Here is a 56,602-nt window from a genome sequence, read left to right as displayed (position 1 = left end):
CGAGCCGGACCGGGACCAGCACGTCGCGCAGCGCCCACCCGACCAGCCCGCAGCCGATCAGCGCGGCGAGCGTCCAGCGGACCGGATCCCGCCCGGCGAACGCGACGGCCAGCGCCACCACGGCGACCGCACCGACCAGTTTGAGGACCGGCAGGACCGGCCGGACGCGCCATTGCATGGGGACACTATGGCACCACGATCGCTGTAATTCCTTATTCACCAGCTCGGGCCGCTGCCTCCGGCGTTCACACAGCGTTAAACATGTCATGGACGTGATCTCGTGTACGTTCCTCCCCGCCACCGTCGAAGCCGGCGTGGCCATCCCCAGCCGGCACCTCCCGATCGTGGAGCGTTGCGTCGAGGCCGACGACAGCGCGGTCCTGGTCACCCACTGCACCCGGCCGGAGGCGCCGCTCGCCGGTGACCATCTGCTGCTGCTCACCCGGCGCCGCCTGGTGGTGATCCAGAAGACGCCGGTGCTGCACCGCCTGCGCCTGCACCTGAACGCCAACCTGCGGCACCTGAGCAACGTGACCTGGCGCCCCGACCTGACCCGGCCGGCGCTGGAGATGGCCGCCACCGCGGTGGACGGGGTACGCGAGCGGTTCCGGATCAAGTTCGCGAACACCGAGGCGGTGTGGCGCTTCGAGGGCGTCCTGCGCGACGTCTTCCTAGCCTAGGAACGCTTCCTGGCCTAGAAACGCTTCCTGGCCTAGAAACGCCGTGATCGACGTCCGCAGCCCGGCCGCGTCGAGGCCGTGCTCCCGGGCGTGGTCCTGCCACGTTCCGTAATCACGGATCTCGGCCCGCCCCGCGCCCAGGTGCAGGGCCCGGTGCGGGATCCCGCTCAGCGCCTCGCTGACCAGCCGCGCGGACGTGCCGGCCAGGTAGGGCTCGACCACCACCACCTCGCCCTCGGCCAGCGACCGCAGGCCCTCCACGTCCAGCGGGCGAGGTGTGTTGGTGTACGCCACCGTGACGTCCAGATCCCGGGTCGCCGCCAGCACCGGGTCGAGCATCGGTCCGACCGCCAGCACCAGCGGCCCGCCCCGCTTGACCACCCGCAGCCGCCCGGCGTCCGGGTGGGCGCGGGCGTTCTCCTGCAGTCCCAGCCGGATGTAGACCCGGTCGTCGTGCCGGGCCGCCGCGCGCAGCATCGCCGGCACCTCGTCGCGATGCCCCGGCACCTGCACGGTCCAGCCGTCCAGGGTGTCGAGCAGCGCCACGTCACCGGGGGACTGGTGGGTGTATCCGGCGGCCGCCGCGTCGTACGACCCGCCGATGCTGACCAGCACCGCCCCGGTGTCCTGGTGCCCGAGATCCAGCTTGATCTGCTCGTAGGCCCGGTCGATCAGGAACGGCGCGTACGAGTGCAGGTACGGCCGCATGCCGGTGAGCGCCAGCCCGCCGCCCACCCCGACCATCAGCTGTTCCCGGATACCGACGTTGAGCGCCCGGTCCGGGTGCCGGCGCAGCGCGGGCGCGAACGCGTCGGCGGAGATGTCGGCGAGCACCAGCGCGGTCCGCGGATCCTCGTCCAGCAGCGCGGTGGTGGTGGCCACGAAGGTGTCCCGCATGACGTTCAGCTCCCCTTGGCCTCGAGGCTGGCGACGACCAGGTGCGGCCGCCCGGATCGGACCCGCAGGCCCTGTTCGATCTCGTCGTGGTCGTGCCCGTCGACCAGCGAGACGCTCCAGCCCGGAAAGCGGGCCGGAATGCCACCGGGCCAGCCGTGCGTGGCGGACCGGTTGTCGATCACGATCGCGGTGAGCGGCAGGTGCACGGCCGCGGCGTACGCGATCGCCTCATGATTCGATCCCTCGTCGAGCTCGGCGTCGCCGAGCAGCACATACGTCCGGGTCTCGGAGAAGCCCTGTGCGCGCAGCCCGAGCGCGGTGCCCACGGCCAGGCCCAGCCCGTGCCCGAGGGACCCGGTGCCGATCTCGACCCCGGGGATCAGCACCCGGTCGGGGTGGGTGCCGAGCCGGCTGTGCCACTGCCCCATCCGGTCCAGCCACTCCTGCGGAATGAAGCCGCGGTCGGCCAGCACCGCGTAGTAGGCGGCCGGCCCGTGCCCCTTGGAGAGCAGGAACCGGTCACGGTCCGGCGCGTCGGCGGTCTCCGGGGTGATCCGCAGGATCCGCTCGTAGAGCACCCGGATCACATCCAGTGTGGAGTGTGCGCTGGGCGCGTGTTTCTCGTCACCGGTGAGGCGACGCAGCGTCGTGACGGTCATGTCGGATAGGCTGCAACTTGAAGTTCACTTCAACTCAAGGGGATGGTTGTGGAGACCCTCACCATCGGCGACATGGCCGCCCGAAGCGGGGTGGCCCCGTCCGCGCTGCGCTACTACGAGCGGGAGGGGCTGCTGCACGCCGCCCGCACCGGCGGCAACCAGCGGCGGTACGAACGCGCCGACCTGCGCCGGATCGCCTTCATCAAGATCGCTCAGCAGGTCGGGGTGTCGCTGGAGGAGATCCGCGAGGCGCTCGCCGAGCTGCCGGAGAACCGGACACCCACCAGGGCGGACTGGTCCCGGCTGTCCAGCCGCTGGCGGCACCGCCTCGACGAGCGGATCGCGATGATGGAACGGTTGCGCGACCAGCTCACCGGCTGCATCGGCTGCGGCTGCCTGTCCCTGCAACGCTGCAGCCTGATCAACCCGCGCGACCGGCTGGCCAGCCGCGGCACCGGCCCGCAGATGATATTGAACCCGCCGGCCGCGGAAGTGTCCGAGGATCGGTGAACCACCGGGGAGGTCAGGCACGGCAGCGCCCCGCCGCCCACCGCGGCGGGGCGGCCGGAAGCGGCCGCGCTCCCGTGTCTCAGCTTTGCGTCTTCTCCACGTAGTAGGCGTACGCGAAGCTACCGGCGAGGGATCCGGTGACCTCGGCGGAGAAGCTGACCGGGCCGTGCTTCGCCGGCGCGATACTCTGCTGAGCCACCGATCCGTCACAGGAATGCGCCTGCGCCGGTTGTTTCCGTGCGCCACCGGCGTCGACCGTGAAGCTCACTGCTCCACCCCCGGTGCAGCTGAGGGCGAAAACGACGCTCAGCATGTTCTCCGGCGTATCGGCGAGCGTATTACTGATCGGTGACCAGAGGACCCCGTATCCGCTGCCGAGCTGCTCCATGCCGACCCGCAGCCCGGCGCCCGCGGACGTGGGCGCGACGATGCTGGCGGCTGTACGCCCCGGGAGTCTTTAAAGAAACTTTAAGGAACGCTTGCTCAGCGTCATGAACTGCTGCCACAGCACTGCTCGTATATCTCGGCACAGGCAGTACCGAACCGAAGAGGAGCCGTGCATGTATCGACGCGGAGTCAGCAGTCGGACGCGCAAGCTGGTGATTGGAGCCGCCGCCACAGCGCTGCTCGGCTCGGCGCTCGCGATCGGCACGGGGATGAGCCAGGCCGCCGTCCAACCCGGAGCCGGCTCCGGTGGCATCAACGCTCTGGTGCCGGCGCTGGGTTTCGGCCCGGGCGATCCGAACGCGACGGCTGACCGCGTGGGCCCCACCGGGGTGAAGGTTCCCGGCCGTTGCCCGCCCACTCAAGCCCAGGTGAACGCCCAGGTGGCGCTCAGGAATGCGAGCTTTCCGAGTGGAACGGACCTCGAAAGCCGCATCCAACGTTTTGAGAAGACCCTGTCGGCGATTCAAGACTTGAAATGCCCGGCATCTTCCACGACTTTGCTGGGCCGCTTGAAGTCCCTGACCGCGCTGCGCGGGAACCCGGACCGCGACAACATTCTGCGTGGTCTGGGTCTGAACGAAACGCCAGCGGACAAAGCCACCGCCACGGGATCCGGTGACGCGGCCGCGAGTGGAGCGACGGGGAACGCCGGAGCCGGCTCCGGTGGCATCAACGCTCTGGTGCCGGCGCTGGGTTTCGGCCCGGGCGATCCGAACGCGACGGCTGACCGCGTGGGCCCCACCGGGGTGAACGTTCCCGGCCGTTGCCCGCCCACTCAAGCCCAGGTGAACGCCCAGGTGGCGCTCAAGAATGCGAGCTTTCCGAGTGGAACGGACCTCGAAAGCCGCATCCAACGTTTTGAGAAGACCCTGTCGGCGATTCAAGACTTGAAATGCCCGGCATCTTCCACGACTTTGCTGGGCCGCTTGAAGTCCCTGACCGCGCTGCGCGCAAACCCCGACCGCGACAACATTCTGCGTGGTCTGGGTCTGAACGAAACGCCAGCGGACAAAGCCGCGGGGAATGCGGCGCCGCAAAACGCGCCAGCGAAATAGGCGGCTCGCGGACAACGGCAGCCCGATCCTTTGCAGAGCCTGATCCACCGCACGGAACCGCCTCGCCGGAGGCCCTCGAACCAAGGGGGTCTCCGGCGCGTCCGTGTGCTGCCTGTAGCCGTTTGATCATGCGAGCTCGTCCTCCGGCTCGAAATTCCACCGAAGCACTCGGCCACTCTCGGCGTCACCCTGTCGCGCCGCGGCGCACCGTCTGAAGACATTCGTCGGGCGCTCCACTCGTACGTGTCCGGCACGACACGGCGCACCGCGGGGCAGCTGCCTGACGACCTCGCCTCGGCCGTGCCGCAGTGCGCACACCGTCGAGCTCCGCCACTTGACGGACGCTGCGGTGATCCGCGAGGCGCTCGATATGCCGGCGCCGTACACAATGGATGCTGCGCAGTGGGTGACGCCGAAGTCCGACCGTGACAAGCCCTCGCGCTGCTCTCCGCGGCGGCCGCCGCACCGCACCTCGTGGCGTTCCTCGTCTGCCTCTACTTCGCCTACTTCGCCGGCCTGCGGCCCGCCGAGGCGGTGCACCTGCGTGCCACCGACTGCGTTCGGCTGCGCACCGGTCGGCTGTCTGCTCGTCACCCCGCGCTCGTACGGACGAGGCCCGCTGTCCCGAGAGACCTGCTCCCGGACCCGGCGCGCAGCGCGCACGGCGGCCCTCTCGCCAGCGCACCGGTCGACGCTGGCCGCACGGCCATGTGACCTGCGACACGCGGGCGTGTCACTGCGGCTCAATGCGGGCGTGCCGGCAACACGGGTCGCGAGTGGGGCCGGGCACAGCGTGAACGTGCCTTTGGGGTCCACGCAACGTGCCTTTCGGGGCAGGATCGTCGAGGATGCCTCGGAACTGGACGATGACCAGGGCGAACGCTGAGGTTCCACGGCCGCGCACCTGCCGTGACGGGTGAGATGCGGCGGGGTCCGGTGAGACTGGGCGGCGATCCACGACAACCGCCGCTGACCTCAGTTTCCCCAGGTCAGCGGCGGTTTCCCTGCTCATCGAGGCGGAGGACGTGGGATTCGAACCCACGATGGGTTGCCCCATACCGGTTTTCAAGACCGGCGCCATCGGCCACTAGGCGAGTCCTCCCCGTGCTGCCGCTCCAGTCTGCCAGACGCCGCACAGCCGCCGTCGTTTGTGTCGTACCTGTGGGGCAGAGTCGGGGTATGCGAGCGATCGTCATCAAAGACAGGCAACTGCATTGGGCCGAGGTTCCGGATCCGGAGCCGGGCGACGGCGAGGTGGTCGTCGACGTCACCGCGGCCGCGGTCAACCGGGCTGACCTGCTGCAGCGTCAGGGCAACTATCCGCCGCCGCCGGGTGCGCCGGCCTATCCGGGGCTGGAGTGCTCGGGGGTGATCAGTGCGCTCGGCCCGGGTGTCGAGGGACACCATGTCGGGGAGCGGGTCTGCGCCCTGCTGGCCGGCGGGGGCTACGCCGAGCGGGTGGCCGTGCCGGCCGGTCAGCTGCTGCCGGTGCCGGCCGGGCTGTCACTCGTCGAGGCGGCGGCGCTGCCCGAGGTCGCCTGCACGGTCTGGTCCAACGTGGTGGCGCACGATCGGCTGCGCGCCGGCGAGGCCTTCCTGGTGCACGGCGGCGGCAGCGGGATCGGCACGTTCGCGGTGCAGCTCGGCAAGGCGCTCGGCGCGACCGTCCTGGTCACCGCGAGGTCCGCGAAACACGAGCGGCTGCGCGCGCTCGGCGCCGACCATCTCATCGACTACCAGGAGCACGATTTCGTACGAGAGGTGCACACCGCCACCGGGGGCCGCGGGGCGGACGTGATCCTGGACATCATCGGCGCGAAGTACCTGGCCCGCAACATCCAGGCGCTGGCCGTCAACGGGCGGATCTCGGTGATCGGCTTCCAGGGCGGCACCCGGGCCGAGCTCGACCTGGGTGCCCTGATGGCCAAGCGCGGCACCGTCTCCTCCACCTCGCTGCGGGCCCGGCCGATCGCCGACAAGGCGCGGATCGTGGCCGGCGTCCGCGACCAGGTGTGGCCGCTGGTCGCGGCCGGTCTGATCAAACCGATCATCGACACCACGGTGCCGCTCGCCGAGGCGGCCGAGGCGCAGCGGCTCATGGAGGCCAGCGACCACCTGGGCAAGATCCTCCTGGTCCGCTGACCCCGCGTCGCGTCGGCTGCCGCGGCGCCGCACCGCGGCAGCGGCCCGGCTCGCCACATCGCCTGTTCCCGCATGTGTTGTCGGGCCCGGCTCCGTCACTCGATCGGAGGAGTATCTCTGTCGTGGTCTGACCGATAAAGTTCCTTTTGCGGCGAGTCGCGGCGATCCGCGGCCGCGGCCAACCCAGCATGGACGGACAGCGCGTCCGGCCCTCGGGTGCGCCCCGGATCCGCTCGCTGGGGGACACCGTGACCTACACACCACACCGGCCGCCGACCGTCCGGGTGACCGACCCCGACGACGACGGTGTGGACGAGTGGGCGCTGCGCTGGCGCACCCGGATCTGGGTCGGCGGCGGCCTGCTCGTCACCCTGGCCCTAATCACCTTCGGCATCTGGGCGGTGGCGACCGCCGACCAACCGGCGGGCGGGCCGGCGGTGTTCCGTGGGCTGCCCCCGGCCGGCCCGGCCGACGCGTCCCGCGGCGGCTTCGGTCTGCGGGTCACCAGCGTGCGCTGCGGCGTCTCCGCGATCGGCCCGGACGGGCTGGAACAACGCGCGCACGGGCAGTTCTGTCTGCTCGACGTACGGGTCACCAACAACGGCACCGAGCCGGCGTTGTTCGACAGCTCGGCACAACGTGTCTACGACGCCGACGGTGCAGCATACGCCGTTGCCGCCGACGCCGCGGTTTTTCTCAACGATGACAGCCCGACACTGCTCGACGAGATCCCCCCGGGAACGTCGGTGGACGGCGTCCTGCCCTTCGACGTCCCGAAGAACGCCCAGCTCAGCGAGGTGTCCCTGCTCGGCTCCGGCGTCGCGCCGGGCATCCGGATGTCGCTGCCCGCTCCCGAGTGACCGTTCGCCTTTATCTTTTCGAGATCGAGGGATTAATTATCTGAATCCAGCCACGCCGTAATTCAAGGTGTGTTGGCATGGTCCACGGAATACACAAAGTTGTCCGGGTTCCCATTGCCCTCCTTCAACGGCGGCAAAAGTGCGGCGAGCAGGTTCACCCGTGCTGATGATGGGATTCGCGTGAGTGCCCCGGGCCTATTTCGGAGGCAACACTGCACGGAACGTCCGCCCGCCGTGTGCTGACCGCCGGCGCTCTCGCGCTGGCCGTCATCGCACCGGCCGTAGACCCTGCCGAGCACGCCACGGAGGCCGCACCGGCCCCCACGGCCCTGCCGGCGAACCCGGAGTCACCGGCCTTCGCGGGTGGCTTCGCCGCCCGGGACAGCCGGATCCTCTCCGACGACCTCGACGAGAGCCTGTTCATGCGGCGCCAGGCCGCCACGGCCCGGGCGACCCGGGCCATGCAGCGCCGGGCGGTCACCATCCGCCCGGCGCCACTCGCCCCGCTGCGCGCCCGACCGGGCGCCCCGTCTCCCGGCGCCGCCCCGACCGGGCGGTCCGCCGCCGGGCAGCGCCTCGCGCGATCCGCTTCCGGGCAGCGTGCCGGTCAGGGGCAGCGGTCCGCCTCCGGTCAGCGCGGCACCGTCGAGAAGCGGCCCGCGTTCGGGCGGCACTCGGCGGAGAACGCGCTGCAGCGGGCGGTCCGTGCCGCGCAGCACCGGACGGTCGCCCAGCGGCGCACCACGGTCTCGCACCGCGGCATGGTGCGCCGGACCACGCACCGGACGGTCTCCCGGACCCTGCGGGTGTCCGGCGGCACCGGGCGGATGGCCGCGGTCATCGCGTACGCCAAGGCCCAGCTGGGCAGCCGGTATGTGACCGGCGGCGAGGGCCGGGGCGGTTTCGACTGCTCGGGGCTGACCCGGCAGGCGTACGCCCGGGCCGGGATGCGGCTGCCGCACTCGTCCCGCGCCCAGGCCGCCCGGGCCCGCAGCGTCGCCCGGGGCCAGGCACGTCCCGGTGACCTGGTCGTCGGCTCCGGTCACGTCGGCATCTACATGGGCCGCGGCATGATGATCGACGCGGGCAACCACCGTACCGGCGTCGTCTACCGCAGGATGTACCGCGGCCTGCGCGTCGAACGGATCCCCGGAGCCTGAGACGGCAGCAGCCGGCACCCGCCGTGTCAGGGACGGGTGCCGGCTCGCATGGCGTGCCGCACACACCGATCGCAACCGAGCGCGGGGATCTTTGCCGCACGCACCCGGTCGGATGTCTGACAGAAGCATCGCCGACCGTCGCGGTACCGGTGCGCACCACCTGTGCGTTTACCCGGACGGGTGACCGGTGGCCGCAACAGTCCGGCAAGCCGTCTGACACTTCCGGCGGTTACTCTCGGCTCATCGTGGGAAAGCCAGATCAGTTAAGTAACCACGCCGGAGGACCCCAATGAGTCTTGACCGAGCTCTGGCCCCCGATCCGTACGATCTTCTACCGCAGGTCCCGTCGTTCACGGTGACCAGCGCGGACGTGACGGACGGGCAGCCGCTCGACGAGTTGCACGCGCACACCAGCGTCGGCGGGAAGAATCTCTCGCCCCAGCTGTCCTGGTCGGGCTTTCCCGACGAGACCCGGGGTTTCGTCGTCACCTGCTTCGACCCGGACGCACCCACCGGCAGCGGTTTCTGGCACTGGGTGCTGGTCAACCTGCCGCTCTCGGTGACCTCCCTGGACCGCGGCGCCGACCCGTTCCCGGACGGCGCCTTCTGCGTCCGCAACGACTACGGCGAGCGCAACTACGGTGGCTCGGCCCCGCCGCCCGGCGACCGCCCGCACCGTTACGTCTTCGCGGTGCACGCCATCGACGTCGACTCGCTCGACGTCACCCCGGACGCCACGCCGGCCTACGTCGGCTTCAATCTGGCCTTCCACACCCTGGCCCGGGCCACCATCCGACCGACCTTCGAGGTCCGCGGCTGACCGACCCGTCACCGGCGGCGCTGCGTCTCCCCGCGCAGCGGCCGCCCGCCCGGCGTCACTGAGTGTTCCCGGGCGGCGCCTTGTCCGGCGTCGGTGCGTCTTCGCGGGCGGTGCCCGCTTCATCCGGTGTCGGTGCGTCTTCGCATGCGGTGTTCGCTTCATCCGGCGTCGGTGCGTCCTCGCAAGCCGCGCCCGCTTCATCCGGTATCGCTGCGTCGGCTCGTGCGATGCCCACCAGCCGCTCACCCGGGCTTCGGTTGGCCGGAAAGCGAAGAGGCGCCGGCCCTCGGGCCGACGCCTCTACTGCTTGGTGCGTGTGGTCAGCGCGGGACGCGGCCGACCACTGCCTGGTGCGTGTGGTCAGCGCGGGACGCGGCCGACGCAGAAGACCGACTGGCCGAACGGCGGGCGGACGATCCGCTCGGCGGCCTTGGTGACCGGGAGTACGAGCGAGTCGTACACCTTCACCATCGGGCCCTCCTTCGGCGCCAGCTTGAAGATGCTGGTGGCGCCGTAGTAGCCGATCAGGCCCAGGGCGTTCGCGTAGTGGATCTTCTCGATCTCGAGGCCGGCCTCGGTGTAGGCGGCGCCCAGGGTCTTCTTCGTGTACCGGCGGATGTGCCCGGTGGCGATGTCGACCTGGCTCATCGCGAACATGAACGCCGGCACGATGATGATCACGTGGCCGCCGGGGCGGACGAGTTCACGCATGCTGCGCAGCGCGCCGACGTGGTCCTCGATGTGCTCGAGCACGTTGTACGAGACGGCGGCGCTGTACTCCCCGGCGGCGTCCTGCGCCGGGAGCAGCATCTGCCGCACCTCGATGTTCGCGTGCCCGGCCATCCGCTCCTTGAGCTGGACCAGCCGGTCGGGGTCGGCCTCCGTCGCGGTGAAGCGCGGAAGGTGCTCGGCCCACTCCAAGGCGTAGTCCCCGAGGCCGCTGCCGATCTCGATGGGGTTGTCCCCAAGGTATGGGAGAGCGAGCTCGACGAACCACCGACGGTGGTTCACGGCCGTTGCGAGGCCTTCGAGCACTTCGGACTGGATCCGCTGGTCTCCAGTGATGTCTGCCATAGGTGAGGTTCCCTCATCTTGCCGATCTGTGCTGACAGCAGGACCGGTGAAGTTAACCATCTGTCGCCGCTATCCGAAAGTTGACCGCCGGGGCACGGCGATTTTTTGGCCTGATTGAGACATAGGCGCCGCGGGTAGTCCGTTGGGTTCCGCGTCACACCTCGCCGCCTCTGGCGTTGATCCATGGACACGCGGAAAACACGCGTACATATCGTCTCTATCACGCTGCGGCCGCTCATCGTGGAACTCTTCCCCACCTCGGTTAGGCTCGCCGATGCTATGACGATTACGGGTTTTGACTCGACGGGCCAGACGGCCGGTGAGAACGTTCTGCCGCCCCGCCAGTTGACCGCAGCCGAGGACCTGGACGCCGAGCTGCTGGCACTGGGTGGCGGCCTCATCACCGCCGCGCCGACCTCCCCCGCGCCCGCCGGGGAAAACACCGCTGAGCAGGCTGAAGCGCCTGTTCGCCGCCGTCCTCTGTGGCGGGTGCCGACCTGGCGCGACGTGGTGGCGATAGCCAGTTTCCTGGCCGTCGCGCTCTTCGTCACCGCCCCGTTGTGGCTCAATCTTGATCATGAGTTGCGCGATGATCCGCAGGATCAGGCTTTCTTCGAGTGGATGCTGGCGCACGGTGCCCGCGTGCTCACGGATGGCGTATATCCGTTCTTCTCGGATCGCATGAATTACCCCGATGGGGTGAACATGATGGCCAACACCTCGGCGTTGGCCGTTTCGTTGCCACTGACGCCGGTCACTCTTCTGTTCGGGCCGCATGTGGCGTTCAACGTATTTCTCACCGGCGCATTGGCATTAACCGGTACCTCATGGTATTTGGTGCTCTCCCGCCGCCTGGTCGGCTCGCGGCTGGCGGCCTGGGTGGGCGCGCTGTTCGCCACGTTCGCGCCGAGCATGATCGCGCACGCCAACGGCCACCCGAACATCGTCTCGCAGTTCCTGGTCCCGGTGATCATCTGGCGGACGCTGGAGCTGCGCGTCCCGGGCCGGGCGGTCCGCAACGGCCTGCTGCTCGCCGGCATGCTGATCTGGCAGGCCTTCATCAACCTCGAGATCCTCTTCATGACCGCGGTCGGCGTCGGCGTCTTCTGTCTGGTCATGGGGCTGGTCCGGGTCCGCCGGCACCGCAGCGAGCCGTTCGCCTTCCTGCGCGGGCTGATCGTGGCCGGCTCGGTCACCCTGGCGGTGCTCGCCTACCCGTTGAGCGTGCAGTTCGCCGGCCCCCAGTCGTACAAGGGCCTGTCCGAATACGTGCGCAGTTTCGGCTCCGATCTGGCGTCCTTCACCGCCTATTCGACGCACTCGGTGGCCGGGAATCTCGAGGTTCCGCTGACCCTGGCGCAGAACCCGTCCGAGCAGAACGCGTTCTTCGGCTGGGGACTGGTCATCCTCTTCTTCGGCCTGGTGCTCTGGCTCCGGCGCAGCGCCGCCGCACTCACGCTCGGCGGCCTCGGGCTGCTCTTCGCGGCGATCTCGCTCGGACCGAACATCCGGCTCAACGGGGCGGACACCGGCGTACCGGGAATCTGGTCGTTTCTGCATCACCTTCCGGTGTTCGACTCGGCCGTCCCGACCCGCTTCGCGATGGCGATCGCGCCGATCGTCGGCATCGTCCTGGCGCTCGGCTGCCAGCGTGCCGCGGAACTGGTCCGCACCCAGCCGCAGACCCGCGGCCCGATCCGGGTCGCGATGATCACCGCGGTCGCGATGGCTCTGGTCCCGCTCATCCCGCACCAGCTCGACACGGTGAAGATGGAGACGGTTCCGTCCTTCGTGACCTCCGGCCAGTGGCGGCACTACGTCGACGACAACCACACCGTCGTCACCCTGCCGCTGCCGGACAGCTACTACCCCGACCCGCTGCGCTGGAGCGCGTACACCAAGCTCGACATGCGGATCGCCGGCGCGTACGCGCTGTTGCCGAACCAGAACCCGCAGGACCCGACCGACCACACCGCGGCGTTCGCCCCGCCGTGGCGGCCCACCAGCGGCCTGATGTCCTCGATCCGGCAGGGCAACCCGACCCCCGAGGTCTCCCCGGCCCGCCGCGAGATGACCCTGGCCGACCTCCGCTACTGGAAAGCCGGCGTCGTGGTCCTCACCCCGCAGACCCGCGACATCGAGATGCTCCGCACCATGTCCGACCTGCTGGGCTTCCGCCCGACCTGGACCGGCGGCGTCTGGCTGTGGGACGTCCGCAACCTGGTCGACAACCCCGACGCGGTCATCACCGCGGACGCCACCAGCTGACCGACCCCTCCGCCCCCGGCCCTCAAATCCGTGGTCGGGGGGCGAGACCTGCCGACCGGTCCGCCGACGACATCAGTTCCCGGGGCCGGTTGCGTCGTGCGGTGAATAGCCAACCCGGCAATCCCGCCGGCTCTGCCGTCTCCTCCGGCCGGCCACCGTCCTGCCCTGCCGACGATCGCGGCGCCGGCTTGCCGCGGCTTCCAGGCTGAGCGCGGCGGGAGCTTCACGACGTACCGCCGAGCCGTCGATCGCGACGCGCAGCGGTCGCAAGTCAACCGCGAGCCTTGCGGAGGCCACTTCCGTTGGCCGGATGAACCCGGCATCCATCGGCCGGTAAGTCGACCGCGGACCTTGCAGAGGCTGATTCTCTGGCCGGCTGCACCCGGCATCGGACGGTCCGCAAGTCGATGACGACCCTTGCGGAAGCCGCTTCCTCTGGTTGACCCCACCCGTCATCCCGTGGCTCGCAAGTCGACGGCGGATCCGGAAAGCCCCGCGTCGGGAGTCGGCCGCGGATCCTGGAGCGACGCGGCCGCGAATCGCTCGCCGATCTTGCTCGCCCGGCTCCCGGCGGATCCGGAATCAGGCGGATCGAGGGAATGCCGGATTACAGATGCACGCGGCCGTAATCCGATAAACCGCAAACAGCCGCCGTCACGGCTTGATGCAGCACCCCGGGCACAGCTTCGGCTTCGGCAGTGTGAAAGCCAGGCAGCAAGTCTTGCGCTGCACCTCAAGCCGCCCGTTCGCCCCGGGCGCGAGGTCGATCAGGTCCCGGATCCCGAGCACCCCGAGGAGTTTCTCGATCGACTCCGCCGAGGAGCCCGGCACCGTGTCGGCCGATCGCAGGACCCCGTAGGCGATGCCGGAGGCGAGCGACCCGAGCAGCGGCCGTTTCCCCAGACGGACCCGCTGGTGGATGGCGTCGAGCAGCGGCGTCAGGTGCTCGTCGAGCACCGCCCGGCGGAACTCGGCGAGCAGGGCGGTCTCGTCGGGCACGACCACCGCGTCGGGGTGTCCGCTGAGAGCCAGCGGGTCGGTGGGCAGCACGGCGACCGGGATGCCGGCCCGTAGACCCAGCGTGATCATCACGGTCGGGTTGTCGTGATTCGTCAGGACGTTACCGGCGGTGATCAGCGGGACGCGACGGGCCGAGGCCCATCCGAGGACGGCGGGCAGCACCGCCCAGTAGGTGTACGCCTTCCAGGCGAGGGCCGCGGCGGCGTGTGGCTGCGCGTTCCACCGGCGGCCGGCGGAGGCGAGCAGCGGGCTGAGACCGGGGCCGGCGAGGTGGGTGGCGGGCGTCCATCCGGCCTGCTCGGAGACGATCAGGCCGGGAGCGAGCGAGGGCACCTGCACCCCGCCGAACATGCCGGCGAGGGTGGCGCTGACGGGCGCGAGCGGGCGGGAGCCGACACGTTCCAGGGTGACGGTCACGCGCTCACCAACTTCTCCCACTTCACCGGACCGAGAGTACTCGGCTAAGGGTAGCCTCACCAACCCCTAGCAGGGACCATTCGGTCGAATACCCAGCGCAATGGTTACCTAACGTAGCGTGTTGGACCTGCCGGTTTTGTCAAGATACCTGTCGGCAACGTGCCTCTAGCCCCGTTCGGACGCCCGATGCCGGTGACACTGAGGGTGCCGTCGCGAAGGGGACATCCGTGATGACCACCTCGCCCGTCGAGCGGGCCGCAGACCAATTCGTCTCGGCGCTTGCGCAATGGCGGGTGGAGCGCGGGATGACCAAGAAGCAGCTCGCCGCGCGCATGGGCTTCGATCCCTCCTACGTCAGCCACGTCGAGGGCCGCCGGCACAAACCGACCGAGGACTTCGCCCGCCGGGCCGAGGCGGTGCTCGGCGCGGGCGGCGCGATCTGGCAGCGCTTCCAGGAGTACGACGAGCTTCGCCACGCCCGCACCCCGGGCCCGCACCGCGACTCGCCGGTGCGGTCCCAGTGGCTGCCGCCCGGCGCCGGCCTGGTGGTCGAGCGGGAGATCGCCGAGCTGGCCTACACCGACGGCGCGTACCGGTGCCGGGTGCTCCGCTCGCTCTACAACGCCGGCGTCGAACCGGTCACCCGGTACCTGGTCAAGATGGCCGTCGACCGGTATCCGAACGATCCGACCGGCTCCAACCGCCACCACCGGGAGAACCCGCTCACCTTCGAGGAACTGGACGTCCACGCGGTCGCCGGCGAGGGTGACGCCGCCGAGCCGATGCGGTGGCGGGTCAAGCTCGACCGGGACGCCGCCAAGGAGATCTGGCTGCTGTTCGCCAACGAGCGCGGCCAGTTCCCGCTCTACCCGGGCGAGCGCACCACGATCCAGTACGCGTACACGGTCGGCGAGGAGAAGTGGGGCCAGTGGTTCCAGCGGGCGGTCCGCCTGCCGACCCGCTCGCTCACCGTCCGCCTGAATCTTCCGGAACGCTTCGAACCCCAGGTCTGGGGCGTCGAGGTGTCCCTGAACGCGGAGGTCCCGGTCCGGACCCCGCTGGAACGCCGCAACGAGGGAGGTCGCGCCATTTTCGAGTGGTCCACTGACCAGCCTTTGTTGAACGCCCGGTACCGCCTCGAGTGGCGGTTCCGTGGCGCCGACGCCCCCGTCCACGACGATCTGGCCCCGGCCGAGCCGGTGCTGCCCCGCGCCTCACACCGGATGCGCGGGATCGGGATCATCCAGCGCGGCTCCGACCTGCTCCGGCAGCGGGCCCGTCACTTCCAGCTCCCGCGCGAGGCGCCGGCCGCCCGGGAGACGGTCACCCGGCTGCTCACCTCGCTGGCGCAGCTGGAGGATCTGCACGAGTTCAGCAAGGGGGTGGGTCTGGCCGCCCCGCAGATCGGCCTGCCGGTGGCGGCCGCCGTGGTCCGCGCGCCGGACCGGGAGATCGAGCCGGTGGTGCTGCTCAACCCGCGGGTGGTCGGCGAGTCGGCGGCCCGCGACGAGCAGTACGAGGGGTGCCTGTCCTTCTTCGACTACCGCGGCCTGGTCGTCCGGCCGCTGCGGATCGAGGTGGAACACGCCCGCTTCGACGGCGCCCGGGTGGTGACCGTCTTCGAGCGGGCGCTGGCCCGGCTGGTCGGCCACGAGATCGACCACCTGGAGGGCCGGCTCTACGTCGACCGGATGAAGAGCGACGCGAAACTCGTCCCGGTCGCGCAGTACCAGCAGACCGGCCGCCCCTGGGACTACTGATCAGTCGCTGAACGCGTCGTACTTGATCCGGATCGACGGGACCTGCAGCTCGGCCAGCGTCCGCAGGGTCGCCTTGACCATCGGGCCGGAGCCGGAGACGAAGAAGTCGTGCTCGTTCCACGGGCCGTACCGGGCGACCACATCCGAGATGTTGCCGTTCTCGCCGGGGAAGGTCGGGTCGTCGCTGCACGCGGTCACCACCGACAGCCAGGGGTAACGGGCGGCGAGCCGATTCAGGTCGGCCAGGTCGTACAGGTCCTCGCGGGTCCGCGCGCCGAAGAAGACGTGCACCCAGCGGGTCCGGTTGTACCGGGTCAGCTCCTCCAGCAGCGACTTGATCGGGGCCAGCCCGGTGCCCCCGGCCACGAACACGGCGTCCCGGGTCGATCTTCGATCCAGGGTCATCGAGCCCATCGGCGCGGCCAGTTTGATCATGTCGCCCACCTTCAGCTTGCGGACCAGAGCGCTGGACACCCAGCCGGCGCCGAGCGCCCGCACATGGAACTCCAGCGTGTTGTCCCGGCGCGGCGCGTTCGCCGGCGAGTACGTACGCCACAGCCGCGGCTGGTACGGGCTCGCCTCCACGCTCAGGTACTGCCCGGCGCGATACTCCAGCGGCTGCATCGGCAGCACCGTGAAGACCGCGATGTCGTGCGACCGGCGCTCGTGCTGCACCACCTCGCCGTACCAGTACGGCGGATTCTGATCAGACTCCGCGCCGGCCAGCATCTTGGCGGCGATCACCGCGTACGCGTCGGCCCACGCCTGGTCGTACTCGACCCCCCACTGCTCGCCGGCGAACGCCCGCATCGACTCGATCAACGCGCCACCCACCACCTCGTAGTGCTCGGGCAGCACGTGGAACTTCCGGTGGTCGCGCCCCAGCGACCGCAGGTAGTCCTCGAACCGCTCGGGGTCCTCCAGGGTCTGCACCGCGGTCACGATCGCGTGCAGCAGCCGGGTGCGCTGCACGTCCATCTGCACCGGGAAGAGGTCCCGCAGATCCGGGTAGGACAGGAACATCCGGGCGTAGAAATAGCCGGCCACCTTGTCCTGATGCTCCTCGACGAGGCTCCAGCTCTCCTTGAGCAAGCGTGCGAGGTCTCCCATGCATTCAGGGTGGTCAGCACAGTCGGGAACACGACGTACGCAGAGTGCGACTCGTCACGTGCCGCTTGTCTATATGACCGATTTTGTGCCCTCGTAGAGTGGGCGCGTGACTCTAGAAGGCCAGCGGTCCACCCGATCGGCGTACCCCGCCGAGATCGCCATCGTCCTGCTGCTGTCGCTCGGGCAGTCGGCGATCTGGTCGATCGTGTCGCTGACCGCCAAGCTCACCGACGGCAAACCGCTGGCCAGCCACACCGCGACACTCAACGCGCCGATGTCGCCCCGTCCCTACCTGGACCTCACGTACCAGGTGCTGAACATCTTCTTCGACCTGGTACCGGTGGCTTTGGCGTGGTATCTCCTGCGCCGCGACGGCATCCGGCCCGGCCGAGACCTCGGCATCGACTTCCGGCGCCCGGGATTCGATGCGGGCTGGGGCGCCGGCCTGGCCGCCGGCATCGGCCTCCCCGGGTTGTTGCTGGTGTACGCGGCGATCAAGCTCGGGGTGTCGGCGCAGATCGTGCCGTCGGCGTTGCAGCCCTACTGGTGGGCGGTGCCGGTGCTCGTGCTGTCGGCGGTGCAGAACGCGGTGCTCGAAGAGGTGCTGGTGGTGGGGTATCTGACGACCCGGCTGCGGCAGCTGGAGGTGTCGACCGGGTGGATCGTCGCGGGGTCGGCGGTGCTGCGGGGGTCGTACCACCTGTACCAAGGCTTTGGCGGATTCGTCGGAAATATCGTGATGGGGGTGATTTTCGCGTTCTTTTATCTGCGTACCAAGCGGGTGATGCCGTTGATCGTGGCCCACAGCATCCTCGACATCACCGCCTTCGTCGGCTATGACCTGCTTCCGGACTCCTGGCTCACCTGGCTCCACCCGTAGCCGTTCGTTCCGGGCGCCGCGATTTCCGGGCCGGCCCGGGCTCGTCGTTTCCCGGTGCTGCCACTTCGGGCCCGCCCGGGGTGGTCTCCGGCTCCGCCACTTCCGGCTCCGCCCGGGGTTCGCCATCTCCGGCTCCGCCCGGGGTTCGCCATCTCCGGCCCCGTCCGGGTCGTCGTTTCCGGGGCTTCGCCGCGAGGCTGCTACTCCTGCGACCTGCGGCTCGCGTACCACCCGTACCGCCGCTCCGCGCGGACCGCCACCGCCTCGGCCGTGTTCCGCCCGCCGAGCACCGCGCCGAGCATGCTCGCCCCCGGGAAGGCCCGATCGGCCAGCCGCAGCGCCGCCCACGCCGCACCGCCCCGATAGCTGGGCAGCAGCACCACCAGCTCCGCCGCACGCTCCGGATCCGTCGGATCGACCCCATACGCCGCGGCGACATGCAACACCAGGTCCGCGTGCGTCAACGCGGCCGAGGCGACAAGAGCGATCGGCGCGTACGTCCCGGACAGCGCGCTGAGGATCCCCCGCCGCTCCGCCGCGCGGACAGACTGCGCCGTCGCCAGTCGTGCCAGCCCCTGCGGTGTAGCCGCCGGATAAGCGGCCCGGGTCCGAGCCGCCCACGCCGCCGCGCGCGGCCCCAGGGTCTGCACCGCCGCCTCAGCCAGAATCCGCGCTGCGTCCCGCGGCTCCGCTACCAGCCGAGGCCACAGATCCACCACGATCTGATCCGCCACCGCCCAGTGCAACCGCTCCGCGGCGTTGCCCACCACCGGCGTCCTGCTCGCACCGACCGCGTACACCTTTGCCGTGCCCGGTGTCGCGGCGTCTGTGACCCGATCCGCCTCTGCCGTGCCCGGTGTCGCGGCGTCTGTGACCTGGTCCGCCTCTGCCGTGCCCGGTGTCGCGGCGTCTGTGACCTGGTCCGCCTCTGCCGTGCCCGGTGTCGCGGCGTCTGTGACCCGATCCGCCTCTGCCGTGCCCGGCGTCGTGGTGGCCGCGGCCTGGTCGGTCTCCGTTGTGGCCGGTGCCGGTGCGGTCATGGCCGGTGCCGTGGCGGTCGCCGGCTGGTCCGCTTCCGCCGTGGTCGGGGTCCGGTCCGCTTTCACCGCTTCCGGTGCTCCACTCGCTGGCATCTTGCTCGCCGGCGGCTTGCCCGCGGCTGCTTTCCGGGGCCGCGCCACCCGCTTGACCGTCTCGGCAGCCGCCGGGTCACCGGTCGCCGCCTGATCATTCGCAGCGGGCACCGCCTTCGCCGCCGCCCGGGACCGCGGCGCCACCTTCTTGACCGGCGCCTTCCGCGCAGCGCCCGTCCCGTCCGCAGCCCGCTCCGGCTGCCCGTCGGCCGCTCCGGCCGCCCCGTTGTCCACCGGCGCCACGGTGCGCGCGGCCCTGGAAGTCCTGGCGGCCCGCCCCGCGGCTTTGGCTGCCGGCCGCGGCGGTTCGCTGTCCTCCGGCGTACCGGAAGAAGCCCCGGAAGGGTGACCTTCAGCACTGACCCCAGGCCGAGGCGGCTGGAAAGTAACGGCCGGCGGCGCCCCGCGCCGCCCCCGCCCCCCACCGGCCTGCTCCGCCTCCGGCGCACTGAAGGGCGCCCGCGGATCCCTGGCACGCGGCGTCTGCTTCTCCTCCATCCTGCGCAGCGTAGTCGCAACCGCAACGTTTCGCCTGTTCGCAGCCTTCGTGGCAGATCTTCGGGAGGTTTCGGGCCGACCTCTTTGTGCGACGCTCAACGGGTCCGGTATTCTCAGTCCTCGGTGACTCTCGCAGGTCACCGAGGAGACTTCGCCTAGTCTGGTCTATGGCGCCGCACTGCTAATGCGGTTGGGGTTTTAAAGCCCCTCCCGGGTTCGAATCCCGGAGTCTCCGCGCAAAAGTCGGTGTGTATGCTGACTGAGCACCAAGAGAAGCGCCCGTAGCTCAATGGATAGAGCATCTGACTACGGATCAGAAGGTTAGGGGTTCGAGTCCCTTCGGGCGCACAAAAGATCAAGGCCGTGACCTGCGGAAACAAGGGTCACGGCCTTTTTTCTTCCCATTTTCAGCCCCGAAAGTCCCGCATGGTGGGACCGTGGTGATCCGGTGGTGATCGCGTGTCAAAGACTGTTGATCCGCGGTGGGTCAGTGCCTTGTGCTGGCCTTTAGCGGTGCGCAACGCGCCGCGTGCAAGCACGAAAGACTACAGAGAGTACATCGATGACTTCGAGGTCCCGCTGTTCGCTGGGGCTGTTTGTCACTCGGTAAGGCGATAGTGTGCCCCGGGCGCCTGGTGATGCGCCGGGCTTGCGCGTCGTGCTCATCGACTAGTTGGAATCACTGGTGTGGAGGCTAGCTGCGGAAATCTGTGCCGCATCTGGCTGTTGCTCGGGCCTGGATTCGGAGAAACCGGTTGCTGCGGGCCGGCGCGACGGTGGCTTTTCGGATGCTCGTTGCGGATCCGGCGGAGTACCGTGACCAAGACCTTGGCCGAGCAAGATCAGTGTTGATGCAGCGGGGACCGTCTTTCATGTTCTCTGATCATCGTTCGTCGACGGATGCCGTGTCGATGACGGGTATGCATCCACCGGCACGGTTCTGGGCCGTCGACCTTCATGTGCACACGCCGGGGTCGGCAGATGTTGATCCGCTGACGTATGGGGCTTCCGCGGCTGAAGAGGTCGTGGCGGCGGCACTCTCCGCCGGGCTGGACGCCATCGCTGTCACCGATCACAACACAGTGCGGTGGTGCGATCTGGTGGCTGCGGCCGCTACCGCGACGTCTTTGATCGTGCTACCTGGCATCGAGATCAGTACGACCGAAGGCCATCTGCTGGCGGTGTGGGATGAAGGGACACCGCTGCATCTCATGGAGGACGTTCTGGTCGAGCTGGGGATACCTCGTGTAGACCAGGGAAGGCTGGACGTTGCAACCCGCGGCGGCTTCGCTGAGGCTGCCGAAGCGGTCCATCGCAGTGGTGGGATCGCCATCGCCGCGCACGCCGACCGTCCTAAAGGTCTCCTTCAGTTGACGGTCGCCGCGAACGTCAGCAAGATCATCCTCAACCCGGCCCTGGCGGGGGTGGAGATCGTTGATCCAGAGGCGGCCGAGCGGGTTTCGTCGAAGACTGCCGGCCGACGGGAGATGGCCTGTGTTCGGGGCTCGGACGTGACCATTCCCGGTGGGAATGTGCACGTGTTGGAGGGCATCGGTCGGCGGCGGACGTGGGTGAAGGCTTCCCGGCCGGATCTTTGTGGTCTCAAGCATGCCCTCGCTGACCCGGAGCTGAGGGTCCGACTGGAGGAGCCGGCAGAGCCGGAGCACATGATCATCGAGTCTGTCCGGGTCTCGGGCGGTTTTCTCGATGGGCAGACGTTCGAGCTGTCTGCAGACCTCAACTGCCTACTGGGGGGCACGGGAACCGGCAAGTCACTGTTGATCGAGGTGATCCGGTTTGCGCTGGACCAGCAGACCGATAGTTCCGACTTTCCCCAGGTCCGCCGGGAAGTGGACTCACGTCTCGATCATGCGTTGAGCCAGAACGCATCGGTGGAGGTGGTGCTGCGCCGCAAGTGGGCACGGTGCGTTGTGCGACGCGCCTACTTCGGCGATCAGTCACCGTCGCCGGAGATGTCCGGCGACACGGAGCACTTCGTGAACCCCTCGGGTCGAGTTGCCATCCGGGCCTTCTCGCAGAGCGAGGTCATCGAACATGCACGCACCCGGGTCGGGCGTATGACGCTGATTGACTCGGGCCTTGATCTGGAAGACCTCGTTGCCGCTGACCTCGAAGTCCGCAGCCGGTTGGCGGACAACAGCCGCTTGATTGTGGGGCTGCGTGACGGCATCCGCGAGGCGGAACTCCTGTTGGAGCAGCGTCCCGTTGTCGTCGAGCGCTTGACCGAGCTGGGGAAGTTGTTCAACGGCGATATCGTCCGGCAACAGGCCGCCTGGAGCCGAGAGCGTACGTGGTTCAACTCCCTGACATCTGCCGATGCGCTCGTGGCGCCACATATCCCCCAGGTGATGTCGTTCGTGCACGCGGTTGCGGTCGAGGCCAACCGGGACCTGTACGACCGGGCGGCCACGGCGCTGAGTGCACTGGAGGCGACGCTCAAGTCCGTTGATGAGAAACTTCAGCAGGCCTACGCGGCGGCAGGCCGGGAGCTGGCCGGCATCGTCGCGGAATGGCGTGAGCGGCAACAAGAGTTCGACGCCAAGCTGCGGGCGGTCGTGGCGGAGGCTGACGTCGAGGGCAAGGGCCTGGAGACGCTCCGGACGCGCTTGACCGAGCTGCAAACGAACAAGGTCACGCTCGATGATGTTGCGACGAAGCTGGAGACGACGCTTCGTCCCGGGTTGCGTACGGCGATGGAACACCGCGAAACCATCATTGAGGAACTGGTGGTGTTGCGGAAAGAGCGCCGCAAGCGCCGCGAGACCCGGATCAGGCTCTTGAACAAGCTGATGTCGGGCGTGGTGCGGATAAAGCTGGACAGTGAAAGTGAGGACGAAGACTACGGAGCGCAGATCGCGGCACTCGCGAAAGGATCTCGTCTTCGTGCGGACGTCTTGCAGCAGCTGTGCGCGAAGTCGCACCCCGTCAAGCTCATTCGCTCCTTTCTGGACGATGACGCAGAGGGCGTCAGCAAGGTGACCGGCGTTGAGAGCCGTCACATCCAGACCTTGTTCGAGCATGTCATCGAGCGGCATCAGGAGGAAGAATTCCTCGGCCTGCAATCGCTTGAGCTGCTCGACGGGCTCTCGGTGGAGTTCCGCAAGCGGGGCGAAGGGGAGTACGAGCACATCGAACGGCTCGCGCACGGCCAGAAATGCACTGCCATCCTGATCATCGCGTTGGCGGATGGTGCTGAACCGTTGATCATCGATCAGCCAGAGGATGCGCTGCATGCTCCCTGGATCGAGGAGTATCTCGTTGAGCGGCTCCGTGGACTGCGTGGCAGCCGTCAGTATGTGTTTGCCACCCGTAGTCCAGGCCTGGTTGCGTCAGCCGACGCGGAAATGATCATCACGCTGACGTCTGGGGCCACGCAGGGGACCATTGAGGCGAGCGGATCGCTGGAGCGCTACGACCTTAACCGCCACGCTCTCTACCACCTTGAAGGCGGGCCGCAGCCGTTCCGGCGGCGGACGACGAAGCTCGGGCCATCGATGTCCGCCGTCGTTTCCTAAACGCGAGGGGAAGGTAAACGCACCTCCGAGCCCATCGAAGTTGATCATCTGCCGGAGTCGGAACCCAAGGGTCACCGTCAGCGCATGCCACCCGGTCCGGCTTTCGAGCGCCGCGCCCCTCTCGCTGAGGAGAGGGGCGGTTGGCGTAGCCGGTGAGAACCCAGGGTCTGGTGGACGACGTTGCTAGTTTCCTTTGCTGACGACGGCGAACAGCAGCAGCATGAGCAGGAAGCCGAACCAGAAGTTCCAGATTGAATTGAGCCGGTAGTAGCCCTTGACGGGTTTGCCCTGGCGGGTATGCGGCTTGACGATCGGCATAGTCGAGGGACTCCTTACGCCTGGGTTGCAGCGCCGATGAGGAACAAGACGAACAGCAACATGGCTAGGTAGCCCAGCCAGTCCCAGTCCGAGTTGCTCGAGGCCGGTGTGAGGGTCGGGGCGGCGTTGCGCAGGTGGGGCCGGACGTACGTTCCGTCGTCGCGGCGGTGGCCGCGTACGCGAATCATTCCGGCGCTGCGGACGGCCCTGGGGGTGCTTCGTCGGTAGTGCGGACGGACCCACCGGCCGTTGCGGTAGTGCCCGGAGACGTGCGGCATGATCTACTCTCCGTGATCAAGTAGTGATAGGCGACGATGCATGATGGCATGGCCGTACGACATTTCTGACGCCACACGCTTTGATCTCATAGTGCAAAGCTGCTGATCAAGCGTTTGAAGTGCGCCGGAGCTGTTCACGTTGACCGATGGGAGGCTCAGATCGGCACACCGGCGTGCTCCAGCCACATGATCACTCCATGTATTCTTTCGGCGCTGTCCCGACTGTGCCGCGGCAGGCAGTCTCCGGACCAGGTGAACGTTCGCGGCTTGCCTCCCGCTGCGACTACTGCAAGTCATGCCTGACGAGGAGTCCGCTGTGCACAACCGGGATCCGGCTTTATCGAATGAAGCACCCTGGTGCGCCTACCCCGGTGAATCACGGCCGGCGGCGTACCGCGGCATCGTGGTCAGGTGTCTTGCCGTGCCGAGCAGGCTGGGCATGCTGCGGCTGGCGCGGCGCGAGATCGGCGACGATGACGCGCCATAGCCATCGTTGCTCGCGCTGTATCGGCGGCCGACTCGTGAAGTCTTCGGCGAGCCGCCGTCCTAGTCGGCGACGAGGACGCCACGTAGCGGGAGTTGGACTGCCGATCCTGCGGGAACTCGGTGACGAACAGAGGTGTCATGGCGTCACTGAACGACGTGATTGCGGTAGTTCGTCAAGCGGCGCAGCGCACGTTGAAGCCTTCTTCCGAATTCGTCCTCCGAGGCCGAGTCGACTCAGACGGCCCCAGAGGTGAGGGCTGGTACCGCCTCCGTGCCCGGCTCAATCCTGGCGATCTTGACCGGATGGATGGCGCATGCCTGGCGCCACAGGAAGGTCCCGAGCAGCGAAGCTTCGCCGTGATCGACAGCGAAGTCGTGGACGGCGTCCTTCGGGTACGGACCCAGTCCGGCGCACCGGCTCAGGGATTGTCGTTCTGGGTTCCAGCGATGGATCTTCGCGCCTCGCGTACGGCAGTGCTTGAGGGTCTGAGCGCGCTCGCACCGGACAATCTCGTCCACCGCTTCGATCAGCAGCGACTGGATCCGTTACCGCCGGCCGGGCCATGCGACCCCCGGCTCAACGACGCCCAGCAACGCGCTTCCGACGCCTGCTGCGCTCCCGGATTGCAGGTTGTGTGGGGCCCGCCGGGCACCGGGAAAACTCATGTCATCGTCAACGCCATCGAACGCCTGATGACGGCGGGAAAGCGAGTGCTACTCGTATCGAACACCAACGTGGCGGTCGACAATGCCGTCGAGGGCATCATCAAACGCCTTGCCCCCACCGCCGGCCGAGTGATCCGGGTCGGTACTCCCCGCATCACTACGGTAGCCCGTGACGAGCGAGTCTCGCTAAACCGGCTGGTCGAAGCTCGCCAACGCACCGCCTTGGCGCGCCTAAGCCGTCTGGAGGACACTATCGCGGAGCTGCAGAGCAATCATCCGCAGCGCCGGCTCGCCGATTCGGAGGCTGCACTGGCGGGTTTCGACCCTAGCGAGCATCGACGCCGCCAGGCGCGGCGGGACAATCAGCACCGAGCGCAGCAGCTGACCGCCCAGGTACAGGCAGCGGCCCTGCATGCCGCTGAGGCGAAGGGTAACCTCAAGCAAGCGACTGCCGACGAACTCTTGGCGCATCTGCTCGTCGCCATGGTCTACGAGCGCATAGCTCGACACGACCGGGATCAGGCAGCGCAGGGGTTGGCTGAGGAGGAACGCAGCACCGGATTGTCGCGGGCGATGTCCACGATGCGCCGCCGACAGGCCCGCGGTGCCGCCCACCGCGCCGAGCGCGAACTGGACGCAAAGCGGACGGAGCGGACCGCTGCGGAAGCCCGGTTACGGCAGGCCGGCGCGGAGGTGTCCCATGCCCTTTACGTCCAAGCGCAGGCAGCCACCATTGCCCAAGCCCACGAGTGGGCCGCGCATGCCGAGCTGCACCAAAGCACAGCGGTCCGGGTAAAAGAAGCCGCAGCCGAAGCCCTGGCCGCGGTTCGGCAGCGACTGAGCATCGCCGCTGCGGCAGCACAGCCCTCCGAGCAGGATCTGCAACTGCTCCGCGAGGCGGAAATGCGCGGTCTGCCGCAGCTGCATGAAGAGCTGTCCGCATTGCGGCAATCCGCTGTCGAGTGCGACCGAAAGATCCGCGAGTGCCAAACACAGCACGACCGCCTCGTGACCGACCTGGCAGACAAGCGGCCCGGTATGCAAGCCGCGCTCATTGCCGAGGCCGCCGTCATTGCGACGACGCTCAGCATGCTGACGCTCAAGAAGATGATCCTCAGCACGGCGTTCGACATGGTCATCGTCGACGAGGCCGCAGCAGCCAGCTTGCCCGAACTCATGTTCGCGGTGAAAGCTGCTCGTACCGGCGCGACGCTGCTCGGGGACTACCTGCAAAACGGACCCTTCGTCGATCCGAGCCTGCCCAAAGAAGATCTGATCAAGGCCGTCTACACCAGAGACTGCTTCGAGATATTCGGACTGACTGATCCCGCAACCGCGTCCCAGCAACCCGGCTGCGTGGTTCTGACCGAGCAATGGCGCTTCGGATGGGAACTGACCGAGCTAGCCAACCGGGTGGCCTACGGCGGACTGCTGACCGCCAAAAACCCGAAGACCTGCGAGATCGTGCTCGTCGACACCGACGGCCTCGGCAAAGCCCTCAGTGGCATACGCCGGGCGCGTCCCGACGCTGTCGCCGGGACGTGGCCGATCGGCGCGCTCATCGCTCGAGCTCTCGCCGAGTACCACCACCCCCGTGATGGGTCCGTCGGCATCGTGACCCCTTACAAGGAGCAGGCAGAAACGACGCAGGAACTGCTCGCCGAATCCGCGTGCGGCCCAGCGATCGAAGTCGGCACAGCACACACCTTTCAAGGCCGCGAGTGCGACATCGTCGTGTTCGACATGGTCGAGGACGGCAGGGGATGGGTCGCCAAAGGCGCTCACGGCTCCGACGCATGGAAGTTGCAAGGGCTACGGTTGTTCAACGTCGCGACGACCCGGGCCCGGCAACGCCTCTACCTCATCGGTGACGGCGCAGCAATAAGGCGCCGCGGCAGCGGCCCTCTTGGCGCACTGCGACACATGATTGACGCCGGCACGATCCAACGTGTCCTCGCCAGCGACCTCCTCGGCATCGACGAGGCCAACGCGCCAGTCGAGGAAACCGTTCACCACGACCTGTGGAGTGCGCTCCAGCCGTACATACGGCTTGTCGGAATGTACGACGAGAAGCAGATCATCGCCGAGGTCCAGCAGCGCGTCGACAGCGCCGCGTCGTCGGTATGGATGTGGAGCCCCTGGGTCGGTAAGCACTCCTTGGGTCTGCAGGACAGCCTGGTCGCCGCTCACGCCCGTCAGGTCGAGGTCCGCGTCATGGCCTTGCCAGAGAAAGAGATCAACGCTGAGGTGCGGGCAACACTGAACGCCCTACGAGCGCGGCTGCCCCACGTCGTTCTGGTGCACAAGATGCACCAGAAGATTGTCGTCGTGGACCTGCGGTGGACTTTCGTCGGCAGCATGAACATCCTCTCGCACCCTCGTCGACCGGCAGAGGGCCGCCACGAAGTGATGATCCAGATCGACAGCGCCCGCTTCGCCCGCCAGATCCTGTCCTTCGAGCTGGCCGACCAGATGCGTAACCCACCACGCTGCGAGACCTGCGGCAACACCATGACCGAGGCCAAAGAAGCTGGGAGGTCACCCGATCGGCGTTGGCTCTGGTACTGCGGTCGAATGATCAACGGTGAACCGTGCCCGCAGACACTGGAGTTCCCTGAACGCACCGGCCGAAATCGCGCCGGTTCAGCCCCACTCAAGCGCAACAGCACCTCGTGATATCCGACAACGCAGACCGGCAATGACGGGCGAGACAGCAATGACGGCACCTCAACCAGAAGCCTCACAGATGAACACCGATCTGCTGCACTCTGGCGGCGATGGCTCGGCCGCGCCCGACGCGCTACTACACCGTCAGCTGTGCTGGATCGCTTTGGTAACAGACCATAGGAATGCATGACTACTTTGAGATTAGCGTTGACTGAGGGCAGGCGGGGAAACGCGGTCATGCGCACTGTCGACGAATCGGCGTCGAGCCCGCTGCGGAGCGGTATAGGCATCATCTATCTTGCTATATGAGACGCCGCGTTGGACGATCGAAGATAGGTATGATTCTGGCAAAGCGGGCAGTGGTGAGCTTGATGTTCACGCGCCTGAGCTCTTCTGATTAGGGCGCTGTCTACGGACCAGAAGGTTAGGGGTTCGAGTCCCTTCGGGCGCACAAGTAATCAAGGCCGTGACCTGCGGAAACAAGGGTCACGGCCTTTTTGTTTCCCATTTTCTGCTTTCAAAATCCCGCCCGGTGGGACCGTGGTGATCCTGTGGTGATCGCGTGTCGAAGGACTGTCGATTCGCGCTATCCCACCGGTCGTGAGCTGCACTTTGGCGCCGCGAATGTAGCCCCTGCGATCGAACCTCACCGTTATGGTTCTGGTGTAGGCGAGGCGATGATCTCCCCGCCCATCTCGAAGACCGCTGCGATCGGCATCTCGCGGCGCGGCATGCCTTCCTCGGCCAGGTCGATCGCGGCGTCGGCGAGGTCTTCCGGCGTCATGCCGGCTCCACCCGGCCGGCGCGCGGCTGCGGGATAGCGGCCCGCGACGCTGGCACCGCGTCAGCGGGCACGGCTAGCTGTAGGTCCCCGCCGGGGCAGTCGATGCTCGTGTTGGGGACCAGTCGGGGAATGAAGCTGTCGGCGGTGGGGCGGCCGGCCTGCTGCCAGAGGATTAGCCACTCGCGTAGGACCGTTAGCGACGCCGAGTCCGGTGTGTCGGCGATGATCGTGCCGTCGGTCAGGATCACGGCTGCGGATGTGGCGGTGGTGTGGCCGATCCCGCGGATCTGATTGCGCAGCGACACCATGCTCAGACCGGGGTCGGGCGGGGCGGCGGTGTGGGCGCTCCAGGACCGCCAGTCGGCCTCCATGTCGCCGTAGGTTTCGGTGTGCCCGGGGTTGAGGAGCCGGTCGAGGGCCGCGCGGGCGCCGCTGTTGTGTGGATCTTCGGTGCGCCAGCTGATGGCTATCCAGGACGGATCCGGTTGGCGGTCGCAGTAGTCGACCCACCGGCCGGGCACGGTCACGGCGTCGTCCACGGGCGCCGGGGTGCTCTGGGCGTAAACCCCACCGACGACGGCCTGCACTCGGGGCTGCCCGGCGTCGACAGTGATGGTGGTGATCAAGGCGGTGGACGGTAGCGGTGCGATTGGCAGGGAGGCGACGATCCGGCCGCCATCCGTGATCTGCTCGACCCAGGTCCGGGGAAGCCGCGGCGGAGTGCACCACCCGACCGCCCGATCGAACGGCGCGGCGGTGGGGAAGCCGGCCAGGCCGTCGGCGACGTGACAGTCGATCTCGGTGACTCCGCGTTCGGCGTGGATCGCGCGCGCCCGGTTGATGAGTTCCTCGCTGATGTCGATGCTCGTGACTCGCCCGCGTGGTCCGCACAGGCGGGCGAGCAGGGCGCCGCTGTAACCGGAGCCGGTGCCGATTTCCAGAACGCGATGCCCGGCCTGCACCCGTAGGGATGTCACTTCACGCTGAATCCACTCAGGCACGGAGCGGTGGACGGTCGGACCGTAGCGCTCGTGATCGGTATAGGCGAGAACGGGCACGGCACCGAAAGCCTCATTGAGGTCGGTCACGGATCCTCCCAGGTTGCACGGTTGAGGCGACGGATCTGCGGCGGCGCGGTCGGTGCGACCGGGGAATGCCCGCTGTAGCAGAACAGCAGGCGCGGGGTAGCGCAGTCGGCGGATAGATCATGTGTCGATCAGGGTGCGGCTCGGTCGAAGCGAACGGCGGTCCCGGCTACAGGATCCGGCGGAGGGCTTACTGAGGCGCTCACGGACGCTCCGCGCATTCGTTCACGGGATCGGCCGGGACGGTTTCCTGTCCACTTGTGTAGCCCGCAGACTGGAGGGCGAAGAGCTCGGCGTGGCTGCGCGAATACCCCCAGCACGCCCGCCGCCGCCCGTCGGCGCATCCCGTGTTCCTACCACGCGTTCCGTAGCTCCGGCAGCACCGGCTCCAGCGGGGTGGAAGCCTCCTGATTCGTGCCATCCGGGGATGGCTGTTCAGGTAGCCGTGCTCCATCGGATTTGGTGGTGTGGATGTCCACGTCTGGTCCTTTCACTCGCCGATGAGCTAGTTCGCACCTTGGCGCGCTGCCGCGAACCGCTGCGTTCGGGCGGTTGTCCGCAGAAAAGCCGGCCATAGCCGGACACCAGCCGACTGTGCACGGTGAACCCGGCCCCGCAGGCGCCGGAGGCCTACCCGCCTGCAGACCGGTTTCCCGCCACCAGTGTCGAATTCCAGGGAACGCCTCCCCGGCGTTTCAGCGTCTGCGACGGGACGCTCCTCCAGGTGCCCGTCTCTACGGCAACGGCACTCACCTGTTCGTGTCCCTCCTGCCGGATGGTCTGCGTTGTCAGAGCCCGGAGGAACGACGACAAGTTGTGGAGCCCTCCCCATATCGGTACTCGCCCGCCCTGCCGGGGGGCTGTCTCGGACACGACGAAGTCCGCCGATGCGGGTACGGCAATCGCACAGATGGACGACCGCTGCGTGTCGCTGAGCGTTCACACCCCATGACCTCATCGCTGTGGCCAGCCGAAACGGCGACATCGCTCTCACCACGAAAAAGGGGCGTACGCGCAAGGCGGGACGGCGGGCATGACGAAGCGGTTCCCGGCCATCGTGGCGGCTGGCAGTAACGCGGTCGTGAACCGCAACGGCACGGGCGGGCATCCGCGACGAGACACACAGCCGTTGTGCGTGTCCGGGCTTGACGTACGCGGTAGGTTCGCCGGGTCCTGTCGTCGTCGGCCGGTGAAGCCGCGGAGCGGTATGAATGCGCTGCGCCGGAGGACGCAATGGATCCGACTGCCTGGGAGGCGTTGCATGCCGATCGCTGATGCGGAGATCGCCGCCGCCGTTGCCGCCTACCTCGACCGGTATCCCGCGGAGAAGGCGTTGCTGGCCGAGCCGATCGAGCTCCTCGCCCGGGGCAGCAACTTTGCCTCTCGACGCAATTTCGACTTGCACGTGACCGTCGGCGCGTTGCTGACCCGCGGCGGCGAGGAAATCTTGCTGGTCGGGCATCGCGCGTACGGGATTCCGCTGCAGCCGGGTGGCCATCTGGAGCCGAGTGACACGACTCTGATGGGTGCGGCAGTACGCGAGCTGGCAGAGGAGACCGGTATCGATCCGACCACGGTCACTACCGCGTCCGCGACGCCCGTGTATGTGGAGTTCGGTCGGGTCCCCGCTCGACCGCAGAAGGACGAGCCGGAACATTTCCACCTCGACCTGGGATATGCCTTCACCACCACAGGCGACGTGGGCAGCCTCCAGGAGTCGGAAGTGACGAGCGCGGCCTGGTACCGGCTGGACGAGGCCGAACGCCTGGTCGGCTCCCGCGTCTGGCGAGCCTGCAACCCCTCGGTCCGCATCGGCTGACCGGGAGCAGCCGTCGGTAACCGCTGGATCCACGACCGCGGGGTAGCCTGGCGGTGTGGTCCGGCGGGCCCGGGCGAAGTGCACCAGGTGACCGCGCTGCTTGCTGCATATGCCGGCAGCGATGTTCTGGGAACGGTCCGGCCGGGTCACTCGAACGACGCTTTACGGGTCCGCGTTTGTTTGAGCTCGAAGAACCCGTCCGTGCCGGCGATCAGCACCAGGCCGTCCCACAGCCGGCCCGCAGCCTCGCCGCGCGGCGCCGGCGTAATGACCGGCCCGAACAGAGCCGTGCCCTTGATCCGTATCACGGGCGTGCCGACGTCGAGCCCGACCTCGTCAAACGCCTGATGATGCGACTGCTTGATCTGCTGGTCGAACTGTGTACTCGTCGCCCCGGCGGCCAGCGAGACCGGCAGTCCAACCTCGGCCAGGGCTTCGGTAGGACCGTGGGATCGTCGCGGAGCTGCCGAAGCCCTCGGTGAGCTGCCGGCCGACCGTGAGGCCTACGATGCGGGCGGCGCCGTGGGCGCAGCACCTTCGCGGTACTCACCAGGGAGGCCCCCGAGGTCCAGGTGTCGTCGACCAGCAGGATCGCCGATCCCGGCAGCCGGGTGGAGGCGTTAAACCGAAAATAGGAGGAATCCACGACACCACGCGCCGGACGCTCCTCCCTTGGTCTTCGACATCAGGTTGAAGATCCATGGCACGGGCCAGTCGCTGATGAGGCTGGCGGCGGTCGGGAGCGGGTCGAAGGGGCGGTCGCCCCCAGCTCGGGACGTGGGTCTGGAAGTCGAAGGGGCCGAAGCGGGTTTCGAGGCAGCGCAGGTGCCGCACGAGAAGGTCACGGGTCAGCGCGGCCAGGGGCGCGGCCAGCCATCGGTGATCCGGGCCGAAGTCTTTGTAGCGGTGCAGCAGGGACTCCAGTCCGTCCGACGCCGTAAGGGTTTGGTCGGCCGTCTCTCGCGCTGGGTGAGACACCATCGCCGGCCGGCGACGACGTCGAGACAGCTGACTGGGCTGCCGAGGTTCCGGCTGAGCGAGCAGGACGAACAGGTGGCTGAGAGTGAGCAAGGTGCCATGTGTCCTGAAACGCGATGCGCGGTGGTCACCCGCTCGGGGCATGCGAGCGCCTACCGTCACGACCTTCGCGGCTCTCGGTACTCCGTGGGAGCTGTGGTCAGTAGCCTCTGGCGGGGTTTTCGTTGCCGGCGGGCTTGTAGCAGGGTGTGACCACGATGATCGCTATGCCGGTCCGCGGCACGGTTGATTGGACGGAGATCGTCAGGCCGGATTCCGGTACCAATGCCGAGGTGCTTCCACCGGTGTCGCCGTCGGGCAGCAGGTGGAACTCGGTGATCTGGTATCCGCGGCTGGTCCAGTCGTCACGGATCTTGTTGAGGGTGGCGACCTGGTCGTCCCGGGCCACTTCGACGTTGCCGCCCGTGCTGAGGTCCCATCGGCCGTCGGAGGCGACGACCCCGTCGGTGTTCTCACAGGCAGCCGAACTCGTTCGCCATCCGGTGAGCGGTTTCCCGACGAGGGATGCGACCTGCTCGGCGAGCTTCTTGGCCAGGTTCTCGGCGTCGGTGCGTTTCATGACCTGCATCTGCTGATCCTTTTTGGCGGCGGGTGTGTCTGCGGGATTGGCGGGACCGCTGTCGCAGGCGGTCAGCGCGACCACCGCACCGAGCAGCAGCGGGGCCAGGATCAGGCGGCGTGTCATGAGGGAAACTTTCCGTATCGAGGGATCAGGTTGCCGTAGTCGCCGACGACGACGGATGCCTGGCTCTTGAGGCTCTGTGACCCGGCCTGCCAGTAGGAGGTGTGCCCTGGTGTATCGGTCATGAAGACCCGCGCACCGAATTCTGGCAGATGCGGTTCGACGCCGTGCTTCAACCTGATCGCGGCCTGTACGCCGTCGCCGGCCACCGGAATGCCGGTCTCCAACGGAATGGCGGTGTCCGGGCTGGCAACCATATCGTCGGGGGCGGCGCCGGCCCAGACGTGGTCTGCGCCGACGCTCAGGTCCGAGGCCCGGTGCACGTCCATGCCCGGGCTGCCCACCACGACAACGTCATCCACGGCCAGCCGGTGGCCGCCACTGGTGGCGTCGCCGACTACCACCGATCCGTAGGAGTGGCCGATCGCGGTCATGTGCACCGGCCCGGCATCGTGGCTCACCCTTAGCCCGTCGGTGAACGCGAGCAGGTTGGTGGCGCCCTCCTGCGCCCGGTCGGAGCCGGCTGCGGTGACGATGGAGTCGTCGAGCTGCGGAGGGTCGTACTGGAGCCAGGCGATGACCGAGACGTCGCTCGCGCCGAGCAGTTCGGCTGCGTCGCGGATGTGGTCGGCCCGGCCGATCTGGTCAACCATCCCGTCGAGGTTGTTGGTCACTCCAGGAATGAGCATGGCGGTGTGCCGGGCGGTGTCGGGGTTACCGATGGCCACGGCGGCCCGTCCGGTGCCCTGGTTGTCGATGGACAGCAGGTAGAGCGGTTTGCCGGTCTGGTAGTCGGCGGCGTCGAGCCGGTTCATCAGGTTGACCAGGCGTTGATGCTGTGGATCGTTCGGGTCGACGCGCTGGTTCACGCCTTGCCCGATCAGTTCGTGCAGGGCTAGCCGGTTCGCGGTGTCGCGGTCGGTTGCCGGCAGACCGTTGAGGCGGCCGACCTCGGCGGGGTAGGCCATCGATAGCAGTTCGCGCTGGTCGGCGGTGAGGCCGTGCCACCAGGCGGCGGCCTGGGCCGGGTTGGTGCCGGCGGCGGTAATGTCGTCTGCCGTGAGTCCGTTCAGCCCGGCAAGCTCGCGAGCGGCGTCGGTGGTGTGCTGCCAGCTGAACTCGTTCGGGCCTTGGACGTCGGGGCCGAAGTCGCGCAGCATGCCGGCGTAGGTGAGATCGATGTGGTCGGCATCTTTGAGGATCGAGGCGATCACCTCGGTGTAGACGTCGGCGTTCTGGTTCGCGAGCCGGTTGACCTCCAGCGCGCCAGGATCCGACAGGGCGGATTGCGGCACCTCATCGGCCTGGACGCGACCGTCCGCGGTCACCGTCAACCCGAGCGAGGTAGCCGCGTCGATCGCGGACTGGAGCCGCTGCTGCAAGCCCTGGAAGTCCGTGGCGATTCGCTCCAACAGCATGCCGATGCTGCGGGCCTTCATCCGGTACAGGCTGAACTCGTCTTCCAGGGACGTCATCCGGCGCAGCGCTTCGGTAGCCGCCGCACCTTCCCAGGCCCCGTTCTGCAACGGCTTGGACAACTCCAGCTCAGTCCGGTCTTCAAGCTTGCTGCACTTGCCGGCGAGCTGACGCCAGACGTCGGCCGCGACCGTAAGCCGGTCAACGCGCGCGTCGCGTAGATCCGCGAAGGTCACCACCGGTCAGCGCCCCCGGATGTCGAACAGATCGGCACTGGCGTGATCGGTGTGCTCATACGTCAGCGCAGCCCGCTGCAGCGCGTCGCCGAAGGTTTCGAGATAGCCGGTGAGCTTCTTGACGTCGTCCTGCCAGTACCAGACGAAATCTCCCAGCGCCCGCCCGGTCATCCAGCCCGGCAACCCGGCGGCGGCGTCCTCGGTAACCGGTTCGACACCGTGTTCATCGCGTCTCCACGCGACTCCCAAGTCCTCGCACACCTGCCGCGCAGAATGCAGCACGGCGGGCTCGACATGCAGTTCGTCGCCCACGCTACCTCCCCCGTATTGAGCAGGATGAACATAGCGAACGCCGACAACCGAAATCCGGCGAGGTCAGGGCAAGATCAGCACTATCAGGCCCGAAACCACCAAATCGGAAGCCGGAGCTGGCGGCCTCGACGCCTCTCTCGTATCAAGAAACCCTAACCAGCCGCAAACGGTTCATGATCCTTTTCCCTCGAGGCGGCGGCAGAGCAACCGTCCGGCGGTTCCGGATGTCATCGTCACCCGGCACCCTTGGGGCCGGGAGGCTACGGCGATGGCAGGTAAGTACCACCCGTTGACCGCATCGCGGTAGTGCCCGCGAGCGGTACACACGCGGCAAGGGTCCGCCGCAGAGCGGACGTACCGAGATCGGCAGGAACCCTCGGTCTGCGGCAGATATCAGCGAAGCGGGGGTGATCAGCGGCGGCGTGATACTTCGCCGCGAGCCGGATCAGATAGAGATCATTGACCGGATCATTCGGGTCGGCGCCGGCGGGGTCGTCGGCGGGATGCCCGGCCAAGGCCTCGGTCAGGCCCAACGGCGCGGGAGAGCTCGCCGCACTGAACGAGCGCCCTCCCGCCGACTGGGCAGGACGGCGGTTGTTGCCGGCCCCAGGTACAGGTCGACCAGCACGGGTAACTCCGCCAACTCCAGACAAGCAGCGACGTAGGCGCCTCCCGCCGGAGCGTTTACGCGGCTTGCGCGGCGTGTAGAGCAGCGTGCCGGGCAGCCGTAGCCGGCGAAAGGGTTCACACGCAGTTCGGCTGACACAGAGTGTTCACGGTGACGACCAGATCGACGTTGGGCTTGACCCGTTTCGACGGACAGGGTCGATGAGTTGATCTTCAGGCTACCTTGAGGGCGGGTAGCAGGCTGATGGCGGCACCGCCCTCGTAGGCGGCAGGGCTGCGGTAGCCGAGACTGGAATGCCGACGCCGGGTGTTGTACCACCCTTCGACATACTCGAATATTGCCTGGTGGGCTGCCTTGCGGGTCGGCCAGGTCTGGCGGTGGATGAGTTCTGTCTTGATCGTGGCGAAGAACGACTCGGCGACCGCGTTGTCCCAGCACTGCCCGCGCCGGCCCACGGACAGCCGCACGCCGTGCCGCTGCGCGAGGCGGGCGTGCTGAGCACTCGTATATTGACAGCCGCGATCGGAATGAAAGACCAGGCCGTCGGCGGGACGGCGCCGGGCCAGGGCATCGGTCAGGGCGGCGTCGACCAGGTCGGTCTTGGGATGGTCGGCGACGGCCTAGCTGTACTGACCACGGACGTTGGTGACGGGGAGATCTTGAAATAGGTGAGGGCCTTCGGGTTCGGTGTGGATTGCGACGTCCTACCCCGAACCTGCGGAGGCCCTCATGCCCCACCGTAATGCACCCTTGTCCGAGACCGGCAGGCTGCGCCTGGCGCGCTGCGTGGTCGATGACCGATGGCCGCTACGGCGAGCCGCCGAACGTTTCCAGGTCAGCACGACCACAGCGAAACGGTGGGCCGACCGCTACCGCACCGACGGGCCGGCGGGTATGACCGACCGTTCCTCGCGACCACACCACAGCCCGTCACAGACTCCGACCCGCACTGAGCGGCGAATCATCAAGGTCCGCATCCTGCGCCGTTGGGGACCCGCCCGGATCGCCTACTTCCTGAGCCTGAACCCGGCCACCGTGCACCGGGTCCTGACCCGCTACCGGCTCGCCAGGCTCACCCACCTGGACCGGGCCACCAGCCGGCCGATCCGCCGCTACGAACACGACACACCAGGCGATCTGGTCCATGTCGACATCAAGAAACTCGGCAACATCCCCGACGGCGGCGGCCACCGCGTCCACGGCCGGGCCGACGGCAACCGCCACAGCTCGGCCCACCGGGACCCGGCCCGTCCCCGCACCCACCACGGCCGGCCCAACCTCGGCTACCACTACCTGCACAACGCTGTTGACGACCACTCCCGGCTGGCCTACACCGAAATCCTGCCCGACGAGACCCGCGAGACAGCCACAGCCTTCTGGCAACGCGCCCACGCCTGGTTCACCAGCCGGGGCATCACCGTCAAACGGGTACTGACCGACAACGGCTCCTGCTACCGCTCCCACCTATGGCATGACGCACTCGCCGCCGCCGGCATCACCCACAAACGCACCCGCCCCTACCGGCCCCAGACCAACGGAAAAGTCGAACGCTTCAACCGCACCATGCTCGACGAATGGGCCTACGCCCGGGCCTACCGCACCGAAACCGAACGCCGCGAAGCCCTGCCCGCCTGGCTACACACCTACAATCACCACCGCGGACACACCGCACTCAACGGCCTACCACCCGCCAGCCGCGTCCCCAACCTCTCGGGTCAGTACACCTAGCCAACCACCCGGCGCGACGCGAGGTCGATGACGGTGGCCAGGTAGAGCCAGCCCTCCCACGTGTTGATGTAGGTGATGTCGCCGCACCAGCGGGTATCGACCGCGGTGGCGTCCACCCGGAAGTTGCGGTCGACCAGGTCCGGGCGGGCGCCGGCGTGCGGATCCGCGACCGTGGTGGTCTTCCACCGGCGCGGGCACTTGCCGGCGATCCCGGCAGCCCTCATCCGGCGGGCGACGCGTTTACGGCCATGTCGCAGCCCGGCCGCGGCCAGCTTAGCGTGGATGCGCGGCACCCCGTAGGTGCCGTTGGAGGCCGCGTGCACCGCGATGATCTGCTCGGTCAGCCGGGCGTCGACGCGGTCCCGGGTGGACTGTTCACCGCGGGCGTGCTGGTAGTAGGCGGACCGGGAGACCTTGAGCAGCTCACACGCACGCTTGACGTTGTGCTTGCCGGTCTGCTCCGCCTCGATGAACGGATACACGTTCACCGGGTCTCCCGCGCGAAAAAAGGCCGTCCGTTTGAGGATGTCGACGTCCTGCGGCAACCGGCGGTTCTCCGCTCGCAGCCGGGCCAGCTCGCCGCGTTCGTCGGAGGTAAGCCCGTCCGATCGGGTGCCGGCGTCGAGGTCGGCCTACTTGACCCACGCTCGCACCGCCGTCTCGGTCAGGTCGAAATCCCTCGCGACCTGCCCCACCGTGCGGTCACCACGCTGACACAACTCCACGATCTCGGCTTTGAACTCGGGCGTGAACGCCCGCCGCGGCCTCGACCGCTTCTTTCCCACGCTCTCCATGATGCTGGACAACCTCCCGGAGACCCCAGGTCCCCTGATCTTGGATGTCCGTCAAAACGGGGCAGGCCCAATGAAATGCGGTCGGTATTCAGGAGGCCGCCTATGGATCAGATGCTCTCGCATCTTGGCTGAGCTGGGGCGGGTGACGGCGGCCGTGGTGATCCGAGGGCGCATTGAAGCGGACCGCTGTTGCTCGGGTCAGAGTGCCCGACCTGCGCAATGGGGTGCCTGGACCGGCGCTACGGCCGGCGAATTTACGCAGGGTGACGACGGTGCTGGGTGATCCGTGGGTGATCGGATGTCGGCGACCGTTCCAGTACTACCGCGACTAAATCAGCACGGCCGTGTCGGGGTCATCGGCTCCGATGGTGCTGGAATCATGTACTCGGCTGCGGCCTGCTGAAACGTGAACAGCCTCTGAGCTGGCGCAACGCTTTCGGAATGGCGGCGTACCAGACAAGTTGCAGAGTGTGCTAATGACTACTAGGCGTCTGACTACGGATCAGAAGGTTAGGGGTTCGAGTCCCTTCGGGCGCACTTCATCATCAAGGGCCTGAGCTGCGGAAACGCGGTTCGGGCCCTTGGCTTTTTCGGCCCTGCGGACGGTGGGTGCCGGTTGGGTGTCACCGTTTCCGCGTCGAATAGGGCGGCGGTGACCGCGTGACCTGCGATTTTTCCGCGATCTGGTGGCGGAGTCGCCGGAGGGTTTTTGTTTTTCGTCGCGGCCGGCGGGCCGGTTCTTCGCGGTCCTCTGCTTGATTGGTTTGCGGGTGTGCCGGGGCGCGGTGGTGGGGCCGACGTGTCCGCCGCCACCTCAGTCGACGGCCGCTGAGCTCACCTCGGCACTCACGCCGTCGACGGCGGCATGCCCGCCTCGGCGGCCTCCACCGTGTCGTAAACATTCACCACCTGATCCACCGCCGCCACCCGCAGCACGTAAGCGACGAGGTCCTGCACCGCGGCGACGCACAACCGACCGCCTCTGCTCTGCAACTCCTTGAACCACACGATGAGAGCGCCCAGACCGCTGGAATCCAGGAACGACACGTCGGCCAAGTCGAGCACCACCCGGACGCCGCCACCGTCCGCGACCTGCTGAAGAAAGGCCTCCAGCTGCGGCACAGTGTCCGTATCGACTTCGCCGCCGACCTTGACCACGGTGCACGCCCCACTTGTCCGCGCTGACAACTGCAGATCCACCACAGCCTCCGGAACCGACACGCTTCACCGATCGCCCGCTGGCAACCCATCACCTCAATAACCCGCAGCGACGCTGGTCAACCCATGCACTCCCCACCCTGCACTCAAATCCGGTCTCGAAATCCGACAGCCCACCCGGTCCACATGCCGGCCAAGCGGTGCCCAGTGGAGTTCAGGCCATCCCGCTCCATGGTGAGGTGATGAACGCCGGATCGGCCGACTCGCAACGGCGGCGGCTTCTGGATGAACGCGAGCGCTACCTCGCTGGTCGGGAGGAGGCGGCGGATCGGCGTGATGCCGAGGCCGACCAGCGGGAGATCGACCTGCAGGGCCGGCTGGCGCGCGCTGATGAGCGGGACCAGGCAGCGGACCGGCGGGAGTTCCTTCTGGACTGCCGGGATTCCGCGGCTGGCAGGCGCGACCGGCGAAGCGATCAACGCGACGACGCCGCAGATCGACGCGTGGCTGATGGCGACCGGCGCGACGCCGTAGCGGACGCCAGGGACAGGACGGCCGATGTTCGTGATCAGGTAGCCGACCAGCGTGACAAGGACGCCGATCAACGGCATCGAGGTGGCTGCGGCGAACTTGCGCGATGAGTTGCCGCCGGCCCCCCATACCGGGACCGGCTGACGGGGAGCTCCTCATCCGGCCCGCATACCTGCGCTCGCCCCCAGTGCCCGACTCACGTTGACGATCGTCATCCCGCGGAAAACCGTACGCCCCGTTCGACCGGCACGGTTCGAAGCGCGTGAACAGTAGGTGCCGGGCTGCAGATCGCAGAGCGGATCGCGCACCGCCGTGCTGGAGGAACAGGCCTGCACCGGAAGGCCGTCGGGGCCGAAGATCCACCCGGGGCCGCGGCTGTAGTAGTAGCCCCACCGGCAGACCTCCTGGCGTCGAGGTCGTACACGGACACCCGGACCAGATAGAGGCTCGCCTTCGGCACCGTGAAGGTGCGGCATGCAACCGTGCTCACCGAGTCGTTCGGCGCCGCCCGTCCTCCTGCCTGCTGACGGGTTGCGGGAGCACGGATCAGACCGGCCGTGGCCGACCGCCGGTGATGCCGTTCTCGTCGGGAGCCGGGGAAAGGGCGTCGCCGACCGCGACGAGCAGCTGGTCGGCGGTGAACGGTTTTTCGATCACCCTGGTCTCGGGTGTGCACAGACGGTTGGCGCCGAGGTTGCCGTCGATGTAACCGGATATGTAGAGCACGGGCAGGCGAGGGTCGGTGCGGTGCAGGATCTCGGCGAGGCGGGAGCCGGACATGTCGGGCATGACGACGTCGGCGATCAGCAGATCGCAGCCGTCGTCCGCGTATGCGGCCAGGGCGTCGGGACCACTCACGGCGGACCGGACCTGGTATCCGCCGGCGGCGAGGATGCGAGCGACGCTGGTGCCGAGGGCCGGTTCGTCCTCGACGATCAGGATGCTCTGGCCGTGGCCACGCGGCGGTGCCACATCGTTGCGACCTTCCGATTCCTGACCGTACGGCACGTCGACGGCGGGGAAGTACAGCCGGAAGGTCGTGCCGATACCCAGCTTGGAGCAGACGTCGATGCTGCCGCCGGCCGTGATGACGATGTCCAGGACGGTGGCGAGACCGAGTCCCGTGCCGTGGCCTTTCGGCTTGGTGGTGAAGAAGGGCTCGAAGATGCGGGCCACCGTTTCCGGAGACATCCCGGTACCGGTGTCGGTGACGAGAAGCTGGAGGTAACGTCCGGCCGCCACCGGCGGGTGCACGTTCGCCTGGTTCTCCTCGAGGTCGACGGCGCTGGCCGCGATCACCAAGGTGCCACCGTCGGGCATCGCGTCACGGGCGTTGACGGCGAGGTTGACCAGAATCTGTTGGATCTGGCCGGTGTCCGCGCAGATCTTCAGCGGCTCGGGCGAGGGCATCACCACCAGCTCGATGTGTTCGCCGAGAGTGCGGGCCAGCATGGCGTGCGCTTCGTTGATCGCGGCGTTGATGTCGAATATCTGCGGCTGGATGGCCTCGTGCCGGATGAAGCAGAGCAGTTGCGCGGTGAGCCCGGCCGCCCGTTTCGCCGCCTTGCGGATCTGCGCGAGATCGTCGAGTGCCTCCGGGGAAGCGTGTTCGGCGACGAAGTCGGTGTAGTTCAGGATGATGGCGAGGACATTGTTGAAGTCGTGGGTTATCCCCCCGGCCAGACGTCCCAGGCTCGCCATTCGCTGAGCCTCTTTGGCCTGCTGCGCGATCGCCCGTTGTCGCGCTTCGGCGAGGATCGCGCCGAGCACCGTCAGGGCGGCGGCGACGATGCTCAGGATCAGGATGTAGCGCCGGATGGCGGCTCCCACCGCGTCGAGACGGCCGATGCTGGTGTCCGCCGCCGCGGCCGACAGCGCGGCGGTGGCGTCACAACCGTTGGCGATCTGCCCGTAGAGCTGGATCTCCCGGCCGAGGACGAGTTCGGAGGCGGCCCTGCGGTCGGCCGGCTTGCCGCTGCGGTACAGCGTCACGACGGTCCGGTCGAGGGTCATGAAGGCTTCGAACGCCTCCCTGACGGCGTCGACGGTCCGTGCGGACGGGGACGACGCCGACAGCACTTCCAGGGCGTCCAGTTCGCTGTCGAATTTCGCCGCCGCGTCGAGGAACTTCGCACGGCTGGGTGAGGTGTCGGCGGTGGCCCCCGGTACGGCGCGGATGATGTCCAATGCGTATGCCGTCTGCCAGCCGTTGAAGTCGGCCGCCCGGAATTTCACCTGCTGCGCGGACTCGGCCAACCGCTGCGCCTGTCGTGCCTGCCCGGCCATGGTCTCCTGGCGGTGGGACACCGAGTAGCCCAATACGGCGACGGCCACCAACACCGCGATGGTGATCGCGTTGACCAGGAGGCGCCTTGCGAGCCGACGCTTCGACAGCCAGCCCATCTGCTGTGTACCTGCCCTTCGCCGGGCCACTGGAACCGCAGCGTGCCGGCTGTCCGGAGCGCCGTCGAGCGAACCGGCGATACCGGCGATACCGGCGCGGAATTATTGGTGATTCTCCCCGCAATAGTCGTGTAGCGCTCTGTTTTCGGGACGGAACGGGCCGGCGCTGGCCATCGGCCACCTTCGATCACGGGCGACCGTGGATTTGGCACACCAGGGGACATCCGCGCTGGACGATGCCGTTGCAGGTCACGGTGGGTGATGGCGGTTGACCGAGGCGGGATCGCGACGCGATCGGATTTACTGGCACGGCGATGGTTGAACCGGGCGCCGGAACACCTCGTACCCGCTGCTGGACATGGCCGTCCACGTGGGAAAACAGCAGGGGGTGTTCCGCTTGCGGGAACGCATCTACCGCCGATTCGGAAGGTGGAGCAATCGGCGGATCGCGGTGATCGGCGCGGGGATCGTGGTGCTCGGGGCGCTCGGGGTGGGAACCGGGATGTCCTATGCGGGGCAGAACGATGCCGGGGCCGAGCCGAATACGAACTGTTCGCTGCTCGTGCCGGCGGATCCGCTCAGCGCTGCGGGGCTGGCGACGCCGTACGAGCTGTCGGGGACCGGGCGCCGGCGCGGCGCGTGCCATGAGGCGAATCCTGCCCAGGCCGCGTTTGTGCAAGCCAGCGTGGTGGATCCGGCGACCGGCAAGGTCAGCGTCTACAACCCGTTGGTGATCGACAAGGGGACGCGGCCGGTGCTGGACCCGGTGGTGCCGGTGCTGCCGAAGAACGCGGTGGTGGGGATCTGGTTCGGGTTCAACGGGGAGAACCTGAGACTGGTGGACTCGCACGGCAGTCTGCGCGGCGGCGCCTGCGTGAACGGGGTGGACGGCTCGCTGTTCTCCCAGTTCGCGTACTGCAATGCGCCGGCGTTCTTCAGCGCGGCGCACACGGCGATCCGGGCCGGCAAACTGAAGGTACCGCCGCTCGGCACCGGCCGGGACGGGAAGCCGTGCCCGACGACGCGTGACTTCACCGTCGTGGACCAGGACCAGAGCGACAACGTGACGAGCGCGTACCTGATCCGTGGCAGCCATGTCGCGCAGGACACCGCGGCCAACCGGGCGCGGCTGCGGCATGCGCCGGTACTGGTCAACGGCAGTGACAACCTGCTGCTGGTGCACTTCGTGGACCAGGCACTGGGCTGCACGCCGTTCCAGGCGCCGGACCTGGCCGACAACGGCACGCTCACCACCTCGCTGGCGCTCAACGAGTTGCAGGCGGCCGCGAACCAGCGGGATCCGGTCGCGCTGGTGCCGCCGAACGATCCGATGGCCGAGGTGGACGGGCGCTTCGACCGGACGAAGCTGAACCTGTACCGGCAGGGTGTCGGCATGGGCACCGTCTCCGGGACTCGGGGGCTGGCAGCGCCGTACTGTCAGCAATTGGTTGATCTGGCGCCGAGCCGGTTGCGCGCCGACCGCCGCTTCACCCAGAAGATCGCGTCGCCGGATCCGGGGGTGGCGACCAACCTGTTCACCTTCCTCGCGCAGCGACTGAGCGGGTCGTACGGCAATCTGGGGTGCGACCGGCTGATCCGGTCGCCGAACCCGGTGCGGCTGCGAACCCGCGACGGGGTGGCCGTCGACGCGTCGTTCCCCGGAGCGACCGGGACCCCGACCGCGACCCCGTCACCGACCGCCAGGCAGACACCGACCGCCAGCCCGTCACCGACCGCCAGGCACACCATGACCGCCAGCCCGACCGTGACCGCCAGTCCGACCGTGACGGCCGGCCGCACCATGACCGCCAGGCAGACCATGGCCGCCAGCCCGGCCCCGAGCAGCGCACGGCCCAGTAGTGCCAAGCCCGGCAGTCCGGCTTCCGGCAGTTCGCCACCGGGCCCGAGCGAGAGCACCACCGTCCCGGACGACGCCTCCCCGAGTATCGAGACGGTCGCGGCCGACAACTACACCTACTCGAACGACGGCGGCGCGCCCAAGGTCACCGCACCGGAAGCCGCCGCCCTGCCGCCCACCCGGAACGTCAGCTTCCTGGCCCGCACCGGCGGCGGCTCGATGGCGCTGATCGCCGGCTCGGTGCTGCTGACCCTGGTCGGTCTGTCGGTGCTCGCCCTCCTTCCGCGCCGCCGGAACCCGGGCACGTACTACCGGTGACGCCCGGCCCCACAGCACCCGGGACACTCCCGAGTGCTGTGGGGCGCGGCCTGGGGGTGGGCGTAGCCTTTGGGCGACAGCCTCCCTCAAGGCGGTGGCCATGCGAGAGTCGTCCGGACATCCGGCTCCTGCCAGGTCTGCCTCGGTAACGGTCGAGGCCCTTCTGGCGCGGCGCGGTCGCATCCAACAGGGCCTCATCGACGCGGAGATACGCGCCACCCGGCGGGCGATCCTGACCCAGTTCCGCCTGCGCCTGCGTGCTGACGTGGGCACGCTGTCCAGCACCGCCTTCCTCACCCTGGCCGATGAGCCCGCCGTCCACACCGCCATCATGATCGCAGTCAGCGGTGTCGCCCGTCCGGATGCGCTCCTGCTGCACACCTGTGCTCCGGGCGCGGCTCCGCTGCGGCTGACACGGCACCGCGGCCTGCCGGAATCCGGCCCGCATCAGGTCGCCCGGATCGGCTCGGCGGTCGCCTCCGTCGTCCCACCGGAGGGGGACAGCGCCGGCCCGGTGGTGGTCCACGATCTGAGCGCCGCCGTCGTCGGCGTGAGCCGGTTGGCGACGCGGATGCTGCTCGATGCGGGATTCCGCGCGGTGCAGTGCTACCCGATGCGTGATGGGGACGGACCACGGCTCGGGCTGTTGTCACTGCTGTACCGCTCGCCGGACCGGTATCCCGTCCAGGAGTCGCTGGCCCGGCATGCCGGCAAGGCCCTTGCGCATCTGAGCGAGACGAGAATCGGGACATGTCCGGTGGTCGCGCCGTCGGCCTTCCCCGGACCCCCGGCTTCACCACCGGATGCAGCGTGCCTCTCCGGTCTTCTCGCGGTCGAACCCTCAAGGCCGGGAGCGAAGCGGTCGAACCCTCAAGGCCGGGGAGCGAAGCGGTGGGCCGGTGAACGAAGCGGCCGGCTGGCCGGCGTTGACGGCAAGCCGCTCAGCGGAGCTCGATGACACCCGTGAGCCTGGATTCCGACTTCACCGGGACGCCGGGCCAGCGGGCGGCCGCCTGCCTCGCCTTCGCTGCACGCGCGCGTGCCCGAGCCGACCAGCTGGAACGTACCGCGCAGACGCTGATCGACCGGGCCGCGGTCGCCCACCGGGCCGCCGAGGATGCGTCCGCGCGGGTCACCGGGTCGTACCCCGCGGCGCGGCGTCAGCTCCTCAACGTCTCGCTCGGGGACACGCCGTAAGCGGCTCGATAGGCCGCGGCGAAACGGCCGGTGTTGGCGAAACCCCACCGGGCCGCGATGGCGCCGACGGTGTCGCCGCGATGGCGCCGACGGTGTCGCCGCGGGTCGGGTCGGCGCGATGCAGCTCCTGGCGCGCCAACTCGAGGCGCACCCGGCTCAGATATCGCAGCGGGGTGGTGCCGAGGTGCCGGCGGAATTCGTATTGCAGGGCACGGGCGCTGGTCCCGGCCGCCGCCGCGATCTCGCTCAGCTGGACAGGCAGGTGGGCGTCGGCGTCGACGAAGGCGACGGCGCGGCGGACGGCGCCCGGCGTGACGGCGCCCGGACCGGGCACATGCTGCCGGCCCATGGTCGTGTTCGGGAAGACGTGCAGGGCGCCGGTTGCCACCGTCCGGGCCAGGTCCTCGGCGAGCAGCGGCGAGTTCAACGGTGACACCGGATCGCTCAGGGCCCCGCTGACCAGGGCGATCAGGGACCGCCAGTATCGGGCCATCGACGCCGAAACCGGCGTGATGCCGTGAAACCGGGTCTGTGCGGCCGGCATGTCCGCGGTGTCCTCGGCGACCGTTTGATCCGATCGGCCGGCAGTCGCAGGGTGGTCACGTCGAAGTGGTGCATGTCGAACTCGATCGGAACCCGAGCGGATAGAACGCGACGTCAGCAGCGGATGCGACGGTCCCGCCGAGCGGGCTGTCGATCTGCACGCTGCCGGTGTGCACCACGAAGAACACGTAGTCGTGGAAACCCGTACCGCTGGTGCCGCCGTAATCGATGGACGTCCGCACCCGGTCGGCGCCGATCACCGGGGTGTCGTGGGTCAGCGCCGAGAAGCGCGCGCCGTTGCGGACCGGCGCGAAGCGGGACCTGTTCTCCGCCTACATCTGCCGGATGAATTCGGTGACCTCGGCTTCGTCGCTGGACGAGAACGACGATCGTTGCACGAGACCGGGCTGGGACGTCGACATGAGAGCCTCCCGCCCTGAATGCTACGCAGCCGCGGCGTCACCGGAAGGGGGCGTGCACGATCGGGTTACCCGCCGGACCGGCGCTGGGTGAGCCACCGCATCAGGTGCAGGGCGTGCGAGGCGGGGTCGGGGATCGGGTGGAAGACGTGTTCCACCCGATCGTCCCGGACGATGAGCGTCAGCCGCTCGTAGACGGCGAGGTCACCGGTGGTGTGCACGGGCAGGCCGGTGGCGGCGGCCAGGGTGAGCTTCGGGTCCGGGATCAACGGGTACGGCAGCCGTAGCCGGTGCACCAGTTCGCGCTGGTAACCGGTGGACTGGGCGGACAGGCCGAAGACGCGGGCCGCTCCGGCGGTGCGGATCTCGGCGTGGTGGTCGCGCAGCCAGTCGCCCTGACCCCGGGCGCCGGGGATCTCCAGCAGGCTGCGGGGCAGGTCGACGCCGGGCCGACCGGTCAGCGGATACACGAAGATGACGCTGCGTCCCGGCCCGAGGTGGTCCAGGCGGAGCGGGCGGCCGTCGGTGGCGTAGAAGTGCAGCTCCGGCAGGCGTCGGCCGATCAGACCGGCTGGCGGCCCGCCGGTGACCGGGGTGCCGGCGACGATCCGGTGCGCGGCGGCGTCGATCCGGGCGTCGAGGGCCTCCCGCTGGGTGGTCAGCTCACCGATGCGCGTCTGCAGGCTGGTCACGGTACTGCGGAAGGTGGCCACCGCGGCGGCGCAGACGTCGTCGTCGTTGGCGATCGACTCGACGAACGGGCGGGTCTCCTCGACGGTGAGCCCGAGCGCCGTCAGCTCGCGGATCTGGGCGACCTGCCGCTCGGCGATCGGCTCGTAATCCCGGTAACCGTTGCCGAGCCGGCGGGGCACGACCAGCCCCACCTGCTCGTAGTAACGCAACGCCCGAATCGTCGTGCCGGTCCGACGGGCCAGTTCACCCACGCGCATGCCCCGACCCTAAACCCGTACCCCCGGGTACAGGTCAACGCGATTCTCCTCGCGATGACAGGGCCGCCGGCGACCGGCGAGTCTGGTCGGGCAGACGTGACAGGAGCAGGGGAGAGTGCGATGACGGCGATCAGCCGGGTGATCGGACGGCAGATCCTCGACAGCCGGGGCAACCCGAGCGTCGAGGTCGACGTGGTGCTCGCGGACGGCTCGTCCGGCCGGGCAGCGGTGCCGTCGGGTGCGTCGACCGGGGCGAACGAGGCGGTCGAGCTGCGCGACGGTGACCCGGAACGATTCCACGGCAAGGGGGTCAGCCGGGCGGTGGCCGCGGTCAACGGCGCCATCGCCGCGGCGGTGACCGGGCTGGAGGCCGAGGACCAGGCGCTCGTCGACACGACGATGATCGATCTCGACGGTACCGGGGACAAGGGACGCCTGGGCGCGAACGCGATCCTCGGGGTGTCCCTGGCGACGGCGAAGGCCGCGGCACAGGCGCACCGGCAGCCGTTGTACCGCTACCTCGGCGGGGCCGGCGCCCGGACGCTGCCGGTGCCGATGATGAACATCATCAACGGCGGCGCCCACGCCGACAACCCGCTCGACTTCCAGGAATTCATGATCGCGCCGATCGGCGCGGAGAACTTCTTCGAGGCCGTACGCATCGGGTCGGAGGTGTTCCACACGCTGCGTCGCCGGCTGGCCGCGGCCGGCCACAGCACCAACGTCGGGGACGAGGGCGGATTCGCCCCGAACTTCGCCGACGCCGACGAGGCGCTGCGCTTCGTGGTCCAGGCCGTCCGGGACTCCGGGTACCGGCCCGGCATCGACGTCACCATCTGTCTCGACCCGGCCAGCTCCGAGTTCTACCGGGGCGGCGCCTACGAGTACACCGGGGAAGGCCGCACCCGCACGGCTGACGAGCACATCGACTACCTGTTGGAGCTGGCCGCGGCGTACCCGATCAGCTCGATCGAGGATCCGATGGCCGAGGACGACTTCGCCGGCTGGCGCAAGCTCACCGCGCAGGCCGGCGACCGGATCCAGCTGGTCGGCGACGACGTGTTCTGCACCGACGCGGATCGCCTGCAGAGCGGCATCGACGGCGGGTACGCCAACGCGATCCTGGTGAAGGTCAACCAGATCGGCACGCTGACCGAGACCCTCCGGACCGTCGAGACCGCGCACCGGGCCGGCTACCGGGTGGTGATCTCGCACCGGTCCGGGGAGACCGAGGACACCACGATCGCCGACCTGGCGGTGGCCACCAACTGCGGCCAGATCAAGACCGGCTCGCTGTCGCGCAGCGACCGGACCGCCAAATACAACCAGCTCATCCGGATCGAGGAGCAGTTGGGGCGGTCCGCCCGCTACGGCAGCGCTACTTCTTCCCGCTGATCGCCTTCAGGTCGCTGCGGGCCCCTTTCGCGGTCGTACGGATCGTCGTGACCTGGGCGCGCACCGCCGCACCGTCCGCACCGGGCTGGATCGCGAGCAACGCGTCGACCTTGCCGGCCAGCGACTTCTGCACGGCGTCGAGCTTGGCGTCGTCGGCGCCGGGCCGGTCGTGCAGCCGGTCCGCGGCGGCCAGCTCGGCGTCGATCGCCACCGACAGCCGCACCTTCGGCCCGGTCAGCATGAACACCCGGTAGTCGACCACCATGCTGCGCGCGTCCGCCTTCAGCCCCGCGGCGGTCGTCTCGCCCTCCACCTTGGACTTCAACGCGGTCAGGCCGGCCGACTGGCCGTCGATGAGCTGCTGCAACGCCTGCTTGTGGGCGGCCTGCAGGTGCTTGGCCCCGCCGAGCGCGGCGGCGTCCTTCCGGAGGGCGTCGAGCCGCTTGTCGATCCGGGCGGCCACCGCCTTCTTTACCACGTCGAGGGGCTTGGCGGCCTGCGCGGGCGACCCGCCGAGCGCGGCGGCCTCCGCGGGCGACCCGGCGAGTGACACGCCGAGCGCGGCGATCAGGGATGCGGTGAGAACACGGTGCATGGGGGACCTCAATCCTCGTCTTCAGCGGGTTGATCGTCGTGGCTGAGCTGGGTGCCGGCGTCGTCGAGGAGCGAGTCGACGCCGTCATCGGCCTGCGTCGCCGCCGGAGCCGGCGGGTTCGTCGCCCGTGGCGCGCCACGGTCGCAGCCGCCGGTGATCAGCGCGCCGAGCATGAGCGCGACAGCCAGGGTTCGCTTCATGACCACGATCCTGCGGACCGCGGGTCAGCGCCCCGCTCGCAGTCGGTAAGAGTTTCGTTAAGGACGGTCGGGAGCTGAGCAGTCGAGCGCGGCGTACGGGGTCCGTGCGATCGGGCCCCCGACCTCGGCGACGAGCGCGGTGAACGTGCTCAACAACGTTGTTGCACGGGGCATGGGGACTCCTACAGGCGTTTTGAGAGCGCTCTCAATCCGGGGAGGGGAATCGCCACTGTCAATGTCGCTGACTGACGAGCGGCGTCCGATGTGGAGATAAGCCCAGGTGGGAGCGTTCCCGGCGCCCGAGGGGCTTGACCCTACCGGGAAATGGGCGCTATTGGATCATGCAAACGGACGAGCCGCACCCGCACCGTCGCGACGGTAAGGTCCCGACGTAATATGGGGCGCCGCAGGAATGAGAAGCGTCGATTCCTGGCTGGCCACAAAGCGGGTTACCCCCCAACCCTGGAGAGAGGTTCCACACATGCTCGGACGATCAGGACGGCGCTGGGCGCAGGTCGCCATGGCCGCTGCCGCCGGCGGCGCGCTGCTGCTCGGTGCCGCTGCCCCCGCGGCCGCCGACGAGCCCACCACCGGTGTTCCGTCGCGGATGACCGACGGCGCCGTCACCCTGGTGCTGGGCGGTAAGGCCCACTCGGTCGGTGGCATCCAGTTCACCATCAAGGGCCAGACCGTCCCGATCTTCTGCATCGACTACCACACCGGGCTCGCGGCGAACGAGCCGTACACCGAGGGCACCTGGGACGAGTCCGAGGTCAAAAACCTCACCAAGGTGCAGTGGGTGCTCGCCCACGGCTACCCGAACGGGGACATCAACGCCCTGCTCACCGCCGCCCACGTGCAGATGCCGCAGCTGGACGAGGCGCGGCAGCGCAAGCTGCTGTACTTCGGCACCCAGACCGCCGTCTGGCACTTCAGCGACGGCATCGACCTGGGCGCGTACTCCGACGGCGCCCGGCTCACCGACAAGCCGCAGTACGACGTGGTCAAGGGCATCTACGACTACCTGACCACCAACGCGGTGGACCAGCCGGAGCCGGCCGCCCAGCTGACCGTCACCCCGGCCAGCGCCACCGCCAAGGCCGGCGAGAAGGCCGGCCCGTTCACCGTCGCGGGTCCGGCCAGCGCGATCAGCGTCTCGGTCAAGGGCGGCTCCGCGGTCGACGCCGACGGCAAGCCGGTCACCAGCACCAGCAACGGCGGCAAGTTCTGGCTGACCGCGGCCGACGCCGGCAAGGCCACCGTCACCCTGAACGCCGAGGACTCCGTCTCGTTCGGCCGGGTCTTCCTGTACAGCGGTGGCAAGGACAAGCACCAGAAGCTGATCCTGGGTTCCAGCATCGGCAAGCCGGTCACCGCGTCCGCCGAGGCCACCTTCACCCCGGCCCCGGTCACCACGACCACCGCCGCCTCGCCGAAGCCGTCGGCGTCCACCTCGAAGGCCTCGCAGAGCCCGTCGGCGGCCGTCCCGGGCGCCAGCACCAGCCCGACGTCCGGTGGCCACCTGGCCCTGACCGGCTCGGCCGCCAGCACGGTCGCCGGCGGTGGCGTGGTCCTGCTGGTCATCGGCGGCCTCGCGCTGATGCTGGTCCGTCGTCGCCGGACCCGCTTCACCAGCTGATCTGAACTGATCTGAAAAGAGGCCCGGCCCGCGGCGACGCGGACCGGGCCTCTTTCGCGTCTCCCGGGCCGGGCACGGAAGAGGGGCCGTGACCCGCGGGTCACGGCCCCTCTCATGCTGCCGGCTGTACGCGTGTCACCAGCCGCCGACGCCGGCCAGGACCCGCTCCACCGGGACCGGCTTGCCCAGGTAGAAGCCCTGCCCGAACGGCACCCCGCAGGCCACCAGCGCATCCCGCTGCGCGGCCGTCTCGATGCCCTCGGCGATGATCGTGCAGCCGTGCTGCTCGGCGAACTCCACCAGGGTCCGGATCGACGCCTGCCGCGCCGTCTCGTTCTCCAGGTTCTGCACCGTGTCCAGGCTCAGCTTGAGGAACGCCGGCCGGGCCGATTCGAGCAGGGCCAGCGTCTCGTAGCCCAACCCCAGGTCGTCGACCGCGAGCCGGACGGTTCCGCCCAGCTGCCCGACCTCGGCCGGCACCGGGCCGCCCACCTCGACGATCAGCGGACGCTTGGCCTCGGCGAGCAGCGGCGCCAGCTCGTGCGGGCGGCGCAGCAGGTCGGTGGAGACGTTGACGGCCAGCCAGGTGCCGTTCGGCAGCGACGACGACGACGCGATGGCCGCCTGGACCAGCGCGGCGTCCAGGGCGACGTGCACGCCGCGCTGGGCGGCCGCCTCCAAACCCTCGCGCGGGTTGCTGCCGTCGGCGAAGCGGGTGAGCGCCTCGTACCCGACCACGTGCCCGTTGATCATGTTGTGGATCGGCTGGAACACCGTGAAGAAGCTGAACTCCTCGAACAGGTGCGCCCGGCTCGCCGAGGTGGGCCTGTCGGTCTTCCACGCGCCGGTGTCGGTGCGCTGCAGCCGCACGGTGACCTGCCCGGCGGTGGCGCCGGTCTCGTGCCGGTAGTGCAGCACGGTGGCCCAGTCGCCGATCGCCGCCGCCTTGGGCGCGGCGGCCTTCTTCGAAGCCGAGGACTTGCGGACCTTCTTCGGGGTGGCCACCGGCACCAGCCAGTCCCGCAGATGGGTGGCCAGGTCGACGACGGTGTTCCCGAGGCCGATGAAGGCGATCACCGCGTACAGCGACAGCACCAGGTTCAGGCCGGCGAAGACCAGGTTGTTCCACTGGTGCAGCCGCACGTCGTGCCACACCGTGTAGAGGCAGAGCACCACCAGGGCCAGCGGCAGGAGCAGGTAGCTGGTCGCGGTGGTGGTCCGGTTGCGGACCTTCGGCGTCCGCTTGAACGCGCTCTTCTCGCCGGTCAGCAGCTGCAGCAGGGAGGCGATGCTGCCGGAGAGGTTGACCGGCAGCAGGATCAGGTTGAAGCCGTAGATGCGCAGCATGTCGGTCCGCTTGTACCCGAGGTGCTTCAGGTCGGCCGCCATCATGAAGAAGTACGGCACCGAGATGAGCAGCAGGAACGGGTTGAGCAGCTCGTTGTTGAACGGGTACACCAGCATGATCACCAGGCACATGGAGCTCCAGAAGATGGACGCCATGTAGTTGACCCGCAGGAAGTACTCGCCGAACCGGTTCTTGTCCTCGCGCTTGCTCTTCGCCTTGAACTGGTCCTTGAGCCGGGACAGGATCAGCAGGCCGCCGTTGGCCCAGCGCTGCCGCTGGATGGCGAGCGAGCCGAAGTCCGGCGGGGTCGCGCTGTAGGCGAGCCGTTCCGGGTAGTTGTGCAGGGTCCAGCCGCGGACACCCAGGTCGATCGTCGACTCGGTGTCCTCGATGACGGTCCGGTCCTGGATGTAGCGCTTGATCTCCCAGTCGCCCTCGTACGAGACCTCGCAGATCTCGTCGAGAGCCTTCTTGCGGAGTACGGCGTTGGCCCCCACCCAGAACGTCGCACCGTAGTGGGTCATCCCCTGGTGCACGATGTACTGAATGTCGGTGGTCGCGCCGGAGATCCGCTCCACCCGGGTGCCCGAGCCGGGATATGCGCTGTACGGCGTCTGCACCACCGCATGCTGCGCGAACGCCCCCTGCTCCATGAGGTGGACCAGCCGCAGTGCGTACTCGGGAAGCAGCACGCTGTCGGCGTCCAGGGTCAGCACGTAGTCCGGGTTCGGCACCACCAGATCAGCCCGGTTCGGCCCGGCCGTCACCAGCGCGGTTCCCAGCGGGGTGTTGACCTCCTGGTACGCCCCGCCCATCAGCCCGATGTAGCTGTTGAGGTTCATCGCCTTGTTCGGCTCGTGCGACAGCGACACGTACTTCTTGCGCTCGAAGCTGGTCACCTGCGCGTCGAAGATCGCGAGGAGCCGCTTGTGCAGCTGGTTCATCCGCGGCAGCGGCAGTGCCACCTGCTCGTCGGCACCCTTGACCAGCGCGCCGGCGATCTGGCCCAGCTCGACCGCGAGCGGGTGCAGGATGTGCTCGACGAAGAAGGTGTCGGTGTGGTCGACCATCTCCTGCCGGGCGCCCAGGTCGTACAGCCAGTCGGAGGCGAACCGGTACTCGTCGGCGAGCCGGCGCATGTCGTCCGGGACCACCAGATGGCCGCCGCGGAACCGCACCTGCTCGTCGAAGGCCGCGAACGCGGCCGCCACCCGCCGGTACGGAACCTGCAGCTCAGCCTCGATCTTGCCGGGCAGCGCCCGGGCGGCCAGCAGCATGTCCCGGGCGGCCCGGGTCTTCGGCGCCCGGGGGTCGTCGATCAGCAGCGTGACCCGCAGCCCCGGATATTCCTGCAGAGCGGCGGAGAGCAGCGTGCTGCGGTTGGTCCGCTCGTCTTCCTGATATGACGGCACCAAAACCGTCAAGGACGGGGTCTTGCCGCCGATGAACTCGTCGAGCATGATCCGTGGCGCCCGCTGGTGACCGCGGCCACGATAGAAGTAGCCGATCCGGGTGATCAGGTAGGCGATTGCGGAAGCGGCGAGACCGGTGATGACGAGCATATAGGCGATCGCCTCGGCACCCAGCCGTGCGTTGTACGCCTTACCGACGATGAATTGCTCGAAAATCGTATAGGCGATGTAACCGGCCCACACCGTGATGGTCACCACGATAGCGAGCCGGCCCCGGGTGATCCTGCCTTCGGATACCGGGGGCGGAACGATCGGATGAGGATCAGTCCGCCGGTCGGCGCCCCATTGTCGCTGGGCGTCCCGCTTGCGCTGGTCCGCCGATGTGGATGACATGCGTGTTTGGGCCCTTCGGTGCGAATTGCGATGACGCGGAGAGACGGCATCCGGCGGAATTGTCATCGCAAGATCAGGATCTGGCGCTCCGGATTCCAGATTGGACGACTTCCCCCATTCACCCGATCGCGGAAATCGCGGATGTGGGTCAGCGTTTAGCGACTCCAGGGAAAGGGTTTTCATGACGGACCGCGCCACAGCCGTAGCCGCGCGAACGGGTATCGATCCGCTCGCCGACCCGGATTGGCAGGAACCGGAGCAGCCGCGCCGCCGGCTGTCGTGGACGAGGCTGGGAATGCTGGTGCTCGCGCTCGGTGCGGTCGGCGCCGGCGGCACCCTCGGCGTGATGCATCTGCGGGACACCTCCGGTCCGACCGCGAAGTCCTGGGCGGTGCCGTACGTCGACGTCACGCTGACCCCGACCTTCCAGTTCCAGGACCCGACCGCGAACCCGGCCAAGAACGTGGCCCTCGGCTTCGTCGTCGCCGACCCGAAGAGCGCCTGCGCCCCCAGCTGGGGCGGCGCCTACTCGCTGGACGCGGCGGCCACCTCGCTGGAACTCGACCGCCGGATCGACCAGTTGCGCCAGGCCGGCGGCGACATCACGCTGAGCCTCGGCGGGCTGGCCAACCAGGAGCTCGCGGTGGCGTGTGCCGACCAGGCCAAGCTCACCGACGCGTACCGCCAATTGGTGAAACGCTATGACGTGAAGACGCTCGACCTGGACATCGAAGGCACCGCCGTGGCCGACCAGGCGTCCCTGCAGCGCCGCGTGACAGCGGTCGCCGCGGTGCAGAAGGAGCGGGAGGCGGCCGGCAAGCCGCTCGCCGTGTGGCTGACCCTGCCGGTGACGCCGAACGGCCTCACCGACGACGGGGTCGGCGTGGTCCGCGGCATGCTCGACGGCGGTGTCGCGCTGCGCGGCGTCAACGTGATGACGATGGACTTCAACAACGGCGACAGCCACCCGAACATGCTGGGCCTGAGCACCAGCGCGCTGGACGGCACCCACAAGCAGCTCACCGACCTCTACCTGCGGCTCGGTCAGAAGCTCACCTCGCCGCAGGTCTGGTCGCGGATCGGGGCCACCCCGATGATCGGCCAGAACGACGTCGACGCCGAACGGTTCACCGTCGACAACGCCACCGGCCTGGCCACGTTCGCGGTCGACAAGGGCCTCGGCCGGGTCTCGATGTGGTCATTGAACCGGGACGCGCCCTGCCGCGGCACCTTCGCCAACGTGGTCGTGCACTCCAACACCTGCAGCGGCGTCGACCAGGACGCGCTGGCCTTCTCCAAGGTCTTCGCCGGTCTGCCCGGCAAGGCGGCCGGCAGCAGCAGCCAGGACTCGGTGGACATCCCGAACCAGGCGGCCACCGTCGACGACCCGAAGACCAGCCCGTACCCGATCTGGCGCCTGACCGCCCTCTACACCGGCGGCTACAAGGTGGTCTGGCACGGCGTGGTCTACGAGGCGAAGTGGGCCAACTCGGGCGTCGACCCGTCCGCCGCACCCGCCGCCGGCACGCAGAACGCCTGGTCGGTGATCGGCCCGGTGAGCCCGGTCGAGAAGGCCCCCAAGCCCACCCCGGCGGTCACCGGAGTCACCAGGATCTGGACCCCGGGCACCGCCTACCAGCGCGGCGACCGGGTCCTGTTGAACGGCCTGCCGTACGAGGCGAAGTGGACCACCAAGGGCGAGACCCCGTCGACCGAGTTCCCGATCGACGCCGACGACCCCTGGCACCCGCTCTTCAACGTCCCGGGCGAACCCACCACCAACTGACAGAACCCGATTCGCCGGTACGTCCATGGTCCGCGCCCGATCGCGCGTCGCGGACGTACCGGCCGGGACATCACCACGCCACCCGGCACGACCCTGCCGCGCCGGCCCCTTCCTCGACGTCTTCCGCTTCCTCCTGCGCATCCTGCGCGGCGCCGACCGCTGAAGCGGCGCAGCGCCCGGCCGCTCGGCCGGGCGCTGTCGCAGGATCGTCAGAGGCTGCGGGCGGTGATCGTGCCGTAGGAGGTGGTGGCGCGGATCGCCACCTCGACCTCGCCGCCGGCGTTGCGCAGCGAGTTGACGATCCGGCCGTACGAGGTGCCCGCGTCCAGCGAGGCGGAGACCCCCGCCGCGGTGTCCACGGTGATGTCGCCGGCCTGGGTGCTCAGCGTCAGGTCGCCGCCGGAGGTCTCGGCGATCCGGATGTCGCCCTTCTGCGTCCTGATCTCGGCTGCCCCGGTGAGCCGTCCGATGGTGACGTCGCCGGCGTCGGTGCTGACGTCGGCGCTCGCCGCCTCGTCCAGCTTGATCGCGCCGTGTGCGCCGCGGTGGACGACGTCGCCGAGCCGGCCGGCGCCACGGAACTCGGCGCTGGCC

Annotated in this window: 50 protein-coding genes, 4 tRNA genes and 1 pseudogene (2 of these 55 only partly in view); 24 read left to right on the top strand and 31 right to left on the bottom strand. The window is 68.5% G+C overall.

Features of this window, described 5'->3' with window-relative positions; genetic code table 11:
- Window positions 1-178: the beginning of a PH domain-containing protein gene (locus ACSP50_RS40815; protein ID WP_014695196.1), read on the bottom strand. 224 nt of this gene lie to the left of the window's left edge; only the first 178 of its 402 coding nucleotides appear in the window; its start codon is at window positions 176-178; the stop codon falls past the left edge of the window.
- An 88-nt stretch (window positions 179-266) separates the two neighbouring features.
- On the opposite strand from ACSP50_RS40815, the gene ACSP50_RS40810 reads away from it, so the two are divergent.
- The gene (locus ACSP50_RS40810; protein ID WP_014695195.1) at window positions 267-680 is read left to right on the top strand and encodes a hypothetical protein; all 414 of its coding nucleotides are present in this window, start codon (window positions 267-269) and stop codon (window positions 678-680) included.
- On the opposite strand, the gene ACSP50_RS40805 is transcribed toward ACSP50_RS40810, so the two are convergent.
- Both ACSP50_RS40805 and ACSP50_RS40800 read right to left on the bottom strand, forming a co-directional pair.
- On the bottom strand, window positions 672-1,577 hold the full coding sequence (locus tag ACSP50_RS40805) for a transketolase family protein (RefSeq protein ID WP_014695194.1): 906 nt from the start codon (window positions 1,575-1,577) through the stop codon (window positions 672-674). The genes ACSP50_RS40810 and ACSP50_RS40805 overlap by 9 nt on opposite strands.
- Before the next feature lie 5 nt (window positions 1,578-1,582).
- Complete coding sequence (locus tag ACSP50_RS40800; protein WP_014695193.1) at window positions 1,583-2,236, bottom strand: transketolase; 654 nt, start codon at window positions 2,234-2,236, stop codon at window positions 1,583-1,585.
- Between the two features lie 42 nt (window positions 2,237-2,278).
- On the opposite strand from ACSP50_RS40800, the gene soxR reads away from it, so the two are divergent.
- The gene (gene soxR, locus ACSP50_RS40795) at window positions 2,279-2,746 is read left to right on the top strand and encodes a redox-sensitive transcriptional activator SoxR (protein WP_014695192.1); all 468 of its coding nucleotides are present in this window, start codon (window positions 2,279-2,281) and stop codon (window positions 2,744-2,746) included.
- A gap of 79 nt (window positions 2,747-2,825) precedes the next feature.
- On the opposite strand, the gene ACSP50_RS42885 is transcribed toward soxR, so the two are convergent.
- Window positions 2,826-3,134 carry a hypothetical protein gene (locus ACSP50_RS42885; protein WP_014695191.1) on the bottom strand — a complete coding sequence of 103 codons (309 nt, stop codon included), beginning with the start codon at window positions 3,132-3,134 and terminating at the stop codon, window positions 2,826-2,828.
- A gap of 172 nt (window positions 3,135-3,306) precedes the next feature.
- On the opposite strand from ACSP50_RS42885, the gene ACSP50_RS40780 reads away from it, so the two are divergent.
- Window positions 3,307-4,248, top strand: coding sequence for a hypothetical protein (locus ACSP50_RS40780; RefSeq protein WP_014695190.1), 942 nt, complete (start codon window positions 3,307-3,309; stop codon window positions 4,246-4,248).
- Window positions 4,249-5,265: 1,017 nt separating this feature from the next.
- On the opposite strand, the gene ACSP50_RS40770 is transcribed toward ACSP50_RS40780, so the two are convergent.
- Window positions 5,266-5,350 (bottom strand) — tRNA-Ser (locus ACSP50_RS40770).
- A gap of 77 nt (window positions 5,351-5,427) precedes the next feature.
- Here ACSP50_RS40770 and ACSP50_RS40765 point away from each other — a divergent pair.
- The 4 genes from ACSP50_RS40765 (at window position 5,428) to ACSP50_RS40750 (ending at window position 9,230) form a co-directional block, all read left to right on the top strand.
- A complete protein-coding gene (locus tag ACSP50_RS40765) occupies window positions 5,428-6,390 on the top strand; it encodes an NAD(P)H-quinone oxidoreductase (RefSeq protein WP_014695188.1) in 963 nt (320 codons plus the stop codon).
- Between the two features lie 248 nt (window positions 6,391-6,638).
- The gene (locus tag ACSP50_RS40760; protein ID WP_043516467.1) at window positions 6,639-7,250 is read left to right on the top strand and encodes a DUF4352 domain-containing protein; all 612 of its coding nucleotides are present in this window, start codon (window positions 6,639-6,641) and stop codon (window positions 7,248-7,250) included.
- A gap of 236 nt (window positions 7,251-7,486) precedes the next feature.
- Window positions 7,487-8,410, top strand: a complete 924-nt coding sequence (locus ACSP50_RS44535; protein WP_014695186.1) for a C40 family peptidase — start codon at window positions 7,487-7,489, stop codon at window positions 8,408-8,410.
- A gap of 289 nt (window positions 8,411-8,699) precedes the next feature.
- Entirely contained in the window at window positions 8,700-9,230 is a 531-nt protein-coding gene (locus ACSP50_RS40750) for a YbhB/YbcL family Raf kinase inhibitor-like protein (protein WP_014695185.1), read from the top strand.
- A gap of 360 nt (window positions 9,231-9,590) precedes the next feature.
- On the opposite strand, the gene ACSP50_RS40745 is transcribed toward ACSP50_RS40750, so the two are convergent.
- Window positions 9,591-10,304 carry a bifunctional 2-polyprenyl-6-hydroxyphenol methylase/3-demethylubiquinol 3-O-methyltransferase UbiG gene (locus ACSP50_RS40745; protein ID WP_014695184.1) on the bottom strand — a complete coding sequence of 238 codons (714 nt, stop codon included), beginning with the start codon at window positions 10,302-10,304 and terminating at the stop codon, window positions 9,591-9,593.
- A gap of 279 nt (window positions 10,305-10,583) precedes the next feature.
- Here ACSP50_RS40745 and ACSP50_RS40740 point away from each other — a divergent pair, with 279 nt between their 5' ends.
- Complete coding sequence (locus ACSP50_RS40740; RefSeq protein ID WP_043513171.1) at window positions 10,584-12,572, top strand: hypothetical protein; 1,989 nt, start codon at window positions 10,584-10,586, stop codon at window positions 12,570-12,572.
- Window positions 12,573-13,226: 654 nt separating this feature from the next.
- On the opposite strand, the gene ACSP50_RS40735 is transcribed toward ACSP50_RS40740, so the two are convergent.
- Window positions 13,227-14,009, bottom strand: a complete 783-nt coding sequence (locus ACSP50_RS40735; protein WP_014695182.1) for a hypothetical protein — start codon at window positions 14,007-14,009, stop codon at window positions 13,227-13,229.
- A gap of 230 nt (window positions 14,010-14,239) precedes the next feature.
- Here ACSP50_RS40735 and ACSP50_RS40730 point away from each other — a divergent pair, with 230 nt between their 5' ends.
- Window positions 14,240-15,769, top strand: a complete 1,530-nt coding sequence (locus ACSP50_RS40730; protein ID WP_014695181.1) for a peptide deformylase — start codon at window positions 14,240-14,242, stop codon at window positions 15,767-15,769.
- Here ACSP50_RS40730 and ACSP50_RS40725 read toward each other — a convergent pair whose 3' ends face one another.
- On the bottom strand, window positions 15,770-16,879 hold the full coding sequence (locus ACSP50_RS40725) for a globin domain-containing protein (protein WP_014695180.1): 1,110 nt from the start codon (window positions 16,877-16,879) through the stop codon (window positions 15,770-15,772). It lies immediately after the preceding gene.
- Window positions 16,880-16,985: 106 nt separating this feature from the next.
- On the opposite strand from ACSP50_RS40725, the gene ACSP50_RS40720 reads away from it, so the two are divergent.
- The gene (locus tag ACSP50_RS40720; RefSeq protein ID WP_014695179.1) at window positions 16,986-17,759 is read left to right on the top strand and encodes a CPBP family intramembrane glutamic endopeptidase; all 774 of its coding nucleotides are present in this window, start codon (window positions 16,986-16,988) and stop codon (window positions 17,757-17,759) included.
- Between the two features lie 200 nt (window positions 17,760-17,959).
- Here ACSP50_RS40720 and ACSP50_RS40715 read toward each other — a convergent pair whose 3' ends face one another.
- Window positions 17,960-19,126, bottom strand: coding sequence for a hypothetical protein (locus ACSP50_RS40715; RefSeq protein ID WP_080128165.1), 1,167 nt, complete (start codon window positions 19,124-19,126; stop codon window positions 17,960-17,962).
- A gap of 408 nt (window positions 19,127-19,534) precedes the next feature.
- Between ACSP50_RS40715 and ACSP50_RS40710 the strand changes: the two genes are divergently transcribed.
- The 3 genes from ACSP50_RS40710 (at window position 19,535) to ACSP50_RS40700 (ending at window position 22,926) form a co-directional block, all read left to right on the top strand.
- Window positions 19,535-19,625 (top strand) — tRNA-Ser (locus ACSP50_RS40710).
- 40 nt (window positions 19,626-19,665) lie between these two features.
- Window positions 19,666-19,738: transfer RNA gene (locus tag ACSP50_RS40705), tRNA-Arg, on the top strand.
- Between the two features lie 524 nt (window positions 19,739-20,262).
- Window positions 20,263-22,926: an AAA family ATPase gene (locus ACSP50_RS40700; protein WP_099344252.1), complete on the top strand. Its 2,664-nt coding sequence runs from the start codon at window positions 20,263-20,265 to the stop codon at window positions 22,924-22,926.
- A gap of 183 nt (window positions 22,927-23,109) precedes the next feature.
- On the opposite strand, the gene ACSP50_RS44740 is transcribed toward ACSP50_RS40700, so the two are convergent.
- Window positions 23,110-23,244 (bottom strand): hypothetical protein, encoded by a 135-nt coding sequence (locus ACSP50_RS44740; RefSeq protein ID WP_014695176.1) that lies wholly within the window; start codon window positions 23,242-23,244, stop codon window positions 23,110-23,112.
- A 14-nt stretch (window positions 23,245-23,258) separates the two neighbouring features.
- On the bottom strand, window positions 23,259-23,522 hold the full coding sequence (locus ACSP50_RS42880; protein WP_014695175.1) for a hypothetical protein: 264 nt from the start codon (window positions 23,520-23,522) through the stop codon (window positions 23,259-23,261).
- 624 nt (window positions 23,523-24,146) lie between these two features.
- Between ACSP50_RS42880 and ACSP50_RS40695 the strand changes: the two genes are divergently transcribed.
- Window positions 24,147-27,350, top strand: coding sequence for an AAA domain-containing protein (locus tag ACSP50_RS40695; protein WP_080128164.1), 3,204 nt, complete (start codon window positions 24,147-24,149; stop codon window positions 27,348-27,350).
- Window positions 27,351-27,720: 370 nt separating this feature from the next.
- Window positions 27,721-27,792: transfer RNA gene (locus ACSP50_RS40690), tRNA-Arg, on the top strand.
- A gap of 201 nt (window positions 27,793-27,993) precedes the next feature.
- Here ACSP50_RS40690 and ACSP50_RS44735 read toward each other — a convergent pair.
- Both ACSP50_RS44735 and ACSP50_RS40685 read right to left on the bottom strand, forming a co-directional pair.
- A complete protein-coding gene (locus ACSP50_RS44735; RefSeq protein ID WP_014695173.1) occupies window positions 27,994-28,125 on the bottom strand; it encodes a hypothetical protein in 132 nt (43 codons plus the stop codon).
- On the bottom strand, window positions 28,122-29,213 hold the full coding sequence (locus ACSP50_RS40685; RefSeq protein WP_014695172.1) for a protein-L-isoaspartate O-methyltransferase: 1,092 nt from the start codon (window positions 29,211-29,213) through the stop codon (window positions 28,122-28,124). The genes ACSP50_RS44735 and ACSP50_RS40685 overlap by 4 nt, the downstream gene beginning before the upstream one ends.
- Window positions 29,214-30,471: 1,258 nt before the next feature.
- Between ACSP50_RS40685 and ACSP50_RS40680 the strand changes: the two genes are divergently transcribed.
- The gene (locus ACSP50_RS40680) at window positions 30,472-31,029 is read left to right on the top strand and encodes an NUDIX hydrolase (RefSeq protein WP_014695171.1); all 558 of its coding nucleotides are present in this window, start codon (window positions 30,472-30,474) and stop codon (window positions 31,027-31,029) included.
- Window positions 31,030-31,175: 146 nt separating this feature from the next.
- On the opposite strand, the gene ACSP50_RS43630 is transcribed toward ACSP50_RS40680, so the two are convergent.
- The 5 genes from ACSP50_RS43630 to ACSP50_RS40655 form a co-directional block, all read right to left on the bottom strand.
- On the bottom strand, window positions 31,176-31,337 hold the full coding sequence (locus ACSP50_RS43630; protein ID WP_014695170.1) for a hypothetical protein: 162 nt from the start codon (window positions 31,335-31,337) through the stop codon (window positions 31,176-31,178).
- Between the two features lie 869 nt (window positions 31,338-32,206).
- Window positions 32,207-32,710: a hypothetical protein gene (locus ACSP50_RS40670; protein WP_155123730.1), complete on the bottom strand. Its 504-nt coding sequence runs from the start codon at window positions 32,708-32,710 to the stop codon at window positions 32,207-32,209.
- A 38-nt stretch (window positions 32,711-32,748) separates the two neighbouring features.
- Window positions 32,749-34,404, bottom strand: coding sequence for an alpha/beta hydrolase (locus ACSP50_RS40665; protein ID WP_014695168.1), 1,656 nt, complete (start codon window positions 34,402-34,404; stop codon window positions 32,749-32,751).
- Between the two features lie 3 nt (window positions 34,405-34,407).
- The gene (locus tag ACSP50_RS40660) at window positions 34,408-34,713 is read right to left on the bottom strand and encodes a WXG100 family type VII secretion target (protein ID WP_014695167.1); all 306 of its coding nucleotides are present in this window, start codon (window positions 34,711-34,713) and stop codon (window positions 34,408-34,410) included.
- An 840-nt stretch (window positions 34,714-35,553) separates the two neighbouring features.
- Window positions 35,554-35,907, bottom strand: a complete 354-nt coding sequence (locus ACSP50_RS40655; RefSeq protein WP_231957090.1) for an integrase core domain-containing protein — start codon at window positions 35,905-35,907, stop codon at window positions 35,554-35,556.
- On the opposite strand from ACSP50_RS40655, the gene ACSP50_RS44530 reads away from it, so the two are divergent.
- Both ACSP50_RS44530 and ACSP50_RS40650 read left to right on the top strand, forming a co-directional pair.
- Window positions 35,812-36,009: a hypothetical protein gene (locus ACSP50_RS44530; protein ID WP_014695165.1), complete on the top strand. Its 198-nt coding sequence runs from the start codon at window positions 35,812-35,814 to the stop codon at window positions 36,007-36,009. The genes ACSP50_RS40655 and ACSP50_RS44530 overlap by 96 nt on opposite strands.
- Before the next feature lie 61 nt (window positions 36,010-36,070).
- Window positions 36,071-37,069, top strand: coding sequence for an IS481 family transposase (locus ACSP50_RS40650; protein WP_014691959.1), 999 nt, complete (start codon window positions 36,071-36,073; stop codon window positions 37,067-37,069).
- Here the strand turns inward: ACSP50_RS40650 and ACSP50_RS40645 are convergent.
- The 5 genes from ACSP50_RS40645 to ACSP50_RS40625 all read right to left on the bottom strand — a co-directional run bounded on the left by ACSP50_RS40645 (window position 37,066) and on the right by ACSP50_RS40625 (window position 41,955).
- Window positions 37,066-37,614 (bottom strand): IS3 family transposase, encoded by a 549-nt coding sequence (locus tag ACSP50_RS40645; protein WP_014695164.1) that lies wholly within the window; start codon window positions 37,612-37,614, stop codon window positions 37,066-37,068. The two genes, ACSP50_RS40650 and ACSP50_RS40645, sit on opposite strands and share 4 nt — an antisense overlap.
- An 87-nt stretch (window positions 37,615-37,701) precedes the next feature.
- The gene (locus ACSP50_RS40640; RefSeq protein WP_014695163.1) at window positions 37,702-37,863 is read right to left on the bottom strand and encodes an IS3 family transposase; all 162 of its coding nucleotides are present in this window, start codon (window positions 37,861-37,863) and stop codon (window positions 37,702-37,704) included.
- Between the two features lie 846 nt (window positions 37,864-38,709).
- Window positions 38,710-39,063 (bottom strand): STAS domain-containing protein, encoded by a 354-nt coding sequence (locus ACSP50_RS40635; protein ID WP_014695162.1) that lies wholly within the window; start codon window positions 39,061-39,063, stop codon window positions 38,710-38,712.
- Window positions 39,064-39,167: 104 nt separating this feature from the next.
- Window positions 39,168-39,632 (bottom strand): hypothetical protein, encoded by a 465-nt coding sequence (locus tag ACSP50_RS40630; RefSeq protein WP_043513162.1) that lies wholly within the window; start codon window positions 39,630-39,632, stop codon window positions 39,168-39,170.
- A 466-nt stretch (window positions 39,633-40,098) separates the two neighbouring features.
- Window positions 40,099-41,955 carry an ATP-binding protein gene (locus ACSP50_RS40625; protein WP_014695160.1) on the bottom strand — a complete coding sequence of 619 codons (1,857 nt, stop codon included), beginning with the start codon at window positions 41,953-41,955 and terminating at the stop codon, window positions 40,099-40,101.
- A 358-nt stretch (window positions 41,956-42,313) separates the two neighbouring features.
- Between ACSP50_RS40625 and ACSP50_RS43625 the strand changes: the two genes are divergently transcribed.
- The 3 genes from ACSP50_RS43625 (at window position 42,314) to ACSP50_RS40610 (ending at window position 45,328) form a co-directional block, all read left to right on the top strand.
- Window positions 42,314-44,131, top strand: coding sequence for a Cell surface glycoprotein 1 (locus ACSP50_RS43625; protein ID WP_014695159.1), 1,818 nt, complete (start codon window positions 42,314-42,316; stop codon window positions 44,129-44,131).
- 100 nt (window positions 44,132-44,231) lie between these two features.
- A complete protein-coding gene (locus tag ACSP50_RS40615) occupies window positions 44,232-45,089 on the top strand; it encodes a hypothetical protein (protein ID WP_014695158.1) in 858 nt (285 codons plus the stop codon).
- 5 nt (window positions 45,090-45,094) lie between these two features.
- On the top strand, window positions 45,095-45,328 hold the full coding sequence (locus ACSP50_RS40610) for a hypothetical protein (protein ID WP_043513158.1): 234 nt from the start codon (window positions 45,095-45,097) through the stop codon (window positions 45,326-45,328).
- Here ACSP50_RS40610 and ACSP50_RS44730 read toward each other — a convergent pair.
- From ACSP50_RS44730 to ACSP50_RS40595, 4 genes and pseudogenes are all read right to left on the bottom strand, one after another.
- Window positions 45,292-45,387: a helix-turn-helix domain-containing protein gene (locus tag ACSP50_RS44730; protein WP_255344740.1), complete on the bottom strand. Its 96-nt coding sequence runs from the start codon at window positions 45,385-45,387 to the stop codon at window positions 45,292-45,294. The genes ACSP50_RS40610 and ACSP50_RS44730 overlap by 37 nt on opposite strands.
- A gap of 107 nt (window positions 45,388-45,494) precedes the next feature.
- A pseudogene (locus tag ACSP50_RS44725) lies at window positions 45,495-45,677 on the bottom strand (AraC family transcriptional regulator); the annotation flags it as partial.
- A 250-nt stretch (window positions 45,678-45,927) separates the two neighbouring features.
- Complete coding sequence (locus ACSP50_RS40600) at window positions 45,928-46,131, bottom strand: hypothetical protein (RefSeq protein WP_043513155.1); 204 nt, start codon at window positions 46,129-46,131, stop codon at window positions 45,928-45,930.
- Between the two features lie 227 nt (window positions 46,132-46,358).
- Window positions 46,359-47,240, bottom strand: a complete 882-nt coding sequence (locus ACSP50_RS40595; RefSeq protein ID WP_014695154.1) for a MerR family transcriptional regulator — start codon at window positions 47,238-47,240, stop codon at window positions 46,359-46,361.
- Between the two features lie 120 nt (window positions 47,241-47,360).
- Between ACSP50_RS40595 and eno the strand changes: the two genes are divergently transcribed.
- Window positions 47,361-48,635, top strand: coding sequence for a phosphopyruvate hydratase (gene eno, locus ACSP50_RS40590; RefSeq protein ID WP_014695153.1), 1,275 nt, complete (start codon window positions 47,361-47,363; stop codon window positions 48,633-48,635).
- On the opposite strand, the gene ACSP50_RS40585 is transcribed toward eno, so the two are convergent.
- Together ACSP50_RS40585 and ACSP50_RS40580 are read right to left on the bottom strand one after the other, a co-directional pair.
- Window positions 48,619-49,230, bottom strand: coding sequence for a hypothetical protein (locus ACSP50_RS40585; protein WP_014695152.1), 612 nt, complete (start codon window positions 49,228-49,230; stop codon window positions 48,619-48,621). The genes eno and ACSP50_RS40585 overlap by 17 nt on opposite strands.
- 8 nt (window positions 49,231-49,238) lie before the next feature.
- Window positions 49,239-49,430: a hypothetical protein gene (locus ACSP50_RS40580; RefSeq protein ID WP_014695151.1), complete on the bottom strand. Its 192-nt coding sequence runs from the start codon at window positions 49,428-49,430 to the stop codon at window positions 49,239-49,241.
- A gap of 481 nt (window positions 49,431-49,911) precedes the next feature.
- Between ACSP50_RS40580 and ACSP50_RS40575 the strand changes: the two genes are divergently transcribed.
- Window positions 49,912-51,069: a thioester domain-containing protein gene (locus ACSP50_RS40575; RefSeq protein WP_014695149.1), complete on the top strand. Its 1,158-nt coding sequence runs from the start codon at window positions 49,912-49,914 to the stop codon at window positions 51,067-51,069.
- A gap of 135 nt (window positions 51,070-51,204) precedes the next feature.
- Here ACSP50_RS40575 and ACSP50_RS40570 read toward each other — a convergent pair whose 3' ends face one another.
- Window positions 51,205-54,084, bottom strand: a complete 2,880-nt coding sequence (locus ACSP50_RS40570) for a glycosyltransferase family 2 protein (protein ID WP_231956818.1) — start codon at window positions 54,082-54,084, stop codon at window positions 51,205-51,207.
- Window positions 54,085-54,403: 319 nt separating this feature from the next.
- On the opposite strand from ACSP50_RS40570, the gene ACSP50_RS40565 reads away from it, so the two are divergent.
- Window positions 54,404-56,008 carry a chitinase gene (locus ACSP50_RS40565; protein WP_052311846.1) on the top strand — a complete coding sequence of 535 codons (1,605 nt, stop codon included), beginning with the start codon at window positions 54,404-54,406 and terminating at the stop codon, window positions 56,006-56,008.
- Between the two features lie 209 nt (window positions 56,009-56,217).
- On the opposite strand, the gene ACSP50_RS40560 is transcribed toward ACSP50_RS40565, so the two are convergent.
- A protein-coding gene (locus tag ACSP50_RS40560) for a DUF4097 family beta strand repeat-containing protein (RefSeq protein ID WP_014695146.1) crosses the window boundary here: on the bottom strand, window positions 56,218-56,602 show its 3' portion. Its footprint extends 281 nt past the window's final position; only the last 385 of its 666 coding nucleotides appear in the window; its start codon lies off the right edge, out of view; its stop codon occupies window positions 56,218-56,220.

Origin of the sequence: Actinoplanes sp. SE50/110 (assembly GCF_900119315.1) — a bacterium.
In the GTDB taxonomy this organism is placed as follows: domain Bacteria; phylum Actinomycetota; class Actinomycetes; order Mycobacteriales; family Micromonosporaceae; genus Actinoplanes.
The sequence above is the reverse complement of the archived record's forward strand: the minus strand, read 5'-3'. Positions and strand labels throughout refer to the sequence as shown.

Coding starts and splice junctions, on each gene's coding strand:
- ACSP50_RS40805 (WP_014695194.1), bottom strand. CDS start 1,577: ATGCGGGACACCTTCGTGGCCACCACCACCGCGCTGCTGGACGAGGAT.
- soxR (WP_014695192.1), top strand. CDS start 2,279: ATGGTTGTGGAGACCCTCACCATCGGCGACATGGCCGCCCGAAGCGGG.
- ACSP50_RS40650 (WP_014691959.1), top strand. CDS start 36,071: ATGCCCCACCGTAATGCACCCTTGTCCGAGACCGGCAGGCTGCGCCTG.
- ACSP50_RS44740 (WP_014695176.1), bottom strand. CDS start 23,244: ATGCCGATCGTCAAGCCGCATACCCGCCAGGGCAAACCCGTCAAGGGC.
- ACSP50_RS40780 (WP_014695190.1), top strand. CDS start 3,307: ATGTATCGACGCGGAGTCAGCAGTCGGACGCGCAAGCTGGTGATTGGA.
- eno (WP_014695153.1), top strand. CDS start 47,361: ATGACGGCGATCAGCCGGGTGATCGGACGGCAGATCCTCGACAGCCGG.
- ACSP50_RS40810 (WP_014695195.1), top strand. CDS start 267: ATGGACGTGATCTCGTGTACGTTCCTCCCCGCCACCGTCGAAGCCGGC.
- ACSP50_RS42880 (WP_014695175.1), bottom strand. CDS start 23,522: ATGCCGCACGTCTCCGGGCACTACCGCAACGGCCGGTGGGTCCGTCCG.
- ACSP50_RS40740 (WP_043513171.1), top strand. CDS start 10,584: ATGACGATTACGGGTTTTGACTCGACGGGCCAGACGGCCGGTGAGAAC.
- ACSP50_RS40575 (WP_014695149.1), top strand. CDS start 49,912: ATGCTCGGACGATCAGGACGGCGCTGGGCGCAGGTCGCCATGGCCGCT.
- ACSP50_RS40640 (WP_014695163.1), bottom strand. CDS start 37,863: ATGGAGAGCGTGGGAAAGAAGCGGTCGAGGCCGCGGCGGGCGTTCACG.
- ACSP50_RS40730 (WP_014695181.1), top strand. CDS start 14,240: ATGACCACCTCGCCCGTCGAGCGGGCCGCAGACCAATTCGTCTCGGCG.
- ACSP50_RS40625 (WP_014695160.1), bottom strand. CDS start 41,955: ATGGGCTGGCTGTCGAAGCGTCGGCTCGCAAGGCGCCTCCTGGTCAAC.
- ACSP50_RS40725 (WP_014695180.1), bottom strand. CDS start 16,879: ATGGGAGACCTCGCACGCTTGCTCAAGGAGAGCTGGAGCCTCGTCGAG.
- ACSP50_RS40680 (WP_014695171.1), top strand. CDS start 30,472: ATGCCGATCGCTGATGCGGAGATCGCCGCCGCCGTTGCCGCCTACCTC.
- ACSP50_RS40765 (WP_014695188.1), top strand. CDS start 5,428: ATGCGAGCGATCGTCATCAAAGACAGGCAACTGCATTGGGCCGAGGTT.
- ACSP50_RS40595 (WP_014695154.1), bottom strand. CDS start 47,240: ATGCGCGTGGGTGAACTGGCCCGTCGGACCGGCACGACGATTCGGGCG.
- ACSP50_RS40565 (WP_052311846.1), top strand. CDS start 54,404: ATGACGGACCGCGCCACAGCCGTAGCCGCGCGAACGGGTATCGATCCG.
- ACSP50_RS40800 (WP_014695193.1), bottom strand. CDS start 2,236: ATGACCGTCACGACGCTGCGTCGCCTCACCGGTGACGAGAAACACGCG.
- ACSP50_RS40750 (WP_014695185.1), top strand. CDS start 8,700: ATGAGTCTTGACCGAGCTCTGGCCCCCGATCCGTACGATCTTCTACCG.
- ACSP50_RS40630 (WP_043513162.1), bottom strand. CDS start 39,632: ATGCCGTTGATCGGCGTCCTTGTCACGCTGGTCGGCTACCTGATCACG.
- ACSP50_RS40580 (WP_014695151.1), bottom strand. CDS start 49,430: ATGAAGCGAACCCTGGCTGTCGCGCTCATGCTCGGCGCGCTGATCACC.
- ACSP50_RS44735 (WP_014695173.1), bottom strand. CDS start 28,125: ATGACGCCGGAAGACCTCGCCGACGCCGCGATCGACCTGGCCGAGGAA.
- ACSP50_RS40695 (WP_080128164.1), top strand. CDS start 24,147: ATGGCGTCACTGAACGACGTGATTGCGGTAGTTCGTCAAGCGGCGCAG.
- ACSP50_RS40745 (WP_014695184.1), bottom strand. CDS start 10,304: ATGGCAGACATCACTGGAGACCAGCGGATCCAGTCCGAAGTGCTCGAA.
- ACSP50_RS40585 (WP_014695152.1), bottom strand. CDS start 49,230: ATGCACCGTGTTCTCACCGCATCCCTGATCGCCGCGCTCGGCGTGTCA.
- ACSP50_RS43625 (WP_014695159.1), top strand. CDS start 42,314: ATGGCCGTCCACGTGGGAAAACAGCAGGGGGTGTTCCGCTTGCGGGAA.
- ACSP50_RS42885 (WP_014695191.1), bottom strand. CDS start 3,134: ATGGAGCAGCTCGGCAGCGGATACGGGGTCCTCTGGTCACCGATCAGT.
- ACSP50_RS40615 (WP_014695158.1), top strand. CDS start 44,232: ATGCGAGAGTCGTCCGGACATCCGGCTCCTGCCAGGTCTGCCTCGGTA.
- ACSP50_RS40700 (WP_099344252.1), top strand. CDS start 20,263: ATGTTCTCTGATCATCGTTCGTCGACGGATGCCGTGTCGATGACGGGT.